The 57671-nt window shown below is 36.0% G+C and carries 59 protein-coding genes and 1 riboswitch (2 of these 60 cut by a window edge); of the genes, 8 read left to right on the top strand and 51 right to left on the bottom strand.

Annotation, left to right across the window (positions count from 1 at the left end):
- On the top strand, positions 1–576 hold the 3' portion of the coding sequence (locus tag NXS11_RS01395) for a 4-hydroxy-3-methylbut-2-enyl diphosphate reductase (RefSeq protein WP_259198012.1). It extends 393 nt beyond the left edge of the window; the window shows 576 of its 969 coding nt (coding positions 394–969); its start codon lies off the left edge, out of view; it ends in the stop codon at positions 574–576.
- A 42-nt stretch (positions 577–618) separates the two neighbouring features.
- Here NXS11_RS01395 and NXS11_RS01400 read toward each other — a convergent pair whose 3' ends face one another.
- The 6 genes from NXS11_RS01400 to ccpN all read right to left on the bottom strand — a co-directional run bounded on the left by NXS11_RS01400 (position 619) and on the right by ccpN (position 7025).
- Positions 619–1719, bottom strand: a complete 1101-nt coding sequence (locus NXS11_RS01400) for a Nif3-like dinuclear metal center hexameric protein (protein WP_259198014.1) — start codon at positions 1717–1719, stop codon at positions 619–621.
- Positions 1710–2396 (bottom strand): tRNA (adenine(22)-N(1))-methyltransferase, encoded by a 687-nt coding sequence (locus tag NXS11_RS01405; RefSeq protein WP_259198015.1) that lies wholly within the window; start codon positions 2394–2396, stop codon positions 1710–1712. The genes NXS11_RS01400 and NXS11_RS01405 overlap by 10 nt, the downstream gene beginning before the upstream one ends.
- Before the next feature lie 159 nt (positions 2397–2555).
- Positions 2556–3665 (bottom strand): RNA polymerase sigma factor RpoD, encoded by a 1110-nt coding sequence (gene rpoD, locus NXS11_RS01410; protein WP_259198016.1) that lies wholly within the window; start codon positions 3663–3665, stop codon positions 2556–2558.
- Positions 3666–3682: 17 nt separating this feature from the next.
- Positions 3683–5470: a DNA primase gene (gene dnaG / locus NXS11_RS01415; RefSeq protein WP_259198017.1), complete on the bottom strand. Its 1788-nt coding sequence runs from the start codon at positions 5468–5470 to the stop codon at positions 3683–3685.
- Positions 5471–5557: 87 nt separating this feature from the next.
- Positions 5558–6382 carry a pyruvate, water dikinase regulatory protein gene (locus NXS11_RS01420; RefSeq protein WP_259198019.1) on the bottom strand — a complete coding sequence of 275 codons (825 nt, stop codon included), beginning with the start codon at positions 6380–6382 and terminating at the stop codon, positions 5558–5560.
- Between the two features lie 13 nt (positions 6383–6395).
- Positions 6396–7025, bottom strand: a complete 630-nt coding sequence (gene ccpN / locus NXS11_RS01425) for a transcriptional regulator CcpN (RefSeq protein WP_259198022.1) — start codon at positions 7023–7025, stop codon at positions 6396–6398.
- Between the two features lie 553 nt (positions 7026–7578).
- Here ccpN and NXS11_RS01430 point away from each other — a divergent pair.
- Complete coding sequence (locus NXS11_RS01430) at positions 7579–8970, top strand: glycine--tRNA ligase (RefSeq protein WP_259198023.1); 1392 nt, start codon at positions 7579–7581, stop codon at positions 8968–8970.
- Positions 8971–9058: 88 nt separating this feature from the next.
- Here the strand turns inward: NXS11_RS01430 and recO are convergent, their stop codons facing one another.
- From recO to lepA, 19 genes are all read right to left on the bottom strand, one after another.
- Positions 9059–9820, bottom strand: coding sequence for a DNA repair protein RecO (gene recO / locus NXS11_RS01435; RefSeq protein WP_259198024.1), 762 nt, complete (start codon positions 9818–9820; stop codon positions 9059–9061).
- A gap of 24 nt (positions 9821–9844) precedes the next feature.
- A complete protein-coding gene (gene era, locus NXS11_RS01440; RefSeq protein ID WP_259198025.1) occupies positions 9845–10741 on the bottom strand; it encodes a GTPase Era in 897 nt (298 codons plus the stop codon).
- 2 nt (positions 10742–10743) lie between these two features.
- On the bottom strand, positions 10744–11148 hold the full coding sequence (gene cdd / locus NXS11_RS01445; protein ID WP_259198026.1) for a cytidine deaminase: 405 nt from the start codon (positions 11146–11148) through the stop codon (positions 10744–10746).
- 13 nt (positions 11149–11161) lie between these two features.
- Complete coding sequence (locus NXS11_RS01450) at positions 11162–11497, bottom strand: diacylglycerol kinase family protein (protein ID WP_259198275.1); 336 nt, start codon at positions 11495–11497, stop codon at positions 11162–11164.
- Positions 11497–11970 (bottom strand): rRNA maturation RNase YbeY, encoded by a 474-nt coding sequence (ybeY, locus tag NXS11_RS01455; protein WP_259198028.1) that lies wholly within the window; start codon positions 11968–11970, stop codon positions 11497–11499. The genes NXS11_RS01450 and ybeY overlap by 1 nt, the downstream gene beginning before the upstream one ends.
- A 1-nt stretch (position 11971) precedes the next feature.
- Positions 11972–12916, bottom strand: a complete 945-nt coding sequence (locus NXS11_RS01460; RefSeq protein WP_259198029.1) for a PhoH family protein — start codon at positions 12914–12916, stop codon at positions 11972–11974.
- Between the two features lie 146 nt (positions 12917–13062).
- A complete protein-coding gene (locus tag NXS11_RS01465; RefSeq protein WP_259198030.1) occupies positions 13063–13659 on the bottom strand; it encodes a hypothetical protein in 597 nt (198 codons plus the stop codon).
- 21 nt (positions 13660–13680) lie between these two features.
- A complete protein-coding gene (gene floA, locus NXS11_RS01470) occupies positions 13681–14679 on the bottom strand; it encodes a flotillin-like protein FloA (RefSeq protein ID WP_259198031.1) in 999 nt (332 codons plus the stop codon).
- Between the two features lie 16 nt (positions 14680–14695).
- Positions 14696–15382, bottom strand: a complete 687-nt coding sequence (locus NXS11_RS01475; RefSeq protein WP_259198033.1) for an NfeD family protein — start codon at positions 15380–15382, stop codon at positions 14696–14698.
- A 196-nt stretch (positions 15383–15578) separates the two neighbouring features.
- A complete protein-coding gene (gene rpsU / locus NXS11_RS01480; RefSeq protein WP_002471046.1) occupies positions 15579–15755 on the bottom strand; it encodes a 30S ribosomal protein S21 in 177 nt (58 codons plus the stop codon).
- Positions 15756–15912: 157 nt separating this feature from the next.
- Positions 15913–17259 carry a tRNA (N(6)-L-threonylcarbamoyladenosine(37)-C(2))-methylthiotransferase MtaB gene (gene mtaB, locus NXS11_RS01485; RefSeq protein ID WP_259198071.1) on the bottom strand — a complete coding sequence of 449 codons (1347 nt, stop codon included), beginning with the start codon at positions 17257–17259 and terminating at the stop codon, positions 15913–15915.
- Positions 17260–17263: 4 nt separating this feature from the next.
- Positions 17264–18016: a 16S rRNA (uracil(1498)-N(3))-methyltransferase gene (locus NXS11_RS01490; RefSeq protein ID WP_259198073.1), complete on the bottom strand. Its 753-nt coding sequence runs from the start codon at positions 18014–18016 to the stop codon at positions 17264–17266.
- Entirely contained in the window at positions 18016–18951 is a 936-nt protein-coding gene (gene prmA, locus NXS11_RS01495; RefSeq protein ID WP_259198074.1) for a 50S ribosomal protein L11 methyltransferase, read from the bottom strand. The genes NXS11_RS01490 and prmA overlap by 1 nt, the downstream gene beginning before the upstream one ends.
- A gap of 4 nt (positions 18952–18955) precedes the next feature.
- Complete coding sequence (gene dnaJ / locus NXS11_RS01500) at positions 18956–20092, bottom strand: molecular chaperone DnaJ (protein WP_259198075.1); 1137 nt, start codon at positions 20090–20092, stop codon at positions 18956–18958.
- A 116-nt stretch (positions 20093–20208) separates the two neighbouring features.
- Entirely contained in the window at positions 20209–22032 is a 1824-nt protein-coding gene (dnaK, locus tag NXS11_RS01505) for a molecular chaperone DnaK (protein WP_259198076.1), read from the bottom strand.
- Between the two features lie 64 nt (positions 22033–22096).
- Positions 22097–22702: a nucleotide exchange factor GrpE gene (gene grpE, locus NXS11_RS01510; RefSeq protein WP_259198078.1), complete on the bottom strand. Its 606-nt coding sequence runs from the start codon at positions 22700–22702 to the stop codon at positions 22097–22099.
- Positions 22703–22748: 46 nt separating this feature from the next.
- The gene (hrcA, locus tag NXS11_RS01515) at positions 22749–23738 is read right to left on the bottom strand and encodes a heat-inducible transcriptional repressor HrcA (RefSeq protein ID WP_259198080.1); all 990 of its coding nucleotides are present in this window, start codon (positions 23736–23738) and stop codon (positions 22749–22751) included.
- A 98-nt stretch (positions 23739–23836) separates the two neighbouring features.
- On the bottom strand, positions 23837–24964 hold the full coding sequence (gene hemW, locus NXS11_RS01520; RefSeq protein WP_259198082.1) for a radical SAM family heme chaperone HemW: 1128 nt from the start codon (positions 24962–24964) through the stop codon (positions 23837–23839).
- Between the two features lie 67 nt (positions 24965–25031).
- Positions 25032–26855: a translation elongation factor 4 gene (gene lepA / locus NXS11_RS01525; protein ID WP_259198083.1), complete on the bottom strand. Its 1824-nt coding sequence runs from the start codon at positions 26853–26855 to the stop codon at positions 25032–25034.
- 247 nt (positions 26856–27102) lie between these two features.
- Here lepA and rpsT point away from each other — a divergent pair, with 247 nt between their 5' ends.
- Positions 27103–27351, top strand: a complete 249-nt coding sequence (rpsT, locus tag NXS11_RS01530; RefSeq protein ID WP_259198087.1) for a 30S ribosomal protein S20 — start codon at positions 27103–27105, stop codon at positions 27349–27351.
- 126 nt (positions 27352–27477) lie between these two features.
- Here the strand turns inward: rpsT and holA are convergent, their stop codons facing one another.
- The 19 genes from holA to pxpB form a co-directional block, all read right to left on the bottom strand.
- Positions 27478–28452, bottom strand: a complete 975-nt coding sequence (gene holA, locus NXS11_RS01535) for a DNA polymerase III subunit delta (protein ID WP_259198088.1) — start codon at positions 28450–28452, stop codon at positions 27478–27480.
- Positions 28453–28520: 68 nt separating this feature from the next.
- Complete coding sequence (locus tag NXS11_RS01540; protein WP_259198090.1) at positions 28521–30764, bottom strand: DNA internalization-related competence protein ComEC/Rec2; 2244 nt, start codon at positions 30762–30764, stop codon at positions 28521–28523.
- A complete protein-coding gene (locus NXS11_RS01545) occupies positions 30761–31225 on the bottom strand; it encodes a ComE operon protein 2 (protein WP_259198091.1) in 465 nt (154 codons plus the stop codon). Before NXS11_RS01545 ends, NXS11_RS01540 begins: the two co-directional genes overlap by 4 nt.
- 72 nt (positions 31226–31297) lie before the next feature.
- A complete protein-coding gene (locus NXS11_RS01550) occupies positions 31298–31960 on the bottom strand; it encodes a helix-hairpin-helix domain-containing protein (protein ID WP_259198092.1) in 663 nt (220 codons plus the stop codon).
- Positions 31961–32012: 52 nt separating this feature from the next.
- Positions 32013–32735: a class I SAM-dependent DNA methyltransferase gene (locus tag NXS11_RS01555; protein ID WP_259198093.1), complete on the bottom strand. Its 723-nt coding sequence runs from the start codon at positions 32733–32735 to the stop codon at positions 32013–32015.
- Positions 32735–33091, bottom strand: a complete 357-nt coding sequence (gene rsfS / locus NXS11_RS01560) for a ribosome silencing factor (protein ID WP_259198094.1) — start codon at positions 33089–33091, stop codon at positions 32735–32737. The genes NXS11_RS01555 and rsfS overlap by 1 nt, the downstream gene beginning before the upstream one ends.
- 17 nt (positions 33092–33108) lie before the next feature.
- A complete protein-coding gene (gene yqeK / locus NXS11_RS01565; RefSeq protein ID WP_373319366.1) occupies positions 33109–33672 on the bottom strand; it encodes a bis(5'-nucleosyl)-tetraphosphatase (symmetrical) YqeK in 564 nt (187 codons plus the stop codon).
- Positions 33665–34231, bottom strand: a complete 567-nt coding sequence (gene nadD / locus NXS11_RS01570) for a nicotinate (nicotinamide) nucleotide adenylyltransferase (RefSeq protein WP_259198096.1) — start codon at positions 34229–34231, stop codon at positions 33665–33667. Before nadD ends, yqeK begins: the two co-directional genes overlap by 8 nt.
- Complete coding sequence (yhbY, locus tag NXS11_RS01575; RefSeq protein WP_259198098.1) at positions 34231–34524, bottom strand: ribosome assembly RNA-binding protein YhbY; 294 nt, start codon at positions 34522–34524, stop codon at positions 34231–34233. Before yhbY ends, nadD begins: the two co-directional genes overlap by 1 nt.
- A gap of 23 nt (positions 34525–34547) precedes the next feature.
- Positions 34548–35351 (bottom strand): shikimate dehydrogenase, encoded by an 804-nt coding sequence (gene aroE / locus NXS11_RS01580; RefSeq protein WP_259198099.1) that lies wholly within the window; start codon positions 35349–35351, stop codon positions 34548–34550.
- An 11-nt stretch (positions 35352–35362) separates the two neighbouring features.
- Positions 35363–36463, bottom strand: coding sequence for a ribosome biogenesis GTPase YqeH (gene yqeH / locus NXS11_RS01585; RefSeq protein WP_259198100.1), 1101 nt, complete (start codon positions 36461–36463; stop codon positions 35363–35365).
- A 1-nt stretch (position 36464) separates the two neighbouring features.
- A complete protein-coding gene (locus NXS11_RS01590; protein WP_259198101.1) occupies positions 36465–36992 on the bottom strand; it encodes a YqeG family HAD IIIA-type phosphatase in 528 nt (175 codons plus the stop codon).
- Positions 36993–37063: 71 nt separating this feature from the next.
- Positions 37064–37750 carry a 5'-methylthioadenosine/S-adenosylhomocysteine nucleosidase gene (gene mtnN, locus NXS11_RS01595; RefSeq protein WP_259198102.1) on the bottom strand — a complete coding sequence of 229 codons (687 nt, stop codon included), beginning with the start codon at positions 37748–37750 and terminating at the stop codon, positions 37064–37066.
- A 169-nt stretch (positions 37751–37919) separates the two neighbouring features.
- Positions 37920–39158, bottom strand: coding sequence for an NRAMP family divalent metal transporter (locus NXS11_RS01600; RefSeq protein ID WP_259198103.1), 1239 nt, complete (start codon positions 39156–39158; stop codon positions 37920–37922).
- Positions 39159–39161: 3 nt separating this feature from the next.
- Positions 39162–39920: a 5-oxoprolinase subunit PxpA gene (gene pxpA, locus NXS11_RS01605; RefSeq protein ID WP_259198277.1), complete on the bottom strand. Its 759-nt coding sequence runs from the start codon at positions 39918–39920 to the stop codon at positions 39162–39164.
- Positions 39916–41280, bottom strand: coding sequence for an acetyl-CoA carboxylase biotin carboxylase subunit (locus NXS11_RS01610; RefSeq protein ID WP_259198105.1), 1365 nt, complete (start codon positions 41278–41280; stop codon positions 39916–39918). The genes pxpA and NXS11_RS01610 overlap by 5 nt, the downstream gene beginning before the upstream one ends.
- Positions 41281–41293: 13 nt before the next feature.
- Positions 41294–41740, bottom strand: coding sequence for an acetyl-CoA carboxylase biotin carboxyl carrier protein (locus NXS11_RS01615; RefSeq protein ID WP_259198106.1), 447 nt, complete (start codon positions 41738–41740; stop codon positions 41294–41296).
- On the bottom strand, positions 41731–42756 hold the full coding sequence (locus NXS11_RS01620) for a 5-oxoprolinase subunit C family protein (RefSeq protein ID WP_259198108.1): 1026 nt from the start codon (positions 42754–42756) through the stop codon (positions 41731–41733). Before NXS11_RS01620 ends, NXS11_RS01615 begins: the two co-directional genes overlap by 10 nt.
- Entirely contained in the window at positions 42746–43477 is a 732-nt protein-coding gene (pxpB, locus tag NXS11_RS01625; RefSeq protein WP_259198110.1) for a 5-oxoprolinase subunit PxpB, read from the bottom strand. Before pxpB ends, NXS11_RS01620 begins: the two co-directional genes overlap by 11 nt.
- Positions 43478–43768: 291 nt before the next feature.
- Here pxpB and NXS11_RS01630 point away from each other — a divergent pair, with 291 nt between their 5' ends.
- The 5 genes from NXS11_RS01630 (at position 43769) to yydJ (ending at position 47322) form a co-directional block, all read left to right on the top strand.
- Positions 43769–43933, top strand: coding sequence for an epipeptide YydF family RiPP (locus tag NXS11_RS01630; RefSeq protein WP_259198111.1), 165 nt, complete (start codon positions 43769–43771; stop codon positions 43931–43933).
- 293 nt (positions 43934–44226) lie between these two features.
- Positions 44227–45189: a YydG family radical SAM peptide epimerase gene (locus NXS11_RS01635; protein ID WP_259198279.1), complete on the top strand. Its 963-nt coding sequence runs from the start codon at positions 44227–44229 to the stop codon at positions 45187–45189.
- Positions 45170–45937, top strand: a complete 768-nt coding sequence (locus tag NXS11_RS01640; RefSeq protein WP_259198112.1) for a YydH/LiaK family epipeptide maturation metalloprotease — start codon at positions 45170–45172, stop codon at positions 45935–45937. Before NXS11_RS01635 ends, NXS11_RS01640 begins: the two co-directional genes overlap by 20 nt.
- A 12-nt stretch (positions 45938–45949) precedes the next feature.
- Positions 45950–46585: a YydI family epipeptide exporter ATP-binding subunit gene (gene yydI, locus NXS11_RS01645; protein WP_259198114.1), complete on the top strand. Its 636-nt coding sequence runs from the start codon at positions 45950–45952 to the stop codon at positions 46583–46585.
- Positions 46586–46599: 14 nt separating this feature from the next.
- Complete coding sequence (gene yydJ / locus NXS11_RS01650) at positions 46600–47322, top strand: YydJ family epipeptide exporter permease subunit (protein ID WP_259198115.1); 723 nt, start codon at positions 46600–46602, stop codon at positions 47320–47322.
- 271 nt (positions 47323–47593) lie between these two features.
- Here the strand turns inward: yydJ and NXS11_RS01655 are convergent, their stop codons facing one another.
- The 7 genes from NXS11_RS01655 to NXS11_RS01685 form a co-directional block, all read right to left on the bottom strand.
- A complete protein-coding gene (locus tag NXS11_RS01655) occupies positions 47594–48970 on the bottom strand; it encodes an MFS transporter (RefSeq protein WP_259198281.1) in 1377 nt (458 codons plus the stop codon).
- Positions 48971–48978: 8 nt separating this feature from the next.
- A complete protein-coding gene (locus NXS11_RS01660; RefSeq protein ID WP_259198116.1) occupies positions 48979–52011 on the bottom strand; it encodes an NADH-dependent flavin oxidoreductase in 3033 nt (1010 codons plus the stop codon).
- A gap of 71 nt (positions 52012–52082) precedes the next feature.
- The gene (locus NXS11_RS01665; RefSeq protein WP_259198117.1) at positions 52083–53000 is read right to left on the bottom strand and encodes an FAD:protein FMN transferase; all 918 of its coding nucleotides are present in this window, start codon (positions 52998–53000) and stop codon (positions 52083–52085) included.
- Between the two features lie 302 nt (positions 53001–53302).
- Complete coding sequence (gene thiC, locus NXS11_RS01670) at positions 53303–55039, bottom strand: phosphomethylpyrimidine synthase ThiC (RefSeq protein WP_259198118.1); 1737 nt, start codon at positions 55037–55039, stop codon at positions 53303–53305.
- Positions 55040–55212: 173 nt separating this feature from the next.
- Positions 55213–55313, bottom strand: a riboswitch (TPP riboswitch).
- A gap of 93 nt (positions 55314–55406) precedes the next feature.
- On the bottom strand, positions 55407–55883 hold the full coding sequence (gene greA, locus NXS11_RS01675; RefSeq protein WP_259198120.1) for a transcription elongation factor GreA: 477 nt from the start codon (positions 55881–55883) through the stop codon (positions 55407–55409).
- A gap of 22 nt (positions 55884–55905) precedes the next feature.
- A complete protein-coding gene (gene udk / locus NXS11_RS01680) occupies positions 55906–56532 on the bottom strand; it encodes a uridine kinase (RefSeq protein WP_259198121.1) in 627 nt (208 codons plus the stop codon).
- A 4-nt stretch (positions 56533–56536) separates the two neighbouring features.
- On the bottom strand, positions 56537–57671 hold the 3' portion of the coding sequence (locus NXS11_RS01685) for a peptidase U32 family protein (protein WP_259198123.1). 131 nt of this gene lie beyond the right edge of the window; only the last 1135 of its 1266 coding nucleotides appear in the window; its start codon lies beyond the right edge, outside the window; it ends in the stop codon at positions 56537–56539.

Raw genomic sequence — 57671 nt, forward strand, 5'->3', positions numbered from 1 at the left:
CCAGAGCCTGAGGGAGCTGTTGGTGTCGCCCCAGAAATTGTGCATCTTGTAGAAACGAAAGAGGATATCAAAACGCTGCCAGATAACTTGTATGATCATCCATTGATTGTGACCAATCAAACAACGATGTCTCAATGGGATGTACTCGAATTAATGGAAGAATTACAAGCGAAGTATCCACATATCGAGCAACATAAAGAAATTTGTCAAGCAACGCAAGTTCGTCAAGAAGCGGTGGCCAATCAAGCGGGTGAAGCTGACTTATTAATAGTTGTAGGAGACCCTAAGAGCAACAATTCTAATCGATTGGCACAAGTCTCTCGAGATATAGCGAATACGAATTCATATCGCATTGCTGACATCTCTCAGCTTGATTTAGCATGGCTTGAAGGTGTTGAAACGGTAGCAGTTACTGCTGGTGCTTCAACACCAACACCGATTGTTAAAGAAGTCATTAACTTTTTTAACAATTATAATCCACTAGATCCAGCAACACACAACACAGCTTCTCATGTTCCTGTTGAAAAAATACTACCTAAAATAAAAAAAGCAAAGCCTGTAAAAATTATGGAATAGTCGAAACCCCCTCCAATCTAAAAAGAAGAGAGGGGGTTTTCGTTACATATATTGATAAGGATCTGTGTTTACGGTTGATGCATAAATCGAACTATCGTACTGATTGGTTAACCATTCAGTCAACAACGCAACAAGTCCTTCTTTCATAACATGCTCACTATAATGATTAATATCCAACAAATTCATTCCGGCAATCTTAGCATCAAGTGCATCATGGTGTTTAATATCACCTGTCAGAAAAATGTCTGCGCCTTGTTGTGCAGCAGATGATTCATAGCCTATACCTGAACCACCGACGAGCGCAACGGTTTTTATTGTAGCTTCAGAATCTCCAATGAATCGTATGCTCGGCATGTCTAATTGTTTTTTAACATGATTGATAAATTCTTCAACTGTCATCGCTTCTGATAATGTTCCAATCATTCCTAAACCACTATGGCATTCTTTTTGCATCGGGATAAAGTCAAATACAGGTGTTTCATATGGGTGATGTTGAGTAATAAGAGATTTAGTTAATGATTGTTGTGAAGCCTCAATCATAAATTCTATTTTTGTTTCACATACTGTTTCAATTTCATTCATTCGACCGATATGGGGTTGTGCATCACCGACTGGTCTGAATTGTCCTTCCCCTTTTGTGTTAAAAAAGGCATGCTCGTAGTTTCCTTCTGTTGCTATTCCTTGAGCAGCTAGTTGTAATTTAAAAGATGCTGCATTTTCTTCAGGAATATAAACTTGAACTTTATAATACGTTGCTGTTTCAGGCAGTAGAATCTTAGTATCTTGTAACTGCAAACAATCTGCAAGCATCGCATTAACACCTCGTGGATGGACATCAAGATTTGTATGCAGTGCGATCAAATTTATATTATGTTGAATCAATTTGTAAATGATGTGACCATATCCATCATTAGCAGTAATTGAGCGCATACCTTTAAAAATTAGAGGATGATGTGCAACGATGGTATTGCATTCTTTTTTTATAGCTTCATCGACCACATCAGCAGTACAGTCTAATGTCGTCATAATGCCCAAAACATCTGATGACGGATCCCCGATAAGTAGACCTACATTGTCCCATGATTCGGCACTATCGAATGGTACATGTTCATTCAGAATGTCTAGAAGTGTTTTTAATTGCATTGTTTCAGCACCTCTTTAATTTCATTTTCTTGTTTTGTAATTTCATCATATCTTACTTGGTGTCGAATTGGATCGAGCTGTTTTTTTATATCTTGTAAGGCTTCTATTTCACGCGTCCATTTTTCAACAAATAATTTTGATGGTTGAGGATGCAGAAATGGTCCAAATTTTAAATCTCTCGATGATAATGTCATAGATCCAGCATCTGCAACAATAATTTCATAAATGTGTGCACGTTCTTTAATTAATGTCTCAGTCACAATTTGATAACCGTTTGACTGTAAAAATTGACGAATTGGTTCCGATTGAATATTTGATTGTAGAACAAATCTAGGTCTATAAGGAACATGCTTAAAGCCTTCATTTAGGATTTTAGCGATGAGTGGTCCCCCCATCCCACAGATTGTAATAGTGTCTACATGATCTGTTTCAGGATTTAAGATTGTCAGACCGTTTCCCAAGCGAATATCAATGTGATTTTGATAACCGTGTCGTTCAACACTTGTGACGGCAGCTTTATAAGGACCGGGAATAACTTCTCCGGCAATGGCAGATTGAATTTGCCCTTGTTCAAGTGCGTACATCGGTAAAAAAGCATGATCAGACCCGATATCGGCGAGTTGATCTCCTATAATGTATTCACTCACTTTTTGTAAACGTCGATTAATTGGTATCATTTTTGTGACTCCTTTAAAAATACAACTATAGTGCTATTATACAAACTTTTAGGCATTGCGACTATGAGACATACGAAAAAACGGGAATATTGTCACATTGTTTAAAATGGTTCATATTCCCGTCTCTTCATTTATTTAATACGATATCTTGGATTAGGATTAATCCATAAAGTCTTTAAGTCGTTTACTGCGACTTGGATGTCTTAACTTACGCAATGCTTTGGCTTCAATTTGTCGAATACGCTCTCTTGTTACACCAAAAACTTTGCCGACTTCTTCAAGTGTGCGTGTGCGACCGTCATCTAAGCCGAAACGTAAACGCAATACGTTTTCTTCACGATCTGTCAATGTATCTAAAACATCTTCTAATTGTTCTTTCAATAGCTCATAAGCAGCGTGATCAGATGGACTTTGTGCTTCTTGGTCTTCAATGAAATCACCTAAATGACTATCGTCTTCTTCCCCAATAGGTGTTTCTAAAGAGACAGGCTCTTGTGCAATTTTTAAGATTTCGCGTACTTTTTCTGGTGGTAAATCCATTTCTTCCCCAATTTCTTCTGGAAGTGGATCACGACCTAAATCTTGAAGTAATTGACGCTGTACACGAATTAACTTATTAATTGTTTCGACCATGTGCACTGGGATACGAATCGTACGAGCTTGGTCAGCAATAGCACGTGTGATTGCCTGACGAATCCACCATGTCGCATATGTTGAAAATTTGAAACCTTTACTAAAATCAAACTTTTCAACCGCTTTGATTAAGCCCATGTTCCCTTCTTGAATGAGGTCTAGGAATAGCATGCCACGACCCACATATCGTTTGGCAATGCTGACGACAAGACGTAAATTGGCTTCAGCTAGACGTGCTTTTGCAACTTCATCCCCTTGCTCGATTTTTTTGGCGAGTTCAATCTCTTCTTGTGCACTTAGTAAGTTAACACGCCCGATTTCTTTCAAGTACATGCGAACGGGATCGTTAATTTTAACACCTGGAGGTGCACTCAAATCATTCGGGTTTAACTTTTCGTCGGTATCCGAGCTGTCTTTTTCATTAACCAGTTGGATGTCATTATCGTTAATCATGTCAAAAAATTCATCCATTTGATCAGAATCCATCTCAAAATTTTGCAGTTTGTCTGCTACCTCTTCATGGCTTAAATGACCCTCTTTTTTTCCTTTTTCAATCAATTGTTTCTTCACATCTTCAATTGTGAGTGTCGGATCGATTGTTTCTTTTTTGATTACTTTTACTTGGTTGTCAGACATAAAAAGGCCTCCCGGAATTAATCTTTACTTCTTAATTGCTCTCTTTTTTTATTTACAATCTGTTCTAAATAATATTTTTGTACTTCACTATCCCCAATACGAATGGCTTCATTTAACTTGACTTGCAGTGTTTCTAAGCTATCAGTTGAACGATTGGATGTTATCACTGAAATATAATCTAATATTTCGTGATCATACGGACTGTGATTCAATGGGTAATCTACGAGCTGTATAAGCGTTTCTTTAATCGTATCGTTAGTAACATACCCGAGTATATCACTAATTGTAAATTGCTCATATTCTGCATAATATTCCTGTAAGACATTAAATATACGTTTAAAATGTTCATTTGTAAAGTCGCTTTCATCAATATCTTGATAAAAACGTAAAAATAGCGCTTTATCATTGAAAAAGTGCTTCAAAATTGCACGTTCAGCTTTTTCATTTTTAGAAAGTTTGCTCGGTTGAACAAATTGATGAACGTTATGTGTCTGCTGATAGCTATTTTGAGGTTGACGTTGTTCTACTATTTGTAATAGACGTTCTGATGGTATTTTAAACACTTGTGCAGCTTCAGATACTATTTTTTGTCGTAAAATTTGAGATTGTATAAATGTGGCATCTTCAATAAATGATTTATAATGCTGTTCATAAGCTAAGTCGTTATGTTGAATCTCATGTTCATGTTGTTTTAATTTAAACGACACGAATGATTTTTTTTCATTTGCTACAAAGTCTAAAAAACGGTCAGCGCCATACTTTTCAATATATTCATCCGGATCCATATCTGCTGGTAGTTGAATCACAAATACATCGAATTGCTGTTCTAATAAAGCTTGACCTGTTTTCAGTGTGGCTTGCGTACCTGCGAAATCACCATCAAACATCATTGTGACGTTTTTACATAGCTTTTTGAGAAGCGTCATGTGTTCTTTCGATATCTGTGTTCCCATGCTAGCGACCACATTATCGAGACCGGCTTCACTCGTTTTAATGACATCCATAAATCCTTCTAATAGGATAATTTCATCTTGTTGACGAATACTTTTACGTGCTTTATCTAGATTATAAAGCAATTTACGTTTTTGGAAGATAGGTGACTCGGGACTATTCAAATATTTAGGTGTTTGATCATCGTGATAAGCACGACCAGAATAGCCGATAATACGTCCTTGTGCATTTGGTAAAGGAAAAATAATACGGTCACGAAATCTATCATAATAATTAAAAGTAGACTCGTTTCTTGATAGAATACCTGCCTCATAGCCCAATGATAAATCGTAGCCTTTTTTCTGCATATAATCTGTAGCAAAATTAGCTGCATCAGGTGCATAGCCAATTTTACGGCGATCAATCATTTCGTCAGTAAAGCCCCTACTGTAAAGGTATTTTAAAGCTGTTTCACCTTCTACTGTTTTTTTCAATAAGTAATGATAGTAATCGAGTAGTTCTTCATGCATTTGAATCATCAACAAATCATCAGATGCAACATCTTGTTTGACCGTTTCAAGAGAAGTTTGAACTTTGATATTGGCACGTTCACCGAGATGCTTTACAGCTTCAGTGAATGAAATCTTTTCAATTTCTTGAATAAACTGAAATACATTGCCACCTTTTTTGCAACCGAAACAGTGACAGATTTGTTTATCTTCTGATACTGTGAATGACGGTGTTTTTTCATCATGAAAAGGACACAAACCAATGTAATTGCGTCCTCTTTTTTCTAATTTTACATATTCACTGACAACATCTAAAATATCTGTATTTTGCTTTATTTCATCAATTGTTGCTTGTGGTATTCTCACAGACATCACCTATCAATTTATCTTCTACTATTCGATACGCCTGGCATAGTTAATAAACACAGAATAACAACTCTAGTATACAGTTTCTTAATTTAAAATGGAATCTTTATGCTCAATTATTTGAATAATGTTATTTGCGGTTTCTTCAATTGCTTTTTCTGAAACGTCTAATACAGGGCAGCCTATTTTCTCAACAATGCGGTTGAAATAATCAAGTTCTTCTTCTATGCGTTTATCGTTGGCATAGCGTGCTGAATCGGATAAGCCAAGTTGTTTGAGACGTTCTTTGCGAATGGCATTTAATTTGTCAGGACTGATTTTGAGTGCCACACATTTTTTAGGATCAATTTCAAATAACATATCTGGTGGTGATACTTCAGGAACGATAGGTACATTCATAACTTTATAGCGTTTGTGTGCTAAATATTGAGAAATAGGTGTTTTAGATGTGCGTGAAACACCTATGAGTACAATATCTGCCTTTGGTAACCCTTTTGGATCTTTACCATCGTCATATTTCACCGCAAACTCCATTGCTTCAATTTTTTTGAAATAATCTTCATCTAGTTTATGAACAATCCCTGGCTCATTCAATGGTGCTTGTTTAAAAACGTGTTCCATCGTCTGCATAATAGGCCCCATAATATCCACGGATTTAATATTATGTTCGACAATGAGTTTTTCCATATATTCACGGATATCGGGTTTAACAAGTGTATAGATAACAATGCTGTCACATTCCTTCGCGATTGCGATAACATCGTCTACATTTTGTGTTGTTTCGATATATGGGTAACGTAAGATTTCTGATGTTAATTCACAGCTATTGAACTGTGACATACATGCTTTAGCAACAAGTTCGGCTGTTTCACCAACTGAGTCTGATGCGATTATTATTTTTGTATTCGTCATTGCAGATAGCCTCCTATTGGTCGAATAATGATACAAATAATTTAGTAATTGTGGTTTTAGAAATACGTCCAGTTACTTCATAATTACCATTTCCTTTTTCTTTGACGACAGGAATCGAGTCAATTTCTTTGGTAATCATTTGTTTCGCTGCATAAAGTACATAATCTTTTTCTTTCAATAACACAATATTGGGCATGCGTGTCATAATGATATTAACAGGCATATGATGAATATCTTGTCCTGCCATTGAAGCACGCAATAAGTCTTTGCGTGAAACGACGCCCACAAGATTGTTCTCTTCGTTTACGATAAACAGTGTTCCAACATCTTCAATAAAAATAGAACAAATTGCGTCATAGACAGTTACATCACTTTTTAAAATAACAGGATGTGACTGATAATCTTTGACAATTAGATTTTTAAGAGGTTCTGTTAAAAATTGAGAACGCGACTTCCCAGAATAAAAATAGCCAACACGTGGTCTAGCTTCTAGAAATCCAGACATAGTTAAAATAGCGAGATCAGGTCTCAAAGTTGCTCTTGTCAAATTGAGCTGCTCTGCTATTTTTTCTCCAGTAATAGGACCCGATGATTTCACAATTTCAATGATTTTTTCTTGGCGTTGATTAAGTTCGATAATCATCTCTAACTATTTAAGGGGTTGAGATTTATGTTAGGCATCTGATTGTCAGTGTTCGAAAAGTAACGCTTTCGACAGGACTTCACAACACGCTATTCAGCTATTGTCGATAACCTTAATGATATCATTTAGTTCTATTCAAATCCTAACTATATTGTCCCAACCTCATGCTGATTAAATAGTAGAATTGCCTCCTTTTTTACATATTAGCATCATATTTATTTGTTTTATTATAAGCTATTAATGTCTAAAAGCTATCTTGCATATATTTTATATCAATGAATTTTAGTATAAATACTATTATAGCTTGTAATTTATTGTTATACAATTATGTTTTCACTTGCCTTTCTATGATTGATAGCATAAAATGGTGAATAAAGCGAGTTAAGGTCGGTGAAAGCTTAACATTAACCAATGGCATACAACTAAACGATATTAAAGTGAGTGGCGACACTAATTTGGGTGGAACCGCGGATTACAATAATGTTAATTCGTCCCAAGGTTAAGAAGTCTTTTCTTTTCCTTGGGGCTTTTTATTTTGAAGGAGTGAACAACTATGGCAAAAAATATGGATACAATTGTGCAATTAGCGAAACACAGAGGATTCGTTTTTCCAGGTAGTGAAATTTATGGTGGACTTGCGAATACATGGGATTATGGTCCATTAGGTGTTGAATTGAAAAATAATATTAAAAAAGCATGGTGGAAAAAATTTATTACGCAATCACCTTATAATGTTGGTTTGGATGCAGCGATTTTAATGAACCCAAAAACGTGGGAAGCTTCTGGACACATTGGTAATTTCAATGATCCGATGATCGACAACAAAGACAGTAAAATTCGTTATCGTGCGGACAAATTAATTGAAGATTACATGGCAAATGTTAAAGGTGATGAAAACTTTATTGCTGATGGCATGAGCTTCGATGAAATGAAACGATTAATCGATGAAGAAGGTATTACATGTCCAGTCAGTGGTACAGCAAATTGGACAGATATTCGTCAGTTCAACCTTATGTTCAAGACGTTCCAAGGTGTGACTGAAGATTCAACTAACGAAATCTTTATGCGCCCTGAAACAGCACAAGGGATTTTTGTGAACTATAAAAATGTACAACGTTCTATGAGAAAAAAATTGCCGTTTGGTATCGGACAGATTGGTAAGTCATTCCGTAACGAGATTACACCAGGTAACTTTATTTTCCGTACAAGAGAATTTGAACAAATGGAACTTGAGTTCTTCTGTAAACCAGGTACTGAAATTGAATGGCAAAATTATTGGAAAGAATATGCAGCTAAATGGTTAAAAGATTTAGGGTTAAACGAAGAAAATTTGCGTTTGCGTGATCATGATGAAGATGAATTATCTCACTACTCTAATGCGACAACTGATATTGAATTCCGTTTCCCATTCGGCTGGGGTGAATTATGGGGTATCGCAAGTCGTACCGATTTTGACTTAAAACAACATAGCGAGCACTCTGGTGACGACTTCAGATACCATGATCCTGAAACAAATGAAAAATATATTCCATATTGTATTGAACCATCACTCGGTGCAGATCGTGTGACACTTGCATTTTTATGTGATGCATATGATGAAGAAGGTGTTGAAGGTAGTAAAGATGCACGTACTGTATTACACTTCCACCCTGCTATCGCACCATACAAAGCAGCCGTTTTACCTTTAAGCAAGAAATTGTCTGCAGATGCCATTAAAGTATATGAACAACTAAGTGAAGATTTTGTAGTCGACTTTGATGAATCACAATCAATTGGTAAACGTTACCGTCGACAAGATGAAATTGGTACGCCATATTGTATTACATTTGACTTTGATTCACTTGAAGACCAACAAGTCACAGTGCGTCATCGTGATACAATGGAACAAGTACGTATGCCAATTAGTGAATTGAACGCATTTTTAGCTGAAAAAGTAAAATTCTAATATCCTAATATCCTAAAAAAAGCATTACATTTTATGAAACCATAAGATGTAATGCTTTTATCGTTTATAAAATTTGAAATAGCTGTATTTATTCCAAATTGATATTAAAGCGTTTTAACTGATTAATCATCCGCTGGCTTTTGAAGTATACACCAGCATACTCTTTATAAATCAATAAAATAAACTGAGACATTTCTTCAACAATGTCATCGTGTATCGAGATGGAATTGATTTTACTTAAAGGAAGTTTTTTTAAGATTGCCATCAAATAGATGACTTTATTTGATAATGGCATTAAGTGCGAATCTAAATGTGCAACAGCTCTAGATATTACACCATCATATTTAAAGCTATAACCTACAAACTCACCTGGCTGTTCAGTATGCTTAATGGCACATTGGGTTAGGTTGATATCAAACCCATAGTAATATATACACTTTAACATCACAATATTCGCAACAAGTTGTGCTGACACACCTGAATCTATCTGTGTCAGGGCAAACGATAATAGTGCATACAGCTGTGCATCCACCTGTTCTGCATCTAATGCGCCATCGATAGTTTCAAGGCATAAGCTAGCATAACTATTCGTGAACAAATCCATGCGTAAATCATAATGGCTGTTTAATACGTCAATGGAGTTTAAAGTTCCCATTCCTCGCCATTTATTATAAATAAACAGACCTTCTACAAATAGCTGTGTCGTTGCTTGTAGCCCTGTTTTTGATTTTTTCGCACGCCGTACCATAAGGGGGATTTTGGCACCATGCTCATTCAGTATCGTGATAATTTTGTCAGATTCACCGTAGTCTACAGTTTTAATAATAATCCCTTTTTGTTTGACGAGCATTTATCGCCCCACCTTGTTTGTTATCTATTCGTCTTCTACATAACCCATTTGTTTAATAAAATGAGATTTGTTTCGCCAATCTTTTTGAACTTTAACCCATAAATCGAGATAAACTTTGGAACCTAGCAAATGTTCAATATCGAGACGAGCACGTTTACCAATTTCTTTTAATTTCTTACCACCTTTACCAATGACAATGCCTTTTTGTGAATCTCGTTCTACATATATCACAGCTTCGACCCTAACACGATCCTCTGATTCTTGTACCATGCGTTCTACATTAACTCCAATTGAATGTGGTATCTCTTCTGAAGTTGTTTGTAATATTTTTTCACGAATCAATTCACTAACAACAAATTGCTCTGGATGATCGGATATTTGACCATCTGGATAATATTGTGGACCTTCTGGTAAGTAGGTTTTTAAGACATTTAGAAAATGCTCAACATTGTGTCCTTCTAGCGCTGAAATTGGAATGATTTCTGCAAATGACATATAAGACTGATACTGTTCGATTTTAGGCATTAAATCATCTGGATGAACAAGATCAATTTTGTTTAAAACTAAAAAGACAGGCGTTTTAACAGTTTTGAGCATTTCCATAATATACTTGTCACCACGACCAATGTCTTCATTTGCATTGACCATAAACATAACAGCATCAATTTCAGACAGTGTATTTTTGGCAACTTTCATCATATAGTCACCTAATTTATGTTTAGGTTTATGAATACCTGGTGTGTCTAAAAAAATGATTTGTGCATCATCTTGAGTCATAACGCCTTGAATTTTATTGCGTGTCGTTTGCGCTTTATCCGACATAATCGCAATTTTGTGACCAATCACTCTATTAACAAAAGTTGATTTTCCAACATTAGGACGTCCAATAATTGTAACAAATCCTGATTTATATTCTTTCATTATCAATTTAAATCCTTTCCTGAAAATCCAAGCGGTAATAATTCTTCAACAGTTAATGACTTCATATTCCCTTTATGATTCGTCATATAAATAGGCATATCATCATCACATAATTCTTTTAATACTTGTCTACATGTACCACATGGCGAAGATACAATCTCACTATCCACTGTGACAGTAATAGAGGCAAAATCTCCAGGACGGTAGCCTTGTGACATAGCTGCAACAAGTGCTGAACGCTCTGCACAGATCGTTGCAGGATATGCAGCATTCTCGATATTCGCACCATAAAAAGTTTTACCATCTTTCGTTACAAGATATGCACCAACTTTGAAATTGCTATAGGGTGCATAAGCGTTCTGTTGAGCTTTTCTTACTTCTTCAAAATTCTTTTCTGTATAAGTCATGTTTGTCATCTCCTCAAAAAAGTTTAGGTAAAAATATAATTATGCCGATAATTAGTGCGAAGACTGAAGCGAGCAAAACACTGAACGCCGCAATATCTTTGGCATGTTTTGCTTTGATGTCATATTCATCAGTAATAAGGTCAACCGTATACTCAATCGCAGTGTTAATCGCTTCTGCAAGCAAAACGAGTGCGATAGCGGTCATGACAAAAACCCATTCTATCATACTTATATGATAAATAAATCCTAAAATAATAGCCATACAACCTGCTAGAATGTGAGTTAAAAAGTTATGGTCTTTGCGAAAAAGTGTCCGTCCGCCTTCAAAGGCATGTGTGAAGCGCTTAATCATACATCTCTCGTTAAGCCAAATGATGTAAGAATACTATCTTGGCGACCAAACATCTCTTGCTCTTCAAGTTCAGTCATATGATCATAGCCTAGCAGATGTAAGAAACCATGTAATGCCAAAAATCCTAGTTCTCGCTCGAACGAATGATTGTATTGCTCAGCTTGTTTTTTAGCAACATCCGTACAAATGATAATATCCCCTAATACTCTAGGCACTTCTTCGCCTTCAAAGCCATTAAATACATCATCATCTTCTTCAAATGCAAAAGAAATGACATCTGTTACTTGATCTTTATCACGATAATCGCGGTTAATCGTTTGAATTTCTGATTCATCTACAAAACTGACTGAGAGTTCTGCATCTTCATCAATTTTTTCTTGTGTTTTTGCGAAAGTTAATAGTGCGTCGATTTGGTCAATCCATGTCTGCTCAACTAAACCAGTATGGTCATTAAAATCAATCGTGAACATCTTACTCCTCCTCATATCTACTAATAATACGTCCAACAAGTGGATGGCGTACAACATCTTCTTGATCAAGCTGTTGAATGCTTAACCCTTTAAGACCTGTGAGACGTTGTTCAGCTTCAACCAAACCACTCTTCACACCTTTAGGCAAATCAACTTGAGTTTTATCACCCGTCACAACCATCTTAGAACCAAATCCAAGACGTGTTAAAAACATCTTCATCTGTGCTTGTGTGGTATTTTGAGCTTCATCTAAAATGACGAACGCATCATCTAAAGTACGACCTCTCATATAAGCAAGTGGCGCGATTTCGATAACCCCACGCTCGATAAAACGCGTTGTTTGTTCAACACCTAAGACTGTATGTAAACCATCATATAAGGGGCGTAAATATGGATCTACTTTCTCTTTCAAATCTCCTGGCAAAAACCCTAAAGATTCGCCTGCTTCTACAGCTGGTCTAGTTAATACAATTCGCTTTACTTGTCCTGCACGCAATGCTTTTGCAGCATAAACGACTGCTAAAAATGTTTTCCCTGTTCCAGCGGGTCCGATACCAAAAACGAGGTCATGCTGCTTCATAGCATGCACATACATACGTTGTCCCATCGTTTTAGGTCGAATCGTTTTACCATACGCATCTTTTGTAATAGCCTCATCATATAGGTCAATCAAGTGTTCAATAGTACCATTCTGTGCCATCTTAATAGCAGCTTGTACATCCTTAACACTAATAGACTCCCCTTTTTCGATAACTTTTAACAAATTGTGCAATACTGATTCTGCTGCTGTAACATCCTTGAGTTTTTGACCTTTTACAGCAACTTCTTGTCCACGCGCATGTATGATAACACCAAAAGCATTTTCAACCAGCGCAATATGTTCATCATTATTACCTAATAGCGCTTGTGCTTGGTGGATATCATCTATCTGAATAATTCCAGGCATACAGTCGCTCCTTTTCATCATAATAATCTTGTAATACTTGTTTATATTATAGCATGATTTTAGCAATTCGTTAGCTTAGAAAGTGAGGTTATCCGAATGGAAAAAGCACATCCGACAAGTACTGTCGAATGTGCGCACTGTTTATACTATAGTTGTTTGGGTTTATTCAAAATTTCAGACCATATGATACCATTGATAACTTCATTGTTTGAAAATGACATTCCTTGTGTTGCTGATGCTTTTATGTTTGTAGCATCTGTCAACGTCTTCAGCTTGACTTGTTTTGCACGGTTAGACATGTATGGATCTTCAATAATCGCCTTTGCACGTTTTTCAATGCTAGCAAGCTGTTTCTGACGTTCAAGGTGTAGCTCAGTACCTAACTCATGCATACGCTGACTGACCATATCATTGAGACGTTGACGTTCCTGTTCCTCATCATTGCGTCTTTCAGATGTTTGTTGCGGTTGCACTTGCTGGTCTACTTTTTTAGTATAATCTACTGGTGATACGGATTCCTTTGTCTTTTGCGGTTTGTCAGAAGCCATCTTCTCAGGTTCTGATAAAGATTTTTCCATTTCTGAAAGCGTTTCTTGTACCTTTTCAAAAAAACCTTTTTCTGGTGTTTCTGTTGGCTTTTGAGGGCGAGGTGGTTGTTGTTTTTGGCGTTTTTCATGTTGCTTATCCCCAATAGCACTAAATAATGATATGGCTATAGTAATGAGGAAAATAATGAAACCCATACTCATAAAATCACCTCAGTTTTATTGATCAGATGATGTGTTACTTTGTTCTTGAGAGTGTTTGTTAATTGCTTCTCTCATACCTGTATCTGCTTCAATATTTTTCAAATTGTAATATTCTTTGACACTGATATTGCCTGAACGAAGAGCTTCAGCCATTGCAAGTGGTACCTCTGCCTCAGCTTCAACAACCTTGGCATGCATTTCTTGAACACGTGCTTTCATTTCTTGTTCTTGTGCTACAGCCATTGCACGACGTTCTTCTGCTTTGGCTTGTGCAATATTCTTGTCTGCAATTGCTTGTTCAGTTTGTAAGTCTGCACCAATGTTTTTACCGATATCAACATCAGCGATATCAATTGATAAGATTTCGAATGCAGTACCTGAATCGAGCCCTTTACTCAAGACTGTTTTTGAAATGTTATCAGGATTTTCTAATACTTGAGAGTGGTGTTCACTTGAACCAATAGTCGAAACAATCCCTTCACCGACACGTGCGATGATTGTATCTTCTCCTGCACCACCAACAAGACGAGAAATATTTGCTCTTACCGTAATACGCGCTTTTGCTTTAACTTCAATTCCATTCATGGCAACACCCGCAATAAATGGTGTCTCAATAACTTTTGGATTAACAGACATTTGAACGGCTTCAAGAACGTCACGACCCGCTAAGTCAATCGCTGCACCTCGTTCAAATGGCAGATTAATATCTGCACGTTGAGCTGCGATATTGGCATCTACAACTCGGTCAACATTACCACCTGCTAGGTAATGAGATTCAAGCTGATTCGTTGTAATTTGCAAACCTGCTTTGTGTGCTTTGATTAATGGACCGATAACTTTTCTAGGTGACACACGACGTAATCGCATACCAACTAATGTGCCAATACTTACCTTGACTCCTGCTGCTAATGCAGAAATCCAAAGTCCAATTGGTACGAATGAGAATAAAATCATTAATGCAACAATAACGAGTATTACAATAATGATTAACGATATAAAACCAGCTGTAAACATGTATTCCATCTCCTTTTTATGAATGAATTAATCGAACAACAACACGTGTTCCCTCGACTTCTATTATTTTTACTTGTACATTTTTAGAGATAAATGGCCCTTCTGACACAGCGTCAATACGTTCATTATTAAGTAAAATAATACCTGCAGGACGCAAATCAGTCAGTGTTGTTGCAAGCTCACCTACGAGATGAGAGCGATCATTGTGGGACGTATAGCCTGATTCTTTATTTGTTGAATCTTTTAATACAACATTGTCAAATAAGGCAATCGTTTTTTTGAAGAAGTTCACTAAAATCACCCACTCAATAATTGATAAAATTAATGCGACAATGACATTAAATAGCATCATTGGCAAATTATCGCCAATAGTTATTAAACTAAATATAATGAGTCCCATTCCAATAAGACCTAGAATTGCACCTATCACAAATAGTTCAATAATGACTAAAATAATACCGATAGTGAAGAGAATCAGCGTTGTTGCTGAAACATCTCCTTGAACAATAAACCCTAAAAATATCATCAATAGTGCAAGCAATGAAATAATACCTGCAAAGTTGAATCGCTTGGAATATAGCTGATAAACAAATCCTAGGAACACGAGACACGTTAAAATCAACGAAGTTAGCGGTGACGTAAGTAATTCACCCAAACTTAGAAATCCGAATGGAAAAGAGACAGCACCATAATTTAAGCACATATGTAAACCCATCTTATTTTAAACTCACCTCACCCTCACTTATTAGTATACATGAATTTTTTGTGTACTTATAGTGATAGTATCATAGTATCTTTTAAAAACAAAAACCCCAAAGACTTGACGAATCAGTCAACCCTTTGAGGCTTTTATATATCATTTTAATTTTGAATGTTGAGGGAGTTCAACACATTAATGATTATCTGAATTTACGCTTACGAGCAGCTTCAGATTTCTTTTTACGTTTTACACTTGGTTTTTCATAGAATTCGCGTTTACGAACTTCTTGAATTGTACCGCTTTTTGACACTGAACGCTTAAAACGACGTAATGCATCTTCTAATGATTCGTTTTTACGGACTACTGTTTTAGACATCTGTATTTCCCTCCCTCCAAATATCAAAAAAACTTTTCATATTTACACAGTGACTCACCATGTATAAGCTAGTATAAGATAAAACTTATTGTCGGTCAATCGACAAAATTACATTTTTATGGATATCAGCCAATTTTTCTTATAAAAAAGTTATAAATTACGCTAACACTTCGATTTCAGATTGATTGTTTGCATGCTCAACGGTTCTTAGGAAGGTACCATAGTTAATTGGATAACCAACTGTATCGATTTTAACCTTACAAATTTCACCAATAAGAGAGGCATCTCCTGCAAATTCGACTTTCATATAATTATCTGCATAGCCGACAAGCACACCATCTTGTGCACTTTTTTCTTCAGGAATCACTTCTAATACATCATGTTCAAATTGTGATGCATAGGTTTTAGCAAGTTGATTACTCAATTCAATAAGCTTATGTACACGCTCATTTTTAACTTCTTCATCAATTTGATCATCCATACGTGCAGCGGGTGTACCGATTCTTGGTGAATAAGGGAAAACATGCAACTCTGAAAATTGGTGCTCAACAATAAAGTCGTATGTTTCTTGAAATTCAGCTTCAGTCTCACCAGGGAATCCAACAATCACATCACTTGTTACAGCTAAACCAGGTAGTGCAGCATGTAGTTTTTTAATTCGCTCTGAAAAATGTGCCATTGAATATTTGCGACGCATACGTTTCAACACTGTGTCAGAACCAGACTGTAGCGGTATATGCAAGTGGCGGACAACTTTAGATGAGTGTTGAAGTACGTCAATCACTTCGTCCGTTAATTGGCTTGCCTCGATCGATGAGATACGAATGCGTTCAAGCCCTTCTACTGTTTCAAGATCACATAACAATTGTGCCAAGTTATAATCTTTCAAGTCTTGACCATAACCACCTGTATGGATGCCCGTTAAAACAATCTCTTTATATCCAGATTGCACGAGCTGTGTAGCTTGTTCCACTACTTTTTGTGGGTCGCGAGAACGCATTAAGCCGCGAGCCCATGGGATGATACAGAATGTACAGAAGTTGTTGCATCCTTCTTGAATTTTAAGTGATGCACGTGTTCGATCTGTAAAGTAAGGTACATCTAATTCTTCATACGTACGGTTTTTCATGATATTGCTAACACCATTAATGGGTTGTCTTTCTTGTTGGAACTCATCAATGTATGACAATAATTTATGACGATCTTGTGTACCAACAACAATATCAACACCTGGAATTTCCATGATTTCAGCAGATGATGTCTGGGCATAACAACCTGTGACACAAATAACTGCTTCAGGATTTTGTCTGATTGCTCGGCGAATGATTTGGCGACTTTTTTTATCCCCTGTATTTGTTACGGTACAAGTATTGATAACAAATACATCTGCATTTTGTTCAAAATCAACACGCTCGTAATCAGCTTCTTTAAATAATTGCCAAATTGCTTCAGTTTCATAATGGTTTACTTTACATCCTAATGTATGAAAGGCAACTGTTGACATGACTTCACCTCATTAATTCTATTTCGTAACTAATGGCACTTAACGCATAGAGTGGTGCCGTTTCAGCACGAAGAATACGCGGACCTAAACCAACAATATTTGCATGTGTTTCGAATAAAGCTATTTCTTCTTCGCTAAATCCACCTTCTGGACCAATTAAAAGTAACACTTTATTGTTAGGCTGGAGCTGTGAAAGCATCTCCTTAAACTTTGATGTTTCTCCATTTTTTGCCTGTTCTTCGTATGCCATTAGAATATAATCATATTCATTAATCATATCATATACATATTTTAAATTCGAGTAATATTTTATATTTGGTATCTGCTGTCGATAGCTTTGTTCAGCTGCTTCTTTAATAATCTTTTCCCAGCGTTCCAATTTTTTAGAGGCTTTTTGGTCGTTTAATTTGACAACTGAACGCGCCATTTGAACAGCAATAAAGTTGTGTGCGCCTAATTCCGTTGCCTTTTGCAGCATCCATTCATATTTGTCAGATTTAATCAATCCACTTACAACAGTAATAGACACAGGCATTTCTGTATGAATTTCAAGCTTTTCAGTGGCCTCAACTTCAATATTTTTTTGATCAATATTAATGATTGTCACTTTGTAAGTTTGTTGGTCATTAAAATTAATAATGATGTGGTCGCCTACGTTGTAACGCATAACTTTCAATATATGATGAATATCGTCTTTACTTGTGATAAAAAAACGCTGATGTAACTCAGCGTTTTCATTTAAAAAATAGCGTTGCATTAGTTAGCCACCTTCTGTCCAGTGATACATACCCAGCCATCAACATGTTGGACATCGATAATTTCAAATCCAACAGCTTTCATTTGCGATTGAATGGTCTCACTTTTTTCTTCAATAATCCCCGAAGTAATAAAATAGCCAGATGGGTTAAGTCTTTCATAACTATCAGCAATCATTAGCTCTATGATATGCGGTAGTATGTTAGCAATAACAACATCATATTGTGCAGTTTCTTGTGTTAATAAATTCCCTGTCGCTGTTTCAATAGCTTCATCACATGCATTTTTCTTAAAGTTATCTCGTGCTACTTTAACTGCCATTTCGTCTAAGTCGATGGCTTTGACGGATTTGGCATCCATTAAATGTGAAGCAATGCTCAGTATTCCTGATCCTGTACCAACATCAATAACGGCATGTTCAGGCTTAACTACGCGTTCAATCGCATGTAGGCACATACTCGTTGTCGGATGATCACCTGTTCCAAAAGCCATTCCTGGATCTAATTCAATATATAAGAAATCATCCTCTTGTGAAACAGACTCCCAACTAGGGACGATGAAAAATTTGTCAGAAGCTTGAAATGGATGAAAGTAGTTTTTCCATTCATTTTCCCAGTCTGATTCAGCAATGACTTTAGTGACAATGTTTAATACTGTTGTGTCCACTTCTTCAATCGATTCTAGTCGATGTGTTAAACGCTGTGTAAATGAGTCATCAACTTGCATCTCCGTATAATAGCCTTTAATAAGCATATGCTTGTCTGGGTAGTCTGAGGGGTCTAAGTCGAATATTTCACCGTACTTGTCCTCTCTCACCTTTTCAAGCTCATTGGAATCTTCAATTGCGACGCCATTAGAGCCAAATTCTTGAAGTAAATTCGTTACAATTGATTCAGCTTCTTCATTGACTGTTACAGAAAGTTCTATCCAGTTCATAGTATTAATCTCCCTTAAAGAAACGACGTGCTTTATCTTTGAAGTTGCTTGGTTGTTCGTTGATATCATCGCCACTCTCTTCAGCAAAGGCTTTTAAAAGCTCTCTTTGACGTTCTGTTAATTTTGTTGGTGTAACAACTTTGATATTAACAAATAAGTCACCATAACCATAGCCGTGAACATTTTTGACACCTTTGCCTTTTAAGCGGAATTGTTTCCCAGATTGTGTTCCCGCTGGAATCGTTAACATGACGCTACCTTTTAATGTAGGGATTTTAATTTCATCACCGAGTGCTGCTTGTGCAAAGCTGATTGAATGTTGATACAAGATGTCATCACCTTCACGCGTAAACTTATCAGATGGTTTAACACGGAAAATAACGTATAATTCTCCCGCAGGCCCTCCATTTTCACCTGGTGAACCTTGTCCAGCTAAACGGATTTGTTGATCATTATCTACACCTTCAGGAACAGTGACTTCTAATTTAACATTTTTAACTTCTGTTCCTTTACCATGACATGTTGGACAAGCTTCTTCAAATTCTTTTCCAGAACCGTTACATTCAGGACATACTTGTTGTGTGCGTACACGTCCTAAGATTGTATTTTGTTCAACTGAAACATGACCTGCGCCATTACAGTAGCTACATGTATGTTTTTTCGTGCCTGGTTTTGCACCTTCACCGTCACAAGTATGACAAACAACTTCTTTGCGGACTGAAATTTCTTTTTTTGTACCAAAAACAGCTTCTTCAAATGAAATGGTCATTGTGTATTGTAAATCATCACCTTTACGCGGTGCATTAGGATCTCTTTGACGCTGTGTACCTCCAAAGAAAGAACTGAAGATATCTTCAAAACCACCACCGCCAAAGCCAGAAAAGTCTTGTCCACCAAATCCGCTTTGACCAAATCCACCTTGTGCACCTGCATGACCAAATTGATCATAATTTGCACGTTTATTATCATCACTTAGCACTTCATATGCTTCACTAATTTCTTTAAATTTCTCGTCAGCACCATCTTCTTTATTAATATCTGGATGGTATTTTTTTGATAATTTACGATAAGCACGCTTTATCTCATCTTTAGAAGCACTTTTTGAAATACCAAGGACTTCATAATAGTCTCTTTTTGCCAATGCAATCTCTCCTTTTATTGAATATTTGATTGTTTGAAAGCAAAAGAGGCTGGGACGATGATTGTCCTAGCCCCTTTTGAGCGACTGCTTACAGTCAATCTATTTCTCACGATACATTATTTTTGATCGTCATCTTTAACTTCTTTGAATTCAGCATCTTCTACTGTATCATCTTGTTGTGCTGCACCGCCTTGTGCTTGTTGTGCTTGTGCAGCTTGCTCATAGATCTTCATAGAAAGTTGTTGAATCACTTGTTCAAGCGCTTCTTTTTTCTCTTTGATTGCATCAATATCATTGCCTTCAAGCGCTGATTTTAATGCTTCTTTTTTGTCTTCAGCATCTTTTTTATCATCTTCAGATACGTTGTCACCTAAGTCTGTTAATGTTTTGTCGACTTGGAAGACAAGTTGATCTGCTTCGTTACGTAAATCTACTTCTTCACGACGTTTTTTGTCTGCTTCAGCATTTTGTTCAGCATCTTTTACCATGCGATCGATTTCTTCGTCTGAAAGTGATGATGAAGATTCGATTGTAATTTTTTGTTCTTTGTTAGTACCTAAATCTTTTGCTGTAACGTTAACAATACCATTTTTATCGATATCGAATGTTACTTCGATTTGTGGTACACCACGTGGTGCTGGTGGAATATCTGTTAATTGGAAACGACCAAGTGTTTTGTTGTCTGAAGCCATTGGACGTTCACCTTGTAATACGTGAATATCTACAGATGGTTGGTTATCAGCTGCTGTTGAGTATACTTGAGATTTAGATGTAGGAATTGTCGTGTTACGTTCGATTAACGTATTCATGCGACCACCCATGATTTCGATACCTAGTGATAATGGAGTTACATCAAGTAATACTACGTCTTTCACATCACCCGTGATAACGCCACCTTGAATTGCCGCACCCATTGCAACAACTTCATCAGGGTTTACACCTTTGTTTGGCTCTTTACCGATTTCTTTTTTGATTGCTTCTTGTACAGCTGGAATACGTGTTGAACCACCGACTAAAATAACTTCATCGATATCTGCATTTGATAGACCAGCATCTTTCATCGCTTGACGTGTAGGTCCCATTGTTTTTTGTACAAGATGGTCTGCTAATTCTTCAAATTTTGCACGTGTTAAAGTTACTTCTAAGTGCAATGGACCTGCAGCACCTGCTGAGATAAATGGTAATGAGATTTGCGTTGAAGAAACACCTGATAAATCTTTTTTCGCTTTTTCAGCTGCATCTTTCAAACGTTGTAATGCCATTTTGTCTTGTGATAAGTCTACCCCATTTTCAGCTTTGAATTCTTTGACTAAGTAGTCAATGATTACTTGGTCAAAGTCATCGCCACCTAATTTATTGTCACCAGCAGTTGCTAATACTTCAAATACACCGTCACCTAATTCAAGGATTGATACGTCGAAAGTACCGCCACCAAGGTCGAATACTAATACTTTTTCTTCTTTGTCTGTTTTATCTAAACCGTATGCTAAAGCTGCAGCTGTTGGTTCGTTGATAATACGTTCAACTTCTAAACCAGCGATTTTACCAGCATCTTTTGTTGCTTGACGCTCACTGTCGTTGAAATATGCAGGTACAGTAATAACTGCTTTTTCAACTTTTTCGCCTAAATAGCTTTCAGCTGTGTTTTTTAAGTTTTGTAAGATCATAGCTGAAATTTCTTGTGGTGTATAATCTTTACCTTCAATATTTTCTTTATGGTCTGTACCCATGAAACGTTTAATAGATTGAATTGTGTTTGGGTTTGTGATGGCTTGACGTTTCGCCACTTCACCGACTTGTGTTTCACCATTTTTGAATGCGACAACAGATGGTGTTGTTCTTGCACCTTCTGGGTTTTGAATTACTTTAGGCTCGTCACCTTCTAATACAGATACACAAGAGTTTGTTGTTCCTAAGTCAATACCAATTACTTTACTCATATTCAAATTCCTCCTAATTTACAAACAATGTTATTTTACATAAATGATCGTTTTTCGTCAAAAATTATTGATTTACTTTAACCATTGATGCGCGTAATACGCGATCTTTTAATTTATAGCCAGACTGTAGTTCTTCTGTAATTGCACCTGATTCAAAATCTGGGTTATCGTCTTGAATTACAGCTTGGTGAAAGTTTGGATCAAATTGCTCACCTTTTGCTTGGATACGCTCCAGACCATTATCTTCAAGTGCTTTAATAAGGCTGTCATAAACCATTTGTACGCCTTTTTTCAATGATACAAATGACTCATCATCACCTTCTATTTGTAATGCTCGTTCAATATTATCAAGTGTTGGTAAAACATCACTTAACACTTGTTGCGCACGGTATGTTTTTTGAATATCTGCTTCATTTTGAATACGGCGCTTATAATTTTCAAATTCTGCATATAGTCTTAAATATTTTTCTTCAGAAGCATCAACTGCTGCCTGTAATTTTTCTAGCTGTTCATCAACTGAAGGGTTGTTCTCATCTTCTGTTTCAACCGTCTCTTCTTGTTGATCAGCAACATCTTCTGTTGGCGCTGCTTCAGTATCTGGTTGCTGCTGAGTTGATGTTTCTTCCGTTTCTTTTGTTTCTTTTTGTTGTATTTCTTTATCTTCCGTCATTTCAAAACCTCCACGACACTTTAGAATAAGTGTGATTGAATTGTTATTAACGATTTTGACTTAGCAATTGTATCACATTTTGATAGCGCATTGCTGTTGGACCAACGATGGCAATATGACCTTCCAATTCATTTGTTAATACATATGGACGTGTCACTATTGCAATGCCTTCCAAATTATGGTCTATTTCTGAACCAATACGAATGTTAATAGGATCATCAGACACTTGCGCAATCAGCTGAGTAATTCTATCTGATTCGACATATTGAAGTATTGGTTGGATTGAAGCTACTGTACTTTCATTCAATCGTTCTATCAATTGGTATTTACCACCTAAATAGATACGAGAAGTTTCAGTTTCTAAATGCTTTTTGATAAGATAATAAACTTGAAGCATAACCGCTACTTCAGTGTTATTGAATCCCATTAAGCGATAAGCATCTAGATAGTGGTGATTTCCATGATTCAGGAAAGCTTCAATATTTCTAGACATAAAATTCGATAGTTTAATCACAGTCATATCATCAAGTTCAAATGTTAATGATAAATGTAAATGTTTCACATGACCTGACTGATGAATTAATACCACGATGATGTGATGTGTATTTACCTTCATGAGATGGACATCAATCACAGATGACTTTGTATGATCAGGTCCTACGACAATCGTCGCATAATGTGATTGATCAGAAAACAATTGTGCTAAGCAATTCAATGTTGTAGAAATATCATAATGATTTTCACTATACAATGTGCTTAGATTGAGTTTATTTTGATGTCCTTCCACACTAGGTTGCTGTAATAATTGATTAACATATAATCTGAATCCCGCTTCGGATGGAACACGTCCAGATGATGAATGTGTCTTTTCGATTAACTTTTGTTCTTCTAAAGACTTCATGTCATTTCTAATCGTTGCAGGACTCACTTGAACGTTATGACGTTTGATCAACATGGTTGAACCAATGGGTTGGCCTAATTCAACATAATCTTCAACAATTGCATTTAAAATACTAATTTGCCTTTGAGTAATCATGTCTCCACCTCATTAGCACTCCTTTATCTCAAGTGCTAATTATAATTTATCAAATTGGTCAAAGTAAGTCAACGTTAAAGCTCTTAAATTTGAAATTTCTATTTTAACTTGATGAATTGTTCAAATACATAGTTGCCAATCACTCGCCCCTCAGCAGTTAATGCGATATGTGTCGGTGTATTCATAATCAATTTTTTCATTTCAAGTTGTTGAAGTTCACTGCGATAATATGTATCTACTGCACAACCAAATTTTTGCTTAAAGCGCTTCTTATTCACACCTTCATTCATGCGGAGTCCTAAAAACATTTCTTCTTCAATCTGTTCTTGTAAACTCAAACTATCTTCTGTAAGTATCGGGCGCTTACCATGCGATACGTGTTCAATATAATGATTGACAGGATTAATGTTAGTATATCTTATGCCATTCACATAACCACTTGCACCAGCACCAAAACCATAATACGCTTCATTTTTCCAATAAACTTTATTATGTGCCGATTCATGCCCATCTTTGGCAAAATTAGAAATCTCATATTGATGTAGTCCGTGTTGTGTGAGTTTTTCAACCATATATTGATACATTTCTGCACCTAATTCTTCACTTGGCATGGATAGTTGCCCTTTTTGATATAAATTATAAAATTGTGTTTGTTTTTCTAAAATAAGTCCATAACTAGAAATATGATCGACCTCTAAAGAGATTGCCTCTGTTAAGCTTTCTTCAAATTGTTGCATTGTTTGACCAGGTAATTGGTACATCAAATCCAAGCTAATAGATGAAATTTCATGTTTGCGTGCATTACGAACAGCCGCATAAATGTCTTCTCGTCGGTGAGCGCGTCCTAGTAATTTGAGTAACGCATCATCAAATGTTTGGACACCAAGTGAAAGGCGATTGACACCATATTTTTTCAAAAGTGCCACCTTTTTTTCAGTCAATTCATCGGGATTGGCTTCGAATGTATATTCACCGCTAATAGTAAAATGCTCATTGATTGCTGCTAATAAGCGTTCTAACTGTGCTTCTGATAAAGCAGTTGGTGTCCCGCCACCGACAAACATAGTATTTAAATCTTTTTGTTGTGCCCAAGACATCTCTTTAATTAAACTTGTCAAATAAGTATCCACTGGCTGATGTTGAATAAAATATTTATTAAAATCACAATAAGTACAAATCTTGACACAAAACGGGATGTGAACATATGCACTTTTTACTTGTTGCATTGTCATCGCTCCTACGAAATAAACTCCCAAGTCACACAGCGAACAAGTGATTGGGAGCATATTTTAGTTATTCATCGTCCATTTTTAATACAGCTAAAAAGGCATCTTGTGGAATTTCAACACTTCCTACTGCTTTCATTTTAGCTTTACCTGCTTTTTGTTTTTCAAGCAATTTACGTTTTCGGCTAATGTCACCGCCGTAACATTTTGAAAGAACATTTTTACCCATAGACTTAATATTTGTACGTGCTACAATTTTATGACCAATTGCGGCTTGCACAGGCACTTCAAATTGTTGTCTAGGAATCAATGTTTTGAGCTTCTCAACTAACACACGACCACGTTCATAAGCAAAGTCACGGTGCACGATGAAACTCAATGCATCTACTTTGTCACCATTTAATAGAATATCCATCTTAACAAGATTGCTTTCCTTGTTTTCAATGAATTCATAGTCAAATGATGCGTAACCTTTTGTATTCGATTTGAGTTGGTCAAAGAAATCGAATACAACTTCTGATAATGGCAATTCATAAACAATGCTTACGCGAATATCATCTAGATAGTCCATTGTAATAAATTGACCACGCTTACGTTGACAGAGCTCCATGACTGCCCCTACATAATCGTTAGGAACCATCATTGTTGCTCGAACGTATGGTTCGAAAACTTTATCAATTTGATCACGGTCAGGCATTTGAGCTGGGTTATCCACCTTGATAGATTCACCATTTCTTAACACTACCGTATAGATTACAGATGGCGCAGTCGCAATCAATTCAATACCAAATTCACGCTCAATACGTTCTTGAATGATTTCCATATGCAACATACCTAAAAACCCAGTACGATAACCAAAGCCGAGAGCTTTAGAAGATTCTGGTTCAAACTCTAACGAAGCATCATTTAATTGTAGTTTTTCCAACGCTTCACGTAAATCATTGTAGTCTTTGTTATCAATTGGGAAAAGACCACAATAAACCATTGGATTCATTTTCTTATAACCTTGTAATGGTTCACTTGCTGGGTTTTCTTCGTGTGTAATAGTATCCCCAACACGCGAATCATCTACATTTTTAATACTCGCAATAATGTAACCTACATCCCCTACCGTCAGTTCATCGACAGGTAGTTGCTTAGGTGTATTGATACCCACTTCTGTGACTTCAAAACTTTTGCCCGTTGCCATCATCTTAATACGGTCTCCAGCTTTGACAACACCATCGACAACACGTATTGAGGATACAACACCGCGATATGGATCATACTCAGAATCAAATATCAATGCTTTCAGTGGAGCGGCAGGATCTCCTTCAGGTGCTGGTACCATTTCAACTATTTTCTCTAAAATTTCATCGATACCAATATTAGACTTGGCACTTGCCAAAACAGCATCATCTTTGTCTAAACCAATTACATCTTCCACTTCTTGTTTTACACGTTCAGGTTCAGCAGCGGGTAAATCTATCTTATTAATAACTGGAATCAACTCCAGGTCGTTGTCTAAAGCTAAATAAACATTGGCTAAAGTTTGCGCCTCAATACCTTGAGCAGCATCAACTACTAAGATTGCCCCTTCACAAGCAGCTAAAGAACGCGACACTTCATATGTAAAGTCGACATGTCCTGGTGTGTCAATTAAATGAAAAGTATATGTTTCGCCATCATTCGCTTCGTATTTCAAACGCACAGCATTTAACTTGATAGTAATTCCACGTTCACGTTCTAAGTCCATTGAATCTAAGAGCTGTGCTTGCATCTCACGTGATTCGACAGACTTTGTATTTTCTAAAATTCGATCCGCCAGTGTTGACTTACCATGGTCAATATGGGCGATAATCGAAAAGTTTCTTATATTTTTACGTCTATTTAAGCGCTCACTATTATTCATAATATCCTACTCTCTTTCATAAGAAGATTCCCCATATAAATCTCTTGTATCTTTGATATGATAACGTTTTTAATCCATAATTGCAACCAGCTAAAAACACATAAACGAATCTTTACATTGTTGTCATATTAAAAAATAAGGTTAAGCGTATAATTAATGATTGCACAATGTGAACACTTTTGATAGAATAAATCTTGTTGTAATCAAAGTTATTTTGATACCAAGTTGATTCTAGGAGGTGTCTTTCATGCCAAATATCAAATCTGCTATTAAACGTGTAAAAACAACACAAGTAGCTGAGAGCCAAAACATTTCTCAAAAGAATGATATGCGTTCTGCAGTGAAAAGTGCAAAAAAAGCAATTGAAACTAATGCTGATAATAAACAAGAATTAGTAAGCAAAGCGATCAAACGTATTGATAAAGCTGCGCAAAAGAATTTAATTCATTCTAACAAAGCTGATAGAATGAAATCTAAATTAATGTCAGCAAAATAATCATCTATGATAGTGCAAAACACTATATAGTCCCTCTAATGTTGATTTATTCAATATTAGAGTTTTTTTTATGCTATGACACCGAAATAACAGCATTTTGCTATTACGTCGGTATCATAAAATGAGTTACAAACTAAGAATAAACAATTCAAGTATCAATACTTTATCCATATACGATGACTTAAGCTTATAATCTGTCTCAGCACATGCATCAATGATTTTTAGCAATTGTGCTAACTGATACTTTCTTGTTTGCTGTAAAGCCAATTTCACACGATATGGATGTACCCCAACTGTTTTCGCGATTTGTTGTTGTGAATAGCCTTTTTGACTGAGAATAAGAGATTGATAATACAAACGATAGTTACTTGTTATAAGTGCCAGCAACTTAATTGGCTCCTCTTTTAGTTTAATCAAGTCTTTCATTAAAGTTATTGCTCGATCTTTTTCTCCTTTTTGAATATATTCAGTGAGTAAAAAGACATTTTGTTCTAAACTTCTATTTACAATAGCAAGTACATCTTGTTTAGTAATAGTCGATCGATGACCAATGAACAATATTATTTTTTCGAGTTCTTGCTGAATAATGCGATAATGAATACCAGTTAAACGAATCAATGTATCTAATGCATCTTGCTTAATATCCTTAAATTGTGCATGCAACTGTGATTGAACCCATGATTTCATCTCTTGTTCAGTAAATTGCTCCACTTTTTTTAGTGACGCATATTTTTTTAGATGTTTAACGACTTTTTTTCTTTCATCAAGTTTTGCGGCATTCACTTGAAAAATAACCAATGTTTGACTGTCATAATTTTCAAGAAAACGCATAAAACCATTTAAATTGGGTTGTGTTGTTTTAGTCACTTTTTCACCAGTGAAGATATAACTATTTTGCACTAATACGACTTTTTTATCCGAAAAGAACGGTAATGTCATTGCTTCTTCCATGATTACGTTTAATTCGGACTCGTACAAATTGTATTTTGCATAATTAAATTCATCTCTAGGCTCTTTATCTAAATATTTTTCAATCAGTTGATCGCTTTCTTTGTCCACGAGTTCTGGAACTTCTCCATATACAACATGCAAGTAAGACATCGGGTTCTTCCTTTCACAACTAAATGTATTCGTATTATAACATGCTTTTGTATAAAGTATGGAAAATGTTACGGTGTCGACTCACTTGATAATGTGTAATGTTGCGCGCTTTGAATATCAAAATTGACGATGACGTGATGATTATTTGCGGTACTATAAATCGGTATACCGCGTTTTTTGAAACGATCCAAAATTAATGGGTTCGGTAGACGATACATATTATGTTTTGCTACAGATAGCAATGCTACCTCTGGATTAATCGCATCTAAAAATACCTCTGAACTACTTGTTTTGCTACCATGGTGTCCAACTTTTAATATATCAACCTTTTCTAATGAATAATTGGTCATCAATTTTGCTTCATTATCTACGGTTGCATCACCCATCAACATCACTGTTGTTTGGTGAATTCTAACTAATGTTACAATTGAATGTTCATTTGGATCATCACTAGTATCAATATCACTATCTAAAAATTGGAAATCATAATCTCCTAGTTGCAAGTGAGATATCTGACGGTAATCCCATAATTTAGCTTGTTCTTGTCGAAGGACACTTCTAACTTTTTTGGCATTTATACTATCAAAATGATTTGGATTTATAATAATGTTAGATATGTTCATACGATGTGCGAGATGTTCAAGTTCTCCCATATGATCTGCATGTGGATGTGTAATAACAAGATAATCTATTTTATATATCCCTCTTCTTTTTAACAAAGGATATAATTTTCGATCAGTAATACTATATTTCTGTTTAGCATGTTGTGAACTTTCTCTTACTCCCCCTGTATCAATGAGAAGTGTCTCTCCTGTTTGAGCTTCAAATAAAATGGCATCACCTTGTCCTACATCAATTAAAGTCATACGATTCTCAAAATGTGGATGCCATAGTATCATCACGCAGAGCCAAATAATGATGAAACATACAAGTTTTTTATATTGCTGTTTTGCCAATAAGTAAGCTGTGAAACTGACGACAACTATCATCAAGAAATAACCGAATTCACCATATGATGGCAAAATTATCTTCAAATGTGTGAGCATTTTTAAAAAATGAATCAATAGCATGTGAACTTTAAAAAATAACGAAAAAGGATATGTAAAAATACATAAAACACTTGGACATATGATTGCTAAAAAAGTCGTTAAAAATGAGAGTGGAATAATAAAAAGACTATAGAGCGGAATAAAGAAAATGTTTGAAATTAATCCCAACCACTGTAATTCATTAAAATGTTGATAGCTTATTGGGATTGTTCCTAAAACTGCAATGAAGCTTGTGGTAAAAATTGACTTTAAAAAGTGCTGATGGAGATAGGTTGTACGAAGTGTAATAAGTAAAAAACAAATAGCAAAAGAATATTGAAAACCTAAATGATAATGAACAGCAGGATTAAAGAGAGAAACACAAATGTAAGCGTATAATAAAATATGCGTGGCACTTTGTTGAATAAAACGAGCAAAGATAATGACTAAAGCAGCCATAACAACAGCTCTTTGTGCACTTGGACTATTTCCTGAAAATATTAAAAATATCGGCAAAATAGCTAATAGTAATATTTGTATTATATAAAGAGGTATAGGTAATCTTTTGCCAATTGTATATAAAAGACCAGTTAAAATCCCAACATGTGTCCCACTAACAGCAAATAAATGTGAGATACCTAATTCTTTCAGTAATTGCTTCTGATCAAACGGAATGTAGTCTGTCGTACCAGTCACGAGGGCGATAATATATGGGTTGCCCGGTAATTGTGATTGTAGCAATCTTTCAGTAGCGATATTACGTGTCATTTTAATTGTATCAGTCCATGACAAATGTGTTTTGATAGTACATCTTGACATATCAAGTTGATTTACAAATAAGGTGGGAAGCAATGCATATTCAGTTGGTGGTTTAATAGTTGCATCAATATGACAGACATGTGTTGCCCAAAAATACGCATTATAATTGCCGTTATGATTACTAAAATCGCCAAAAATCAAACGATAAGGTTGGGTTTGAGTAGTTACTTCAGCAGTATAATAAGTATCTTTTTTAATAGGTAAAGTTGTCAAATGAATTGCCGTATGGATAGAGGCCTCTGAAGATGAATGAGCTGTTGCTAAAATCGAGTCAGTTTGCTGTGGAGGGATAAAAGTTTCGATATAATAACCTAATAGACATACAAGCCCCGTGCAGAAAATAGTCAATAACGTTTTTCGCTTAATCACCATGCTTACTAATAAAATGCTGCCGATAAAAAATGCAGATAAAGCATGATGATAAGCGAGTTGTCCAACAATATAAAAAAGTAAAAAATAGATCATTGTGTAACCATGATATAATTAGCAATTCGTTCAGGTTCAAATGGGATACGTTCGTACTTCACACCAGATTGTTCAAGTAACTTCAAAGCATATGAATGATTGTGATAATCTTTTGCATAATAAATTGTTTTAATACCAGCTTGTATAATTGATTTGGTGCAATTCACACATGGAAAGTGCGTTACATAAATTGTTGATCCTTCTGTTGAAACACCTTGTTTTGCACATTGCAGTAGCGCATTCATTTCAGCATGAATGGTGCGGATACAATGACCATCTTCAAGTAAACATTCATCATCAGTACAATGAACCTCTCCAGCTACCGAACCATTGTAACCGCCTGCAATAATACGATTGTCTTTAATAATCGTTGCACCGACAGATAAACGCTTACATGTTGAACGCAATGCAAGCAAATGCGCCTGTGCCATAAAATAATCATGCCATTTTATTCTTTCCATAATTTCACCTCTCGAGTAGATGTTATTTTTGATTATAACTGATTTTAATATTTCACACTAGTCTTGCTACAATCAAACGCTAAAATAACTGCTTATGTTCTCAAAGGTCTTCTCACCGATGCCTTTTACTTGTTTCAGCTCCTCGACAGATTGAAAGCGTCCTTTTTCTTCACGATAAGCTATAATCGCTTGGGCTTTCGCAGGACCAATACCTGGTATATTTGTTAAATCATTCAATTGTGCTGTGTTCAGATTGGTAGTTATCCCCCCATTAGAGGATGAACTAGAACCAGTGCTAGTAACCATTGAGGCGGATGTTGTTTTCGGTTGTTCTCCTTTTTGTGGGATATAAATCATTTTCTGATCACTTAACTTCTCAGCAAGGTTAATCTGTGATAAATCCGCAGTTGGCAACACCTCAGCTTTATCTAATAATTGTTTTATACGGTCATCCGACAACATCTGATAGGTATTTGGATGCTTAACAGCGCCCTTAATATCAACGACAATTGCTGTGGGTGGTTGATTAGTAGATGAAGTATTAGTGGGCTTAGTGTTCGTTAAAGATTGATTTTTGTTATTTTCTTGAATAAGGGGAGACGATTGCAAAGATTCTGAGTCTGATGGCATTTGGCGTAGGATAATTGTGACGAAAGTGATTGCTAGAAGACAGCATATAATGACCAATAATCGATTCTTCATACACCAGCTTTGCAATTGAGAGAAAAAAGTCATATAAAAATCCTCCTTTACAACTTTATACACGTGTAAAGGAGGGCGATTACTTCTATTTCGTAGCCACAAAAAATAATCTGTCACTCGTAGTATCACAATTATTAGGATCGAAATCATAAAAAGTAATGATATTCTTGAAACCGATTGAATCTAACATATGATAGTATATCGCTTTATCTAACGTTCTTTGAAATTGCGATTCATCATAGCGTTTATAGAGACCATTTTCTTGTTGAACGAAAAATGTTAAGTCATGCCAAACGCTATGTGGTAGTTCCCCTACTTCTGTCTGCCAAACAAGTGTTAGATTTTCACGATCGTCTAAATAGGTTGAACCGTTAAATTGTGTATCCATTTTATGTGTTGTATGAACATCGAATATTAAGACCCCATTAGGTTTTAAGTGTTGATAGACGTGATTAAAGGTAGCTAACACCTCTTCCTCATCTGTTAAATAATTCAACGAGTCACATAAAATTGTAATCACATCAAAGTAGTTCGACAGTGAGAATGAAGTCATATCTCCTACAAGCCACTCTACTTTATCAGATTTTTGTTGTGCGTATGTGATCATTTCTTCACTCAAATCCATACCAACTACGCGATCGGCAAAATCTAAAAAAGCTGTCGTCAAAGTCCCTGTTCCACAGCCCAAATCTAATATCGCATCAATGTGTTTGTTAGGAAGATAATGTTGTATGAGTGCTTGCCATTGATTATAGGGTTGATCATCTGTCAACTTGTCATAAAATGCACTTAGTGTTTGATAAGCCATTATGCCTTGATGACCTCATGATAACCTAAAATTTCAGCATCATGGTACAATTTTTCAAGATTATAGTAATCACGTTCATCTTTATGGAAGACATGGACAACTACATCGGCTAGATCGATTAGAATCCAACGTGCTTCATCATAGCCTTCCATTCGTTTGACATAAATGCCTTGTTCTTCAGCATGATCCTTTACAGATTTAGCAATTGCTTGCACTTGACGCTCATTATTTCCATGACATACTAAAAAATAATCGGCAATATCCGAAATTCCTTGCATATTGATGGAAATAATATCTTCCGCTTTTTTCTCATCTGCAGCTGTAACACTTAACATTAATAATTCATTTGCGTTCATTTAATCATCCTTTATTTTCAATTAAAATTGTAATAGTTTAAACAGTCAATAGTCGGTTGGTAGACGCTGACATCTTTATTGACCAAGTGTAATACCGTTCTTTTGGAGATCTCATAAATAGTACGGTCTAAACCACCACCATTATAGATAAGGTCACGAATTTCATCCACACCTGGCGTTTCACGTTTAGGCTCAATATAGTCCGCAATAAAGACTAATTTTTCTGTTTTACTCATCTTTTTACGTCCAGTTGTATGATAATAAATAGCTTGTAATACTTCTTCATCAGTTACACCATATTGATGTTCCATTAGAACTGCGCATACGGGACCGTGTAATATTTCGGATCCGTAGCTTAATAAGTCAGAATCTAATTGATACTTAGTTACTTGCTGATACAAATAACTTAAATCATCATATTTACAGAAGTCATGCAAGATACCAGCGAGTTCTGCTTTGTCTTTATCCCCTTCATAGATTTCAGCTAACTTAACCGCTGTTTCAGCTACACGTAACGAATGTTTAAATCGTTTTTTCGGTAGCTTTTGTTCCACAAGTTCAATAGCGAATTGTTTATCCATACAATCCCCTCCTCAAAATATATGACTCAACATTTAACGGTACCCACATGTGTATCGTTTCGTTATTTTTGCATCGATGTCGAACAATCGTAGAGCTAATTGCCATTTCAGGTATATCTATCGTGATGATAGATGCATCATCAGTCTTAATTTTTCTTCCACGATTCACCACAATAAATGTGACGAATTCTTTTAATTCATCGATACGGTACCATTGGTCTAACTGATCGTATTGATCCGTACCTATTACGAAAAAAAGTTCAGTGTTTGGTTCGGTAGCATGAAGCGCTTTTAGTGTGTCGTATGTGTAACTTTTCCCTTTTCTTTCTATTTCATCTAAGCGCAAGGTCCCAAAACCTAAGTTGTCTATCACCAATTGAATCATTGCCAGTCGATCTGTAATATCAATTGAATCATGATGTTCTTTAAGTGGGGACATATAGCTTGGCATAAAATAAAAAGCGTCCGGCTTTATCGCAGCATTTACTTCACTTGCAATCATCTCGTGGGCGCTGTGAATCGGATTGAATTGTCCTCCATATACAACAATGCGTTTCATTATGGTAACTCTATTTGCTTGTTGTCTTTAGATTCACGATATAGCACGATAATTGAACCGATTAGCTGCACAAGATAACTATTCGTTGATCGTGCAAGTGTTGCTGCTAATTCACTTTTATCTTCTAAGTTATTTTGTAAAATATGCACCTTAATAAGTTCACGTTTTTCTAATGCTTCGTCTATCTGTACAATCATATTATGATTAATCCCTGCTTTACCAATTTGGAAAATGGGATCAATATGATGTGCTTCACTTCTTAAAAAGCGTTTTTGTTTACCAGTTAATGTCATGACGACCTCCTATTAATAATTGATTACGAATATAAGCGGTTTTTAACGCATTGACGCATTACTTCAACATTAGCTTCTTTACTCGTCCAAAATTTGAAACTTTCAGCCCCTTGATAAATGAACATATCAAGACCATTATATGTGCGATAGCCACGTGCCTTAGCAGATTTTAAAAATGCTGTCTCAGCGGGAATATATATAATATCACAGACGAGCACATCTTTTTTCAATTGTTTTAAAGCAACAACTTGATCTGTAGAGGCATGCATACCTACAGGCGTCGTATTGATAATTATATCGAATTGGTTTGCGATATTGTCTATATCTGACAAGTGATAAGGCTGCACCTCAAATTGCCAATTATCAAAACGAGACATAGTGCGATTTGCAACGGCAACGAGATGTTTGGACTGTTGAGATAATGAATACGCAATTCCTTTGCTCGCACCACCCGCGCCGATGATTAGGATTTTAGCATTGTGCAAGTCACCGTAATGGTCAATTAAGCCTTTCACAAATCCCAATCCATCTGTATTATGTCCAATCCATTGATTATCCTTTATTAAAACGGTATTCACTGCACCAATTGCTTGCGCTTCTTCCGTCATAGTATCCAAATATGGGATGATACGTTCTTTATGAGGAATCGTTACATTAAACCCATCTAAATCATATTCCACAGCAATATCGCGAATATGTTGAAAATGCTCAGGTGGAATGTTTAATGCTTGATAATGATAATCCAAATGCAAAGCTTCAAAATTGGCATGATGCATTAACGGCGATAGTGAATGCTCTATTGGATGTCCAATGACTGCAAATTTCATATAGCTTCCTCCTACATAATTGATGGACGCAAATAAACTTCTACATTTTGAGGCACAGTAACCATCACTTCAGCCCCTTCATCAATCGTAATGAACCCTAGCCCAGCTATCATTACATCGCTTTTACCATCTTCAGTGCGTAATGAAACTTGCTTTAATTGATTGAAATCAAAGCGTTCGCTATTAGATGGTGGAGCTAAGAGTTTACCTAATTGTTCTCGCCACAACTTATCGGCTTTTTCAAGTTTTGTACGATGAATATGCAATTCGTTTGAAAAATAACAAATAAGAGGACGCTTTCCTCCGCTGATATAATCAATTCTTGCTAGACCGCCAAAGAATAAGGACTGTGCTTCATTTAATTGGTAGACACGTTGTTTGACTTCTTTTTTAGGCATAATCAAATTAAGTTCTTTTGTTGTAACATAGTGTGTCATTTGATGTGCTTGAACAATGCCAGGCGTATCATACATATAACTGTTATCATCTAATGGTATATCAATCATATCAAGCGTTGTTCCAGGCACTTTGGATGTCGTTATAACATTCTTCTCGCCGACACTTTCTTCAATTAACTTATTTACTAAAGTAGACTTTCCAACGTTTGTTGTACCAACAATATAAACATCTTGATGATGACGGTGCTTCTCAATCGCTTGCATTAAGTCCTCAATACCGTACCCTTTCATTGCTGACAACAAGACAACATCATCAGGCATAAGTCCATATGCTTTAGCACTACGTCTTAACCATTCTGTCACACGTCGTTTATTAATCTGCTTTGGCAATAAATCAATCTTATTTGCAGCTAAAATGATTTTTTTATTACCGACAATTCGTTTTAATGCATGGATAAATGACCCTTCAAAGTCAAAAACATCGACAAGGTTGACAACAATTCCTTTTTTGTCAGCAAGCCCATTTAATAATGTTAAAAAGTCTTCACTTTCCATACCGACATCTTGAACTTCATTGTAATTTTTTAAGCGGAAACAACGTCTACAAATAACATCTTCTTTGTCCAAACTTGCTTTGGGTACATAGCCCGCTTCATTTGGATTTTCAGATTGTAACGTTGCGCCACAACCGATACATTTTAATGCATTCGTCATATTAAGACTCCTCCCATTTGATGTAACCTCTACGCTTGAAATGGTTCAAAATACGACGTTCAATTAAGCGGTTCACCTTTGTCGCTAGACCATCGGAGTTTTTCACGGGTACTACCATAATCGTGTATAGTCCACTGCGGTTACCACCAAAAACATCTGTCAACATTTGATCGCCAATGACCACTACTTGATTTTTTTGTAAGCCCATTTGTTTTGTCGCCTTGCACAAAGACTTTCCTCGTGGTTTCTGAGCTTTAAAAATATAATCTACCTTTAAGTCTTTACAAAATGCTTTTACGCGTTTTTCATTATTATTCGATACAATTGTCACTTTAAAGCCACGTTCATCAAGTGATTTAAACCATTGTTCCACTTTAGGTGTTGGATTTGCTTCATCCCAACCGACAAGCGTATTATCTAAATCTGTAATAATACCTCGAATGTTACGCGCTTCTAATTGTTGAAAATCTATCTCGTGAATATCTCTCACATATTGGTTGGGTAAAAATAATCGTTTCAAAATCCCCATACTGTGCCTCCAAATTAAATAACTTCATTCCAATCATTATAGCATATTCCTAATTTAAGCTATAGTCCTTATTAGAGTTCTTCAATCAATGCGTAGACCATGTCACTAGAAGACTTAGCAGCTACTTTGAGAAAAGCATCAAAAGTCATGCTAGCTTCTCCATCAGCTAAATCAGAGATGGCACGTGTAATAATAAAAGGCTTTTTGAATTGGTAACATGTTTGTGCAATAGCTGCAGCTTCCATTTCAGCGGCAATTGCTTGAGGAAAGTTTTTTAAAATTGCTTCTCGTTGTGTTTCTGTACCAATAAAGCTATCACCAGAGACAATTACCCCTTCTATTACAGATTGATTAAGCGTCTGTAAAACGTTTTTAACAGCTTCAGTCAAATACGCATCTGCAGGATATGTTGCGGGCATACCTGGAATCTGTCCCATTTTATAACCAAATGCTCTAGCGTCAGCATCATGATAGCCAACTTGAGTACTCACTACAACATCACCTAATGAAAGTCCAGGCTGTAATCCCCCTGCTGAACCTGTATTGATAATATAATCAGGATTAAAGCGTTCAATCAATAGAGTTGTAGAAATGGCTACATTGACCTTACCAATGCCACTCTGTAACAGTACGACTTCTTTGTCTAGTAGTTCTCCTTTATAAAAAATAGTATGTGCCACTTGTATTTCTTCTAAATTTGTTAGCTGTTCTTTTAATATTTGAACTTCTTCTTCCATTGCACCAATAATCGCTATCATCTGTAGTGCCTCCTATATCAGCATTGTATTTTTTCAGTCGGTGCTATTTTACCATATTACATATTTACACTCATACCATTTTATAGTTATAACTTAGTATTGGTGATAGCATATAAAATAAGCCAAGACAACTCATCATTGTCTCGACTTATAACATCTCTTAATTAAATTATTGGTTCCAAAGGTCTGCTAAGCCTTGGAATGCAAAAAATCCAGTGAATAGTGTTACAATCACCGCTACAATTCCGAATACTAACATCCATGTAGGGTGTTTATAATCACCAACAATACGCTTGTTTTTCGAAGCGATTAATATGGTTCCAAGTGTAATCGGTAAGATCAAACCGTTTAAAGCACCAGCAATGATTAAAAGTTTAACCGGCTTACCGATAGATAAGAAAATCAACGTTGAAATAAGAATAAATGTAATAACAACATAGTTATCGAACTTATTCAACTTTTTGTGCAATGTTTTGATAAAAGTTGTACTTGTATATGCTGAACCAATAACAGATGACATGGCTGCTGCAAATAACACCACACCAAAGATATTTTTACCGATTGGCCCGATTGCATGTTCAAACACTGATGCAGGCGGGTTATCAGGATTTAAGGAAACACCTGTTACAACAACACCTAATACAGCTAAGAATAGCAGTCCACGCATGACACCTGTTGTTAAAATACCGGCAATTGCTGAACGGTTAACGAACGGCAAGTAATCTTTCCCTTTAATATCGGCATCTAAAATACGATGTGCACCTGCAAATGTGATGTACCCTCCTACAGTTCCACCAACCAACGTGATAATTGGTAGAACAAGTGCTGCTGGATTTTCTGGTAGTATCATATGCTTGGCTGCATCAGCATATGGTGGATTGGATTGAATCATAACATACGCAACAACACCAATCATCAAAACACCCAAGAGCATTGTAACGATATCCATCATTTTTTGACCATTTTTTGATACGAATACAAGGATTGATATTACAGCAGTAATCGCTGCGCCAATGCGTACGTCGATACCGAAAATGGCATTCATTCCAAGACCAGCACCCGCAATGTTCCCAATATTGAATGCCAGTCCACCTAGACCAATCAAGATGGAAATAAAAGTCCCTAATCCTTTAACGACTTCGTTAGCAATTTCTTGTCCACGATAGCCTGTTACGACCAATACACGCCAAATATTAATTTGTGCACCAATATCAATAATAATCGATAATAATATAGCAAAAGCAAAACTTGCTAAAAACTGTTGCGTAAAAACAGCCGTTTGTGTTAGAAAGGCAGGACCGATTGCTGATGTCGCCATCAAAAAGACAGATCCTAATAATAAACGCCTGTGTGCTTTTGTAAACTGGAACTCTCCTGGATTTTTAATTTCATTTGAATTTGATTTCATATATTAACCCCCTATTTTGACAATCTTGACATTGACCTCCGATAACTTCTCTCTGATCTGTTTTACAAACGCTAATGCATGCGCACCGTCCCCATGTACGCAGATTGTATCAGCAGAGATATTGATGTCTTCTCCAGTAATTGTTGTTGTCTTCCCTTCAGTTACCATGCGTATAACTTGTTGTATTGCTTCTGATGTATCTTCTATTAATGCACCTGGTTTTTTTCTGCTTACAAGCTGACCATCTTTTTCGTAACGACGGTCTGCAAATACTTCAGACGCTGTTGATAAGCCAATTTTTTCAGCCTCTTCTAACAGCAATGAGTTGGATAATCCGACTAGATAAAGATTTGGATCAATATCATAAACTGCTTTGGCAATTGTTTTGGCAATCCCACGATTTTTCGCACCCATCTGATACAATGCACCATGTGGTTTTACATGATTGAGTTGCGCTTGATTTAAATCACAAAATGTCTTCAATGCGCCTATTTGATAAACCATCATGTTATAGATTTCATCAAGTGACATATCTAAATTACGACGACCAAATCCTTTCAAATCTGGAAAACCTGGGTGTGCACCAATACTGACATTATGCGTCTTAGCATAGCGCACCGTGTCCGCCATAACGTTCTCATCTCCTGCATGAAAACCACATGCAACATTGGCTGATGTAATAAGTGGTAAGACAGCTTCATCATTACCAATTGTATAATTGCCAAAGCTTTCACCTAAATCACAGTTCAAATCTACCTTAATCATGATTAACCCCCTTAATAATACTATGTCTTTCTAAAAATTTAATGTCTACGTCACTGGCGTCGCCTTCACAGTATGGTGGATATGACAGTACTGCATATAAGAAATCTGCCGTAGTTGTGAATCCATCGATAATCATCTCGTCTAATGTGACCTTCAATTTATCGATTGCATGTGCACGATTTTCTCCTTTGACAATAACTTTCGCAACAAGCGAATCGTAGTATGAGGAAACAGTATAACCACTATATAATAATGAGTCAACACGTACATTAAATCCTTGTGGCAAATGCAATCTTTGGACAGTTCCAGGAGTAGGTCTGAAAGCTTGTTCAGGATTCTCCGCATTGATACGCGCCTCAATGACATGTCCTTCAAAAGGAATATCTTCTTGTTTTAATGCCAACGTTCCCTCTTGCATAATACGCAATTGCTCGCGTACTAGGTCAACGTTTGTACGCATTTCAGTCACCGTATGTTCTACTTGGATACGTGCGTTCATCTCAATAAAATAATACGCATCTTCTGTCACTAAAAATTCGATAGTGCCTGCACTACGATAATTCGATGCCCGTGCAACTTTCACTGCATCATTACACATTTTCTCGCGCTTTTCTGGTGTTAACGCGCTACACGGCGATTCTTCAATCAACTTTTGATTTTTACGTTGAACTGAACAATCTCGTTCGCCGAGATGAATAAAATTATTTTCCCCATCACCTAATACTTGGACTTCCACATGTTTTGCAACTGGAATGAAGGCTTCAACATAAACACGGTCATCATTGAAATATTTATTTCCTTCACTTTTAGCTTCTTTAAACGCTTGTTCTAACATGCTTTCATCTTTGACAATACGTATCCCTTTACCACCGCCACCACTGGCAGCTTTTATTACAAGCGGATAACCTAAAGATTCTGCTAATTCTTTCACTTCCTCAACCGACTCAACAGCGCCCTTTGAACCTGGAATAATTGGTACACCTGCTTGATCAACTGTTTGTCGTGCCGTAATCTTATCCCCCATTAGCTCCATCGTTGTTTTAGTCGGGCCAATAAAATATAAGCCTTCTTCTTCAACTTTTTGTGCAAATACCGGACTTTCAGACAAGAAACCGTAACCTGGGTGTACCGCATTTGCATTTGTAATCTCTGCTGCAGAAAGGAGATTATGAATATTAAGGTAACTGTCTAATGGATTTGCATTGCCGATACATACCGCATGATCAGCAAGCTTAACATGCAGGCTATCTTCATCACCTACCGCATAGACAGCGACAGATTCCATGTTCATTTCACGCAATGCACGAATAATTCGTACAGCGATTTCACCTCTGTTTGCGACTAATACTCGATACATCCGTACATCCCCCTTATTTTAATTTGACAATACATTGATTGTGTGCGATGTTTTCACCGTGGTCAACCAAGATTTCAGTAATTTCACCGCTCTCATCGGCAGTCACCTCGTTCATTACTTTCATCGCTTCCACATATCCAATAATATCGCCTTTTTGAATCACGTCTCCCACTTTAATAACCGGCTTTGTCAGTTCTTTTTCATCTTGTAAATAAAATGTACCAATCATTTGTGAACGAATCTCTTTAAATTCATCAGCTGATGTTGTTTCTTGAGGTTGTAATGCTGTTGCTTGTGGTACAGCTTGAGCAGGAGTGGTTGGGGCAAACGCATAATCGTCACTTTGTTGTGTTGCTGGAAGATCTAGTTCCAACTCCATCTCTTCATCACCATATCTAAAATGTTTCACACCATATGTTTTTAATAATGTGAGTGTTTGTTCAATTTGTTTTAAGTCCATGGTATACTATCTCCTTTTAATACACTTTTAATTTTTCGTTGTGTTGGTCGTATATTTTTTAAATAGCGCTGTGGGTATTTTATAAGTTTTTCTTTCGCATCTGCTAACTTACGTCCTTTACGAGCAAGAATTTCATTTGCTTCATTAAAAGTGACCCATTCAAATCGAATTGTTTCACCCGGCCTTTTTTGAATGATGTCAACAATATCACTATCAATGACTGTTCCAATCTTTGTGTAGCCGCCAACTGTTTGGCGATCATTCAGCAAGATGATTGGGTTCCCATCTTTCGGTACTTGAATGCTTCCTAAAGCAACGGGTTCAGAAATAATATCTGCACTTTCCATTGGCTTGATTGACCCACCCTTCAAACGATAACCCATACGGTCTGAACTTTCTGATACTTGAAACTCAATATGTTCAATTTCTGCGATGGTACGTTTTGAAAAGGCATCTAACTGTGGCCCATCCATGATGCCAATTGGTAAATCGCTTGATGGACTAAAACTACTGAAATCAGTAGAACGACCAATTAAATGAATATTCAAGTTAGTAACACGCGTGCGAATAATATCATTTTCTTTTAATACGCGCCCTTTATAACCACCAACACGTGTACGCGTATGTGTTGAATAGCTACCTTCAATAAGAGGGATATCTAATTGTTCGGCAAATCCAATGTATGCACGCATACCTGCTTCAGCCGTTCCTACATCTAAAATGTCACCATATTCTGCTTTGATGACTGTTTGATGTGGAATCGCTTCTCCGTTTAACGTCGCAGAGAACTTAGCACCCGTAATTGCAAATAAATTTTGAGATAAAAACTTAATTTTTGGACCTATCATAGTTACTTCGAGTGCGGGTTGATTGTCCGTTTCTAACAAAGCATTCAAGATTTCATAACTAGGTCGATCCATAACACCAGCAGGAGAAAAACCTTCTGACTGATGACCAAAACGCCCCAAATCTTGTATTGTTGTAAACAAACCTGGTTTGATTATTTTAATGCTCATAGCCAATTTTCACCCACTCATCATAATTTAATTGTCCTTTTTCTACATACTTCTGAATATGTAAAAACTGTTCTTCATTAATAGCATAAAATTTGATTTTATCCCCTGGTCGATAGAGAATCTTGGGATCTCGGTTTAAATCAAAGACATCAATAGGTGTACGTCCGATAATTTGCCAACCACCTGGTGAGTCGGCCGGATATAACCCTGTTTGGTTGTTAGCGATTCCTACTGAGCCAGCAGGTATTTTTAACCGTGGTTCATCTTTTCGTGGCGTATGAATGCGTGGACTTAATCCCCCTAAAAATGGAAACCCTGGCATAAAGCCAATCATATAAACAAGGTAATAACCTTCTATGTGACATTGAATGACTTCTTCAACTGATAGTTTATGGTACTCCGCCACGTACTCTAAGTCAGGTCCCCACTTACCACCGTATAATACAGGAATATTCACAATACGTCGCGGTTTGTTTTGTTCTGATGATGTTATGGCATGCGCTGTTAGCGATAATTCATCCAACAATGCTTCATATGTGATAGCCATTCCATCAAAATAAACGAGTATTGCACGATAAGATGTTACAATCTCTTGGATATATGGATGTGCCAGTGATTTCAAATAATCAGAAACGGTGTTTACCTGATTAAAAATTGATTCACTGATATCAGCAGCAAAATAAATCATAAAAGATTGTTCACTTATTTGTTTGAATTCCATTTTCATCCCCCTTTCAGAAAACCCTTTCATTGAGCTATTTTATCATTATTACTATTCACTGACAATTCAATGTTTTTGTTTGAAAGTATTGTAGATATCGTTGAGGAACACAATTTTTGTGAAAATGAACAAAAATCATAGAAAGACTGTTACATAATTTTAGGATAAATTCATAACATCAAAGGCGCTTTATTTAATCGATTAAATAAATAGAAAATTCACAAAAAATACATTTTTATTTTTTGTTTTTATGATATATTAAACTTAAATAGAAATAAGGAGGTGATTACAATGAATACCAACATTTCAAAACAGCAAAAAGAAAAACACGACACAATGAAAAACTTAGAAATCAAAAATTTAGTTAAGGATTCTGAAAAATTGGCAAAAGTTAATGACTTATGGTACTTCGTTAAGTCTAAAGCTAACCGTTGGGTCGTAGGTAGTGGTCATTAATTTAAGGATTTCTTGATTATGAGAAATTCTTGCAACTGATTTAGTAAAATGTCAATTAGATAGTTTTGACTGGGAATAAAACAGAATAATAAATTGTTTTATCTCAGTCATTTCTATCAATTAACACAAGATTGAGGCGAAAGCGCTTAGAATTTGAGCAGAACCAAACGATGAGCAAAATTATTTTCCAAATTTTGACGAAATCTTGCTTTTGGACACCGTTTATTATTTTCTTAGTATGTATCAATTATGTTTCAGTCCGTTTAATTTCTGGATTTTTGGAGAGGATGTTTATGTATCATAAAAGTGTATCTATTAATTTAGGTTCGAAATGTAATGCTTCATGTAGTCATTGTTGTTTTTCATGTTCACCTTCGTCAACTCTAAAAATGGACGATTTATATATTAAAAATCTAGTTTTAGAGTTTGCTAAAAACCCTCAAATTGAGGTGATTTCTTTTACTGGAGGAGAGATTTTTTTAAACTACCCTTTTTTAAAAGAATTACTTACTATTACAAGTAGCTTTAATAAAAAAGTTACACTCATATCTAATGGATTTTGGGGTAACAGTAAAAAACTTTTAAAGCAGTATTTTGATGATTTTATAAAGTATAATGTAATTGCATTAACAATCAGTTATGATGAATACCATGAACCTTTTATCAAAATTTCAAGCATAAAAAAATTGTTTGAGTTTAGGATGAAATATCCAGAAATTGAGGTTTCTCTGAATATGGCAGTGACTAAAGATAAAATGTCTGATGATATTTTAAAAAATTTAGGCAGTTCTATACTTGGAGTTAAAATCACTAAGTTTCCTATGATTTCAGTTGGAGCAGCTAAGAAGCAGATTCTTAATAAGAATATACATAATTTCTATAACATCGAAACTGATAAAGATTTATTATATTGTCCTGGATATGAAATTGTTTATCATCATGATGGAGAAATCTATCCCTGCTGCTCTCCAGCTATATTTCATACTCAACTCTCATTAAGAGAGTCTATGAGTCAATCACTAGATAGAACTATCGAGAAGTTGAACTCTAACTTATTGCTTTATATAGTTCGAAAAGAAGGTTTTAGTTGGTTTTTGAATATTTTAAAAGAAAGAAAACTATTAGAAGAATTTGAAGTACCTTCAGAATTTCCATCTGTATGTAGTATTTGTGGTAGTCTATTCAACACAAGTGACAAAATTGAATTTTTTAGACCGTTCATGGAGAAATATTACAGTGAAACCATTAAAATATGAAAATGATGATTATGAAATTCTAGTTCAAAATCATGTTTTTATAAAAGATAAGAAAGCGAAAAATTATTACAGAAATGACATATCTTCGTTAAATAAAAGCATGCGTGAGTGCCTAATTGAATATCATGAGAAAATAAGTGATAGAACTTTTATAATTTATATTGCTTTTATGCTTGTCATGATAATTGCAAACTATATACACCTATTGTACTTACAGAGAGTTCTCATTCCAGATGCTAATAATATTTCTATAGTGATTATAGTAGTATATTTTGTATTCAATATCATATTACATGAAATTGGGCATATATATTCACTTAAATATTTTGGGAGAAGTTATGATAAATTAGGAGTTAAACTGAACTTTTATGTATTTCCTGCATTTTATGTTCAAATGAATGAAACTTATATGTTATCTAAAAATGATAAAATAATAGTTCATTCTTTTGGTCTTTTTATTAACTTCACTCTTATAAACGTGTTTCAATTATTAAATATGCTTTTTATAAACAATTACACCTTAAGTTTGTCTTATCTATTATTTTCTTCCACGATGATATGGAATATAGTCCCTATTCTTAATTCAGATGGGTACAAAATAATGTTAGCATTTCTATCTTTAGATGAATTTAGTAATATTACTAAAAATCATTGGATTGTAATATTATTCCAAATTATAGGGCTATCAATTGCTATAAATACTTTAATACATTGGATTATTTTCTGGGGCAAATACTTTGGATTATAGGAGCTGTTGACATTGAAAATAAAAGATTATTCCCTACAAATCAATGGAAAGTCTTTGATAGAGAATTGTGATTTATGTTTTCATGAAGGTACTATCAATCACATTGTCGGGAAAAATGGTGTTGGAAAATCACAAATGGCAAAAGATTTTTTACTTAATAATAGTGGGAAGGTTCCTATGTCAATAACTGATAATGTTACATTAATTTCTAGTGTTTCAAATGTTCCCCAAGACATCACAAAAGAAATTTTATTAAGATTAATCAAACATCATTTTTCAAATGCATCAGATATATTCAATCAAATTTATACTATGTTTAATATTGAAGAAATCCCTTCGAAAACATTAATTAAAAATTTGAGTGATGGGCAAAAACAAAAATTGAAATTACTTAGCTTTTTGCTGGAAGATAAGCCAATAGTGATATTGGATGAGATTACAAATGCACTGGATAAAAAGACTATCAATGAAATTTATAAATTTTTAAATACTTTTATTGATAGTTTCCCTTCTAAAACAATTATCAATATTACACACAATTTATCTGACTTGAGCAATTTACCAGGCAAATATTTCATCCTTAAAAATAAACAATTAGATGAATATAAGTCTAAAGATCGCTTAATCAATGATTATATTCATGTATAAAGAAGGTGATTGGGTTGAATTTAGAATTTAAAAAGAGCTTATCGAATAAAATAGTACTCAGTTTAGTCGTACTTTTCCTATTCTTATTTTTACTCGGATATTTTTTACCTATCGGAATAGACAAAGTTGCTCATCTGAGTTACGGGCAATATTTTTTCAGTGCGTATACCGTTGCAACAGAGTTTGGATTTTTACTTTTTTCATTTGTTATTGCTTATTTTATAAACAAAGAATACTCAAATAAAAACACATTGTTCTATAAACTGATTGGTAATAATGTATTTAGTTTTTTCTATAAGAAAGTAATATTATTATTTATTGAATCTTTCGTGTGTGTGTTATTCTTTGTCACGATTGTTTCCTTAATATATGGTGATTTTTCTCATTATTTCATGTTAGTTATTTTGTTTTCTTTAGTGATACTACAATACATTATCATCATTGGAACAGTGAGTATTGTTTCACCCAATGTTTTAATAAGTATTGGCATTAGTATTGTTTATTGGATTAGTTCCATTGTTTTAGTTGCTGTTAACAAGCATGTGTTCGGCATCTTGGCACCATTTGAAGCAAGTAATTCACTATACAAAAGTGTAGATCAAGTGTTAAGTAATCAAGCAACTGCTATAGATACACATGATATTAAAACAATTGTTGCATTTTTCATACTAGCCTTTATTGTTAACTTGATAGTATTGAGTCTTTCAAAAAAACGCTGGCTAAAGCTAGGTATGTAATAACAAAGGCTGTTCAGATTCTGTAGTAGAAATATAATTATAGATACCCTGTTTTATTTATGATACAATCAAGTTGAATAGCTGTCTTCATTAGCGTGCAGTCCATTGTGATTGTACGCTTTTTGCATACTAAAAAGCAAAAGGCAGAATGGCTCATTCACGCATCCCACCATAAAAGATGTAGAATAAAAATATAAAACCTAAATAAAACTTCCTTCTACCCCACTTATTTTTGTGGAGATTATTAGAAGGAAGTTTTATATATTGTGCACTAATGTTTAATTTGATGTTTTGGTATGATGAGCCATGCTGCTAAAAATGCTAGTCCAACAAGTGCTGCACCCGAAATGAATGCAATTGTAGCGGCTAAGTGAGGTGTATGTGTCGCTACAAGTGATGTATAAACTGTTGTGACAACAGCGATACCAAATGCTGCACCTAATGTGGATGTCATTTTAATAATCCCTGATGCCATGCCCACCTTTTCTGCTGGTGCATTGGATACTGCAGTTGAGAGCGCAGGTGTTGCAAAGAAACCAAGTCCCAATCCAATTAGCGAGAAGCCAATCAAAGCTACAATTGCATATAAGATAAACGGTAACGTCACAATAGAAAGCAACAAGATACCGATACCGATGCTAATAGGTCCAAGCATAAGCGGTACTTGTGGTCCGTGTTTTTGCATATATTTTTCACCAATTCTAATCATCACTAAACTACCAATCATATATGGGATTGTGAGTAGTCCAGCTTTAGCTGCTGACATGCCCATCCCTTGTTGTGCGTAAATATTAAACATAGCAAGCGATCCTATAACCGTATTTACTAGTAAGTTTGCTATTGTTGTTCCGATATAAACGCGATTATTAAATAGACTCAAGTCAATAAACGGATGTTGTTTTTGTTTTTCATACATATAAAAGCCGATAATCGTTAATATAAAGATAACATCCAAAATTAAAATAAATGGGTGTGTCCATCCAAACTTTGTACCTTGTGTAATGACGACGTTAACACTAACCATCATCACTAGGAAAATAACAATACCAACAATGTCGAATTTAATACCTTTTGCTGATTCGTCACGTGATTCAGGTGTGCCACGTAATAGCACCATTGCAAGACAGGCAAAAATAATAGATAGGACGAAAATCCATCGCCAGCCTATAAATGTTGCTACTACACCAGCAAATAATGATGCAAATCCTGTACCACCATATGATCCGAATGACCAATAACTCAATGCCTTTTGACGTTCAGCTTCTTGATAGTTTTGGTTAATCAACGCAATGGTTGCTGGCATCAAACACGCGGCTGATAACCCTTGTAGCACACGACCTAGCAACAACATAAAAACCATGTTTGAAATAATCAGTGCGGCTGAACCGACAATACTTAGCACGAGTCCGATATAAGTCAATTTTACGCGTCCCAGCTTGTCTGCCAATCCACCCATAACAACGATAAAAATACCACTCATTAAAGATGTTAAGCTGACTGCGATATTTACTATGCTCATATCAACTTGATAATCTTGTTGCACGTGTGGCGCAATATTCAATAACGACTGTGCAAATAACCAATAAGTGAGAATCCCTAGAATAATGGCGAGAATCAGTTGATTACCACGCTTTTTAGTTTGAGTCAATGTCACCACTACCCTTCCACAACTTGATGTGCTGCAGCTTGTTGACCTGCAATTCGACCAAATGTAAAGATATCTGCCAAAGCATTACCACCTAAGCGATTTCCTGCGTGGATACCGCCTGCAACTTCACCAGCTGCATACAAACCTTCAATAGGTTCTCCATCAATATTAAGTACGGCTGTCTCAGTGTTAATACGTAGACCACCCATAGTATGGTGTATCGCCGGTTTACGAGGTGTTGCATAGAATGGTGCTTTTTCAATTTTTAAGTCAAATGCATTTTTATTAAAATCATCATCATGACCTTGTTCCACAAACTGGTTATAGCGTTCAATTGTAGCGACAAAAGTATTGGTATCAATACCCAATTTTTCAGCTAATGCTTCTAACGTATCAGCTTTAATAAGTGTGCCATCCTCTAGCTCGTGTTTAATTTTACTTTCTGACGTATTCATCGCAAGAGCTTTAATATTTTCATCAGCAATAATATAGAACATGCTGTCAGGTTGTTCTAAAGCTGCTTTTGATAAAACATCTCGGCTCTCAAATTCATTAACAAAACGTTTACCTTGTTTATTAATAAACACAAAGTTGGATGGTGTTACAATCAAACCTGTAAACAAGGCACCTGTTTTTGGATCAGAGATTGGCATCATTTGTGTAAAGCCCATACCTACGAGATCAGCACCTGCTTGTAATCCGAGTTTAATACCATCACCTGTAATTGCAGGTGAGTTGGTTGTTTTAATATCATCTGGAATGTAATCCCAGTACGTATTGTATTGTTGTAACATTTGTGTATTGGCACCAAAACCACCTGTTGCTAGAATAACGCCATGACGCGTATGCAATTTAATCTTCGTACCATTTGCTTTACGTGCTTCAACACCTATTACTTTTCCATTTTTAGTGATTAATTTTTCAGCAGTTGTTTCATTCATAATACGACCTTGTTGCTGTTTAACAAAAGCACTTAAAGATTCGATGTATTCTAACCCTTGTGCTTTCATTGGTTTATGACCTCGACGCCATAATGCACCTACTGGCATATCCACAATAGAACGGTCAAAATGCACACCTTTTTGTGTAAGCCATTTTACAGAAGATAAGACGTTATCTGTTAAAGTTTTGACAAGTTGATAATCCCCGATGATTTCGTTGCCATTACGATCTGTTCGTTTTCCACCTAAATAAGTTTGGATACGGTGGAACTCTGTAGAATCAAATAAATATTCTGGTCGCTTATCAATATCTGCCAAATATTCTTTGATTTGTTGTTGGACAATTTCAAAATCTGCACGGTATTCAAGGTCAATGTCTTGGATATCATAAGATAATATCGATTCCAAAGTTTCTTTTTCACCTGCTAATGCTGGGAAAGTATTTTGCCAGTTAGGCTCTGGTGCATTGACTTGACCACCTGTACGTATCGTATTACCTCCGATTGCTGGGAATTTTTCTAACATGATAACAGATTTTCCGGCTTCCAAAACCGTTGATGCTGCACTTAAACCTGCACCACCAGTACCTATCACTACCACGTCAGTTGTTTCTTCAATCGTTTCATTAGACCATTGAATCACTGGTTTTGGTCGTGCACGTAACACATCAGGATCTTCGCCAGCTTGTTTAATTGCTTCAGCGATACCTTCAACAATACCTTCACTCGTTACCGTTGCTCCAGAAATGACATCAACGTTGAGTGTTTGTCCATCAATAATATCTCTTGGTAACCTTTCAAATACTGGGTTGGCAATTCCTTCTGATTCACTACTATCATCCACATCAATGCGCAAAATCTCGGTTTCTGACAATTCCACTTCCATTGGTAAATCGCCATTATGACCTTTCGCAAATACATGATAGATACCAGGTTTGAAAGATACTTTTTTATTTTGTAAAGCCTTTAATTTTTCGTATTTTCTATGCTCTTCTTCTTTGTCTAAAATCATAAAGTCCATGACTTTCCATAATGGGGATGGGATATGTAACGGTTGTTGATCATGTATATCGACAAACGATTCTATTTTTTCGTCGTTCATGACTTTTTCTGTCCAGTTAGGTTCTACAAGATATGCTTTACCAATACTGAGTAAATCATACCCCATCTCTAGTGCTTCTTCCGCATCTTGACGCTGTGAAATGCTTCCTACCCCAATATGTGGAATTTTCGCAAGCTGATCACTTTGCATTTTTAAATATTTATCAATTAATGGCTCTGTATCATCTTGATTTACGATAGAAGTTCGTTTATAGCTATTCATTGATACATGAATATAATCTGGTTCATATTCAGCTAATGTATTCAATAAAAACATTGTGTCTTCAAAACGAATACCTGGTTCTTCAATTTCTTCTGGAGAATATCGATAACCAATAATAAATGATTCCGCACCTTGTTCTTGTGCAACAGCTTGTACCTTTTTGAGTACTTCGACCGGGAACTTAACGCGGTTTTCACGACTGCCACCCCATTTATCTTGACGTCTATTTGAATGAGGCGAGAAAAATTGTTGTAACAGATATGTGTTAGCACCATGAATTTCAACACCATCATAACCTGCTTCAATTGCTCGTCGTGTTGCTTCTCCAAAACTTTCAATCATCTGCTCGACTTGTATTGCAGTCATCTCTCTTGGCACTGCCGCATCTGGTCTTAACGCTGCGACAGGACTAGCTGAGATGGGCTTATCGCCACTATTATAACGTGGATTTGCCATTCGTCCTGCATGGTAAAGTTGTAGAATTGCTTTCGAACCTTTCTCCTGAATTGCTTCTGCTAGACGACGTAATCCAGCTATTTTATCATCTGTATCAATTCCGATAGCGCCAGGGAAACCTCTTCCATTATCCTCTACAAAACAGCTTTCAACGATTATCGCTGACGCATCTCCTGAACGAAAGCGATAATAATCAATCATTTCACTCGTAACGCTACCATCAAAATAGGCTGACTGAATCGTCATAGGCGCCATTAAAACCCTATTTTTTAACACGGCACCACTTTTTAATGTCATAGATTCTAACAATTGCTTACTCATATAGAAAGCCTCCTTTGTGTTTTTGTGATTAATTTCACATATGAGTGCAAAAAATTTTAGATGCTACCCTATCAAATTCGTCGATGTAGCTTCTGCGTTGTTAGGACTTTCCCATCTTTACGGACAATGAGTCCCTCGATACCATCTATTTGATCTAATAAAGCAATATTTTGTGCTGCATAACCAAAGCAACAAATCGTCGTCCATATTTCTCCGTCTATTGCATAATCGCTGACAATTGATACGCTGGCTATATCATTCTCTACAGGATAACCCGTCTTTGCGTCTAATATATGATGATAAAGTTTCTCTCCTGAAGTAAAACAACGTTCATATATTCCTGACGTTACGACTGCTTGATGTGCAACTTGAATGGTTTCAATGGCGATACCTCTTGCCATAAAAGGATTTTGTATACCAACTTGCCAATAATGACTAGTATTTCCAGGTGTGCCAATTGTCACAACATTACCGCCAAAGTCAATAATGCCGCGTTTGACGCCTTGTTCTACAAAATAAGATTTCAATTCATCAGCAAAATAACCTTTTGCAATCGCACCAAGATCAATTTCCATGCCAGGACGTTGAAGGTAAACAGTATGATTTTGGGAATTGAGTTTCATGTCTAAAGGGTTAATACGTGTTAGTGTGGTTGCTATTTCTGAAGGTGATGGTTCTCGAACATCTTGGAATCCAATGCGCCATAGCTTAACGAGCGGACCAATTAAGATATTTAGTTTAAGCTGAGAAGAAATGGTTGCCTGATATCCAAGCTCAATAAGATGAAACAATTCTTCATCTATTTTCACGGGACGTTGACCGGCCTGTTGATTAATTTTCATTAATGCTGAGTCTTGCCGATTCGCACTAAACCGTTGTTCCCAATCCTCTATACGGTGTTTGGCTTCTGCTAAAAGTAATTTTGCTGATGCATGCTCGATGGACAATCTTATTGTCGTTCCCATTGCTTGTATCCATTCCGTTTGCATCATGTCGCCTCCTGTAACCGATGTCATTGATACATTAATAGGATAACAAAATTTGTGAACAAAAACACAAAATTATATACACTTCACAAAAACGTTAAAATTTATATAATTATTTCGTTATAAAAATACTTAAAAAACCCTTTGTTTATCTTGATTATAGCCATCTTTGTGTATTAAGTTATTTATAAAATCAAAATACATTTTATGTAATTAATCAACTTTAATAGTATATTGAAATAATAAATCTCTCCTGAGTTTGACAAGCAATACGAGATGATTGTCATACCCAAGAGAGCTAATTGTTAATGATAAATATTGCTTCCTTGTTCTCTAAAAGCCTTTGCTTGTTCTTTCATGCCTTGTTCTTGCTGTTTAAAATTGTCTCGGATATCGTGTGAGATACGCATTGAACAGAACTTGGGGCCACACATACTGCAAAAATGTGCAACTTTCGCAGCTGTTGCAGGCAATGTTTCATCATGAAAAGCACGCGCACGCTCTGGATCTAATGATAGATTAAATTGATCAATCCAACGAAATTCAAAACGCGCTTTACTAATCGCATGATCGCGTTCTGTCGCATTTGGCAATCCCTTTGCCAAATCCGCAGCATGTGCTGCGATCTTGTAAGTAATGACACCTTCTCGTACATCATCTCTATTAGGCAAACCAAGATGCTCTTTTGGGGTTACATAACACAGCATTGCTGTACCATAGCTTGCTATTTGTGCAGCACCAATAGCAGATGTAATATGATCATATGCTGGAGCTATATCTGTCGTTAATGGTCCTAATGTATAAAAAGGTGCTTCTTGGCAATATAAATCGGCTAACTCTTGATTTTCTTTTATTTTGTGCATTGGTATATGTCCAGGTCCCTCAATCATAACTTGCACATCATGAGACCATGCAATCTTCGTCAATTCCCCTAATGTTTTTAATTCTGCAAATTGGCTTTCATCATTAGCATCATAGATTGAACCTGGACGCAAGCCATCACCTAGTGACACAGCAATATCATAGCGTTTCAATATTTCACAAATATCATCAAAATGCGTATACAAGAAACTTTCTTCATGATGTGCTAAACACCATTGTGCCATGATAGAGCCACCTCTAGATACAATGCCAGTCAATCGCTCCACTGTCATAGGAATATAGTGCAATCGAACACCTGCATGAATAGTAAAGTAATCTACCCCTTGTTCTGCTTGTTCAATAAGTGTATCTCGATATACTTCCCAAGTTAGATTTTCAGCAATACCATCTACTTTTTCCAACGCTTGATAAATAGGGACGGTGCCGACTGGAACTGGCGAATTACGAATGAGAAATTCGCGCGTCGCATGAATGTTCTTTCCAGTCGATAAGTCCATCATTGTATCTGCACCCCAATGAATGGCCCAAACAAGCTTTTCAATTTCTGCTTCTATGGATGATGATACTGCAGAGTTCCCAATATTAGCATTGATTTTAACTTGGAAATTTTTGCCAATAATCATCGGTTCAGATTCAGGATGATTAATGTTACTCGGGATAATTGCACGTCCTTTAGCAATTTCATCACGCACAAATTCTGGTGAGACGTTTTCTCGAGTCGCTACAAATTTCATTTCTTTTGTGATGATACCTTGTCGCGCATAATGCATCTGTGTTACATTGCCATTATTTTTAGCACGCCTTGGTTGATAGTCAAATGGAGAGGTTACCAGTTGTTGATGGTTCGTGCTTTTATAGCCATTATCAATCGACTGTACACGACGGCCTTCATAATATTCAATATCATTGCGTGCGTCTATCCATGGTGCACGCAATGTCGGAATACCGCGCATAACATCTACGTCATAGTTTTCTTCATGATAAGGTCCTGCTGTGTCATAGACCGTCAATGGTGGATTCTTGAACGTTCCTTGTTCTGTGACCGTATCACTAAGCGTGATTTGGCGAAAAGGAACCTGAATATCTGCATCTACCCCTTGTTTATAGATGCGTTCACTTGCTGGAAAAATTTGTTTCAATTCAATGTTTGCTTGTTCCATCAATTACTCCTCCTATTCATTACTAAGAGGTTCTTCATGAAACTGAATGATGTAGAATCGCCTAAAAAACGCATTCAGAAATAGACTGAATGCGCATGAAAACAACGATAATTTTATGTTGAAATAAACGTATGTAGTATATAGATTTAGCTACAACACGTCATTCTGATTAATATGTTCGTCGTTTGCTTCCCTACGCTAGTATTATCTAGATCAGGTTCAAAGGGTTGAGGTCATACCTCTTTCAGCTCATCAAGCACCCCTAGCAAGTTTTATAAAATTGGTACAAATTCATCATAACATTAATTAACAAACAGTTCAAAAAACCAAGACGCTTGTATGAACGTCCTGGTCTATAATCTATATATTATTGAATGTTAGTAATTTTAACGTTCATTTCGCCACCGTTTGGAAGTGGGACACGAACTTCATCGTTTAAGTGTTTACCGATTAAAGCTTGAGCCATTGGTGACTCATTGGAAATTTTACCATTGAATGCATCAGATTCAGCTGAACCAACGATTTGATAACTTTCTTCATCGTCACCTGGAAGTTCAACAAATGTTACTGTTTTACCAATTTGGACAACATGATTATCACCTGTATCCTCAATAATTAACGCATGACGTAACATTGTTTCAATGCGTTGGATATCTTGCTCGATAAACCCTTGTTCATCTTTCGCAGCATCGTACTCAGAGTTCTCAGACAAGTCACCAAAGCTACGCGCAACCTTGATTTTTTCTACAACTTCAGGTCGCTTTACAGTTTTTAACTCTTCTAATTCTTTTTCAAGTTTTTCAAAACCTTCTTGTGTCATCGGATATTGTTTTTGATTTTCCATATGTTCATCTTCCTTTTACTGTTTAATCTTTTTTCTGAACGAGCGCTTGAATCTTCGTCGTCATAATATCGATTGCTACTTTATTGCTGCCACCTTCAGGAATGATAATGTCAGCAAACTTTTTCGTTGGTTCGATAAATTGATTGTGCATTGGACGTACGACACTCAGATATTGGTCGATAACAGAATCCATCGTACGACCACGCTCTCTCGTATCACGGAGTAAACGACGAAGAATACGTAAATCCGCATCTGTATCAACGTATATTTTTACATCCATCATATTTCGAAGTTCTTCATTTTCAAGCGCAAATATACCTTCTACGATAATAACATCTTTAGGTTGAAATGCAATGGTTTTCTTACTGCGCGTATGATTTGTATAATCGTATGTCGGCACTTCAACTTCTCGACCTGCACACAAGTCACGCAAGTTTTGAATGAGTAAATCATTATCAAATGCAAACGGATGATCATAATTTGTCTTAAGTCGTTCCTCAAATGTGAGATGAGATTGATCTTTATAATAATAATCTTGTTCAATGAGAGCCACACTATGGCCTTCTAAATTATTCATAATTTTATTAGTGACAGAAGTTTTTCCGGAACCTGAGCCACCAGCAATACCAATAATTGTTGTCGGCGCCATAGTGTTATACCTCTTTTCTCATCATATTATTTACATAGATTGGGCGGTCAACCTTGATTTGAACAATTTGCAATGGATGGCGTGCAGCATCTAGTTCATTGCCTTCTTCATCATATATTGCTTCAACAACTTGGGTAAATGTTTCAATTTCAGGACCAAAAAATTCAACTTCTTGACCTGGTTTGAAATGGTTACGTTGCTGAATTGTCGCAATTTGTGTTTCTTCGTCATATGCTAAGACAAGACCGATAAAGTCATACGGTGATTTTTTCGCTGATTCATTACCAAACATTTGCTCTTCGTATCCAGGTGTTCCTTTAAAAAACGCAGGCGCTGTATCACGATTCGCACATTTATCAAGTTCGATTAACCACTCTGGCTTAATTTTAAAATTTTCAGGATCTGCTGCATAAGCATCGATCACTTTTCGATAGACAGAGACAACTGTCGCAATATAGTGAATTGATTTCATACGACCTTCAATTTTTAAAGAATCAATACCTAAATCCATCATATTTGGAATAGATTCTATTAACTTTAAGTCTCGAGGACTCATTGCGAATGGTACGGCCTGCCCATTTTCATAGTAAACATCTAATTCACCGTCTTTGTCCACTGTTAACAAATCATAATCCCAACGGCAACTTTGGCAACATCCACCACGGTTTGAATCACGAGCAGTCATATGGTTACTGAGCGTACAACGTCCAGAATAAGCAATGCACATCGCTCCGTGTATAAACGCTTCTATCTCAATATCCACTTTCTCTTTCATTTCTTTCATTTCCATTGCACCAGTTTCGCGTGCCAATACAACGCGATCCAAACCTTCTTCTTTCCAATATTCGACCGCCTTATAGTTACTTAGAGATTGTTGTGTAGATAAATGAATCTCAAGCTTTGGTGCGACACGCTTACACGTTTCAATAATTAATGGATCCGCTACGATGATACCTGTTGCACCTGTTCCTTCTAGTTGCATCAAATATGACTCTAAGCCATCCATATTCTCATCATGTGCGATAATATTAGTTGTAATATAAACTTTAGCGTTATAGCGATTGGCGAACGCTACACCTTCACGAATTTCATCAATGGTAAAGTTATCCGCATTTGAACGTAGACCATACTCTTGTCCG

The organism is Staphylococcus americanisciuri (genome assembly GCF_024814435.1).
Classification (GTDB): domain Bacteria; phylum Bacillota; class Bacilli; order Staphylococcales; family Staphylococcaceae; genus Staphylococcus; species Staphylococcus americanisciuri.

Excerpts from the sequence above, each read along its gene's own strand:
- NXS11_RS01400 (WP_259198014.1), bottom strand. The coding sequence starts at position 1,719 with ATGCAATTAAAAACACTTCTAGACATTCTGAATGAACATGTACCATTC.
- NXS11_RS01405 (WP_259198015.1), bottom strand. The coding sequence starts at position 2,396 with ATGATACCAATTAATCGACGTTTACAAAAAGTGAGTGAATACATTATA.
- rpoD (WP_259198016.1), bottom strand. The coding sequence starts at position 3,665 with ATGTCTGACAACCAAGTAAAAGTAATCAAAAAAGAAACAATCGATCCG.
- NXS11_RS01420 (WP_259198019.1), bottom strand. The coding sequence starts at position 6,382 with ATGACGAATACAAAAATAATAATCGCATCAGACTCAGTTGGTGAAACA.
- ccpN (WP_259198022.1), bottom strand. The coding sequence starts at position 7,025 with ATGATTATCGAACTTAATCAACGCCAAGAAAAAATCATTGAAATTGTG.
- NXS11_RS01430 (WP_259198023.1), top strand. The coding sequence starts at position 7,579 with ATGGCAAAAAATATGGATACAATTGTGCAATTAGCGAAACACAGAGGA.
- recO (WP_259198024.1), bottom strand. The coding sequence starts at position 9,820 with ATGCTCGTCAAACAAAAAGGGATTATTATTAAAACTGTAGACTACGGT.
- era (WP_259198025.1), bottom strand. The coding sequence starts at position 10,741 with ATGAAAGAATATAAATCAGGATTTGTTACAATTATTGGACGTCCTAAT.
- cdd (WP_259198026.1), bottom strand. The coding sequence starts at position 11,148 with ATGACTTATACAGAAAAGAATTTTGAAGAAGTAAGAAAAGCTCAACAG.
- ybeY (WP_259198028.1), bottom strand. The coding sequence starts at position 11,970 with ATGTTCACGATTGATTTTAATGACCATACTGGTTTAGTTGAGCAGACA.
- NXS11_RS01460 (WP_259198029.1), bottom strand. The coding sequence starts at position 12,916 with ATGCCTGGAATTATTCAGATAGATGATATCCACCAAGCACAAGCGCTA.
- NXS11_RS01465 (WP_259198030.1), bottom strand. The coding sequence starts at position 13,659 with ATGGGTTTCATTATTTTCCTCATTACTATAGCCATATCATTATTTAGT.
- floA (WP_259198031.1), bottom strand. The coding sequence starts at position 14,679 with ATGTTTACAGCTGGTTTTATATCGTTAATCATTATTGTAATACTCGTT.
- NXS11_RS01475 (WP_259198033.1), bottom strand. The coding sequence starts at position 15,382 with ATGTGCTTAAATTATGGTGCTGTCTCTTTTCCATTCGGATTTCTAAGT.
- rpsU (WP_002471046.1), bottom strand. The coding sequence starts at position 15,755 with ATGTCTAAAACAGTAGTCCGTAAAAACGAATCATTAGAAGATGCATTA.
- mtaB (WP_259198071.1), bottom strand. The coding sequence starts at position 17,259 with ATGTCAACAGTTGCCTTTCATACATTAGGATGTAAAGTAAACCATTAT.
- NXS11_RS01490 (WP_259198073.1), bottom strand. The coding sequence starts at position 18,016 with ATGCAACGCTATTTTTTAAATGAAAACGCTGAGTTACATCAGCGTTTT.
- prmA (WP_259198074.1), bottom strand. The coding sequence starts at position 18,951 with ATGAACTGGATAGAACTTTCTGTAACAGTCAATGAAGAAGCTGAATCA.
- dnaK (WP_259198076.1), bottom strand. The coding sequence starts at position 22,032 with ATGAGTAAAGTAATTGGTATTGACTTAGGAACAACAAACTCTTGTGTA.
- grpE (WP_259198078.1), bottom strand. The coding sequence starts at position 22,702 with ATGACGGAAGATAAAGAAATACAACAAAAAGAAACAAAAGAAACGGAA.
- hrcA (WP_259198080.1), bottom strand. The coding sequence starts at position 23,738 with ATGATTACTCAAAGGCAAATTAGTATTTTAAATGCAATTGTTGAAGAT.
- hemW (WP_259198082.1), bottom strand. The coding sequence starts at position 24,964 with ATGCAACAAGTAAAAAGTGCATATGTTCACATCCCGTTTTGTGTCAAG.
- lepA (WP_259198083.1), bottom strand. The coding sequence starts at position 26,855 with ATGAATAATAGTGAGCGCTTAAATAGACGTAAAAATATAAGAAACTTT.
- rpsT (WP_259198087.1), top strand. The coding sequence starts at position 27,103 with ATGCCAAATATCAAATCTGCTATTAAACGTGTAAAAACAACACAAGTA.
- holA (WP_259198088.1), bottom strand. The coding sequence starts at position 28,452 with ATGTCTTACTTGCATGTTGTATATGGAGAAGTTCCAGAACTCGTGGAC.
- NXS11_RS01540 (WP_259198090.1), bottom strand. The coding sequence starts at position 30,764 with ATGATCTATTTTTTACTTTTTTATATTGTTGGACAACTCGCTTATCAT.
- NXS11_RS01545 (WP_259198091.1), bottom strand. The coding sequence starts at position 31,225 with ATGGAAAGAATAAAATGGCATGATTATTTTATGGCACAGGCGCATTTG.
- NXS11_RS01550 (WP_259198092.1), bottom strand. The coding sequence starts at position 31,960 with ATGACTTTTTTCTCTCAATTGCAAAGCTGGTGTATGAAGAATCGATTA.
- NXS11_RS01555 (WP_259198093.1), bottom strand. The coding sequence starts at position 32,735 with ATGGCTTATCAAACACTAAGTGCATTTTATGACAAGTTGACAGATGAT.
- rsfS (WP_259198094.1), bottom strand. The coding sequence starts at position 33,091 with ATGAACGCAAATGAATTATTAATGTTAAGTGTTACAGCTGCAGATGAG.
- yqeK (WP_373319366.1), bottom strand. The coding sequence starts at position 33,672 with ATGGATAAACAATTCGCTATTGAACTTGTGGAACAAAAGCTACCGAAA.
- nadD (WP_259198096.1), bottom strand. The coding sequence starts at position 34,231 with ATGAAACGCATTGTTGTATATGGAGGACAATTCAATCCGATTCACAGC.
- yhbY (WP_259198098.1), bottom strand. The coding sequence starts at position 34,524 with ATGACATTAACTGGTAAACAAAAACGCTTTTTAAGAAGTGAAGCACAT.
- aroE (WP_259198099.1), bottom strand. The coding sequence starts at position 35,351 with ATGAAATTTGCAGTCATTGGACATCCAATAGAGCATTCACTATCGCCG.
- yqeH (WP_259198100.1), bottom strand. The coding sequence starts at position 36,463 with ATGACGAATGCATTAAAATGTATCGGTTGTGGCGCAACGTTACAATCT.
- NXS11_RS01590 (WP_259198101.1), bottom strand. The coding sequence starts at position 36,992 with ATGGGGATTTTGAAACGATTATTTTTACCCAACCAATATGTGAGAGAT.
- mtnN (WP_259198102.1), bottom strand. The coding sequence starts at position 37,750 with ATGATAGCGATTATTGGTGCAATGGAAGAAGAAGTTCAAATATTAAAA.
- NXS11_RS01600 (WP_259198103.1), bottom strand. The coding sequence starts at position 39,158 with ATGAAATCAAATTCAAATGAAATTAAAAATCCAGGAGAGTTCCAGTTT.
- NXS11_RS01610 (WP_259198105.1), bottom strand. The coding sequence starts at position 41,280 with ATGTATCGAGTATTAGTCGCAAACAGAGGTGAAATCGCTGTACGAATT.
- NXS11_RS01615 (WP_259198106.1), bottom strand. The coding sequence starts at position 41,740 with ATGGACTTAAAACAAATTGAACAAACACTCACATTATTAAAAACATAT.
- NXS11_RS01620 (WP_259198108.1), bottom strand. The coding sequence starts at position 42,756 with ATGAGCATTAAAATAATCAAACCAGGTTTGTTTACAACAATACAAGAT.
- pxpB (WP_259198110.1), bottom strand. The coding sequence starts at position 43,477 with ATGGAATTCAAACAAATAAGTGAACAATCTTTTATGATTTATTTTGCT.
- NXS11_RS01630 (WP_259198111.1), top strand. The coding sequence starts at position 43,769 with ATGAATACCAACATTTCAAAACAGCAAAAAGAAAAACACGACACAATG.
- NXS11_RS01635 (WP_259198279.1), top strand. The coding sequence starts at position 44,227 with ATGTATCATAAAAGTGTATCTATTAATTTAGGTTCGAAATGTAATGCT.
- NXS11_RS01660 (WP_259198116.1), bottom strand. The coding sequence starts at position 52,011 with ATGAGTAAGCAATTGTTAGAATCTATGACATTAAAAAGTGGTGCCGTG.
- NXS11_RS01665 (WP_259198117.1), bottom strand. The coding sequence starts at position 53,000 with ATGCAAACGGAATGGATACAAGCAATGGGAACGACAATAAGATTGTCC.
- thiC (WP_259198118.1), bottom strand. The coding sequence starts at position 55,039 with ATGGAACAAGCAAACATTGAATTGAAACAAATTTTTCCAGCAAGTGAA.
- greA (WP_259198120.1), bottom strand. The coding sequence starts at position 55,883 with ATGGAAAATCAAAAACAATATCCGATGACACAAGAAGGTTTTGAAAAA.
- udk (WP_259198121.1), bottom strand. The coding sequence starts at position 56,532 with ATGGCGCCGACAACAATTATTGGTATTGCTGGTGGCTCAGGTTCCGGA.